This window comes from Vibrio sp. 10N.261.46.E11 (genome assembly GCF_041472735.1).
Taxonomy (GTDB): domain Bacteria; phylum Pseudomonadota; class Gammaproteobacteria; order Enterobacterales; family Vibrionaceae; genus Vibrio.
In genome coordinates, this window is sequence record NZ_JBFRQW010000037.1 from 1 (window position 1) to 57,671 (window position 57,671).

The 57,671-nt window shown below is 44.0% G+C and carries 51 protein-coding genes (1 of these 51 running past the window's edge); 40 read left to right on the forward strand and 11 right to left on the reverse strand.

Features of this window, described 5'->3' with window-relative positions:
• Nucleotides 1–350 precede the first annotated feature (350 nt).
• Together mepA and AB4407_RS12065 are read left to right on the forward strand one after the other, a co-directional pair.
• Nucleotides 351–1,190 carry a penicillin-insensitive murein endopeptidase gene (gene mepA, locus AB4407_RS12060; protein ID WP_372120718.1) on the forward strand — a complete coding sequence of 280 codons (840 nt, stop codon included), beginning with the start codon at nucleotides 351–353 and terminating at the stop codon, nucleotides 1,188–1,190.
• A gap of 278 nt (nucleotides 1,191–1,468) precedes the next feature.
• The gene (locus tag AB4407_RS12065; protein WP_009848260.1) at nucleotides 1,469–1,777 is read left to right on the forward strand and encodes a hypothetical protein; all 309 of its coding nucleotides are present in this window, start codon (nucleotides 1,469–1,471) and stop codon (nucleotides 1,775–1,777) included.
• 41 nt (nucleotides 1,778–1,818) lie between these two features.
• Here AB4407_RS12065 and AB4407_RS12070 read toward each other — a convergent pair whose 3' ends face one another.
• From AB4407_RS12070 to rdgC, 3 genes are all read right to left on the reverse strand, one after another.
• Nucleotides 1,819–2,073, reverse strand: coding sequence for a YfhL family 4Fe-4S dicluster ferredoxin (locus AB4407_RS12070; protein WP_004735061.1), 255 nt, complete (start codon nucleotides 2,071–2,073; stop codon nucleotides 1,819–1,821).
• 20 nt (nucleotides 2,074–2,093) lie between these two features.
• Nucleotides 2,094–3,512, reverse strand: coding sequence for a tRNA 5-hydroxyuridine modification protein YegQ (yegQ, locus tag AB4407_RS12075; RefSeq protein ID WP_372120719.1), 1,419 nt, complete (start codon nucleotides 3,510–3,512; stop codon nucleotides 2,094–2,096).
• A gap of 205 nt (nucleotides 3,513–3,717) precedes the next feature.
• The gene (gene rdgC, locus AB4407_RS12080) at nucleotides 3,718–4,632 is read right to left on the reverse strand and encodes a recombination-associated protein RdgC (RefSeq protein WP_248641178.1); all 915 of its coding nucleotides are present in this window, start codon (nucleotides 4,630–4,632) and stop codon (nucleotides 3,718–3,720) included.
• Nucleotides 4,633–4,826: 194 nt separating this feature from the next.
• On the opposite strand from rdgC, the gene phoB reads away from it, so the two are divergent.
• Genes phoB through AB4407_RS12095 form a run of 3 tightly spaced genes read left to right on the forward strand, consistent with a single transcriptional unit; the run spans nucleotide 4,827 to nucleotide 7,822 of the window.
• Nucleotides 4,827–5,516 carry a phosphate regulon transcriptional regulator PhoB gene (gene phoB / locus AB4407_RS12085; protein ID WP_004735064.1) on the forward strand — a complete coding sequence of 230 codons (690 nt, stop codon included), beginning with the start codon at nucleotides 4,827–4,829 and terminating at the stop codon, nucleotides 5,514–5,516.
• 33 nt (nucleotides 5,517–5,549) lie between these two features.
• A complete protein-coding gene (phoR, locus tag AB4407_RS12090; RefSeq protein ID WP_372120720.1) occupies nucleotides 5,550–6,848 on the forward strand; it encodes a phosphate regulon sensor histidine kinase PhoR in 1,299 nt (432 codons plus the stop codon).
• Between the two features lie 17 nt (nucleotides 6,849–6,865).
• A complete protein-coding gene (locus AB4407_RS12095; RefSeq protein WP_372120754.1) occupies nucleotides 6,866–7,822 on the forward strand; it encodes a PstS family phosphate ABC transporter substrate-binding protein in 957 nt (318 codons plus the stop codon).
• Nucleotides 7,823–7,886: 64 nt separating this feature from the next.
• On the opposite strand, the gene ppx is transcribed toward AB4407_RS12095, so the two are convergent.
• Together ppx and ppk1 are read right to left on the reverse strand one after the other, a co-directional pair.
• Nucleotides 7,887–9,398 carry an exopolyphosphatase gene (gene ppx / locus AB4407_RS12100; RefSeq protein WP_372120721.1) on the reverse strand — a complete coding sequence of 504 codons (1,512 nt, stop codon included), beginning with the start codon at nucleotides 9,396–9,398 and terminating at the stop codon, nucleotides 7,887–7,889.
• Complete coding sequence (gene ppk1 / locus AB4407_RS12105; protein WP_372120722.1) at nucleotides 9,389–11,485, reverse strand: polyphosphate kinase 1; 2,097 nt, start codon at nucleotides 11,483–11,485, stop codon at nucleotides 9,389–9,391. Before ppk1 ends, ppx begins: the two co-directional genes overlap by 10 nt.
• Nucleotides 11,486–11,684: 199 nt before the next feature.
• On the opposite strand from ppk1, the gene AB4407_RS12110 reads away from it, so the two are divergent.
• The 5 genes from AB4407_RS12110 (at nucleotide 11,685) to AB4407_RS12130 (ending at nucleotide 18,509) form a co-directional block, all read left to right on the forward strand.
• Nucleotides 11,685–13,901: an ABC transporter permease subunit gene (locus tag AB4407_RS12110; protein WP_372120723.1), complete on the forward strand. Its 2,217-nt coding sequence runs from the start codon at nucleotides 11,685–11,687 to the stop codon at nucleotides 13,899–13,901.
• 110 nt (nucleotides 13,902–14,011) lie between these two features.
• Nucleotides 14,012–15,721 carry a phosphate ABC transporter permease PstA gene (pstA, locus tag AB4407_RS12115; RefSeq protein WP_372120755.1) on the forward strand — a complete coding sequence of 570 codons (1,710 nt, stop codon included), beginning with the start codon at nucleotides 14,012–14,014 and terminating at the stop codon, nucleotides 15,719–15,721.
• On the forward strand, nucleotides 15,722–16,540 hold the full coding sequence (pstB, locus tag AB4407_RS12120) for a phosphate ABC transporter ATP-binding protein PstB (protein WP_004735071.1): 819 nt from the start codon (nucleotides 15,722–15,724) through the stop codon (nucleotides 16,538–16,540).
• Nucleotides 16,541–16,615: 75 nt separating this feature from the next.
• Nucleotides 16,616–17,314 carry a phosphate signaling complex protein PhoU gene (phoU, locus tag AB4407_RS12125; RefSeq protein ID WP_009848270.1) on the forward strand — a complete coding sequence of 233 codons (699 nt, stop codon included), beginning with the start codon at nucleotides 16,616–16,618 and terminating at the stop codon, nucleotides 17,312–17,314.
• Between the two features lie 499 nt (nucleotides 17,315–17,813).
• A complete protein-coding gene (locus AB4407_RS12130; protein ID WP_372120724.1) occupies nucleotides 17,814–18,509 on the forward strand; it encodes a hypothetical protein in 696 nt (231 codons plus the stop codon).
• Between the two features lie 148 nt (nucleotides 18,510–18,657).
• Here AB4407_RS12130 and AB4407_RS12135 read toward each other — a convergent pair whose 3' ends face one another.
• Both AB4407_RS12135 and AB4407_RS12140 read right to left on the reverse strand, forming a co-directional pair.
• Nucleotides 18,658–19,401, reverse strand: a complete 744-nt coding sequence (locus AB4407_RS12135; protein WP_372120756.1) for a copper homeostasis protein CutC — start codon at nucleotides 19,399–19,401, stop codon at nucleotides 18,658–18,660.
• A gap of 317 nt (nucleotides 19,402–19,718) precedes the next feature.
• Complete coding sequence (locus tag AB4407_RS12140) at nucleotides 19,719–20,327, reverse strand: peroxiredoxin C (protein ID WP_048658845.1); 609 nt, start codon at nucleotides 20,325–20,327, stop codon at nucleotides 19,719–19,721.
• Nucleotides 20,328–20,536: 209 nt separating this feature from the next.
• On the opposite strand from AB4407_RS12140, the gene AB4407_RS12145 reads away from it, so the two are divergent.
• A complete protein-coding gene (locus tag AB4407_RS12145) occupies nucleotides 20,537–21,442 on the forward strand; it encodes a hydrogen peroxide-inducible genes activator (protein ID WP_372120725.1) in 906 nt (301 codons plus the stop codon).
• 103 nt (nucleotides 21,443–21,545) lie between these two features.
• On the opposite strand, the gene AB4407_RS12150 is transcribed toward AB4407_RS12145, so the two are convergent.
• Nucleotides 21,546–23,486, reverse strand: a complete 1,941-nt coding sequence (locus AB4407_RS12150) for a methyl-accepting chemotaxis protein (RefSeq protein WP_372120726.1) — start codon at nucleotides 23,484–23,486, stop codon at nucleotides 21,546–21,548.
• 273 nt (nucleotides 23,487–23,759) lie between these two features.
• Nucleotides 23,760–24,203: a CBS domain-containing protein gene (locus AB4407_RS12155; RefSeq protein ID WP_372120727.1), complete on the reverse strand. Its 444-nt coding sequence runs from the start codon at nucleotides 24,201–24,203 to the stop codon at nucleotides 23,760–23,762.
• A gap of 334 nt (nucleotides 24,204–24,537) precedes the next feature.
• On the opposite strand from AB4407_RS12155, the gene queA reads away from it, so the two are divergent.
• The 5 genes from queA to secF all read left to right on the forward strand — a co-directional run bounded on the left by queA (nucleotide 24,538) and on the right by secF (nucleotide 30,200).
• Complete coding sequence (queA, locus tag AB4407_RS12160; protein WP_017062523.1) at nucleotides 24,538–25,590, forward strand: tRNA preQ1(34) S-adenosylmethionine ribosyltransferase-isomerase QueA; 1,053 nt, start codon at nucleotides 24,538–24,540, stop codon at nucleotides 25,588–25,590.
• 194 nt (nucleotides 25,591–25,784) lie between these two features.
• Nucleotides 25,785–26,921: a tRNA guanosine(34) transglycosylase Tgt gene (gene tgt, locus AB4407_RS12165; protein ID WP_009848280.1), complete on the forward strand. Its 1,137-nt coding sequence runs from the start codon at nucleotides 25,785–25,787 to the stop codon at nucleotides 26,919–26,921.
• Between the two features lie 110 nt (nucleotides 26,922–27,031).
• A complete protein-coding gene (yajC, locus tag AB4407_RS12170; RefSeq protein ID WP_010440492.1) occupies nucleotides 27,032–27,361 on the forward strand; it encodes a preprotein translocase subunit YajC in 330 nt (109 codons plus the stop codon).
• A 20-nt stretch (nucleotides 27,362–27,381) separates the two neighbouring features.
• A complete protein-coding gene (gene secD, locus AB4407_RS12175; RefSeq protein WP_372120728.1) occupies nucleotides 27,382–29,238 on the forward strand; it encodes a protein translocase subunit SecD in 1,857 nt (618 codons plus the stop codon).
• Nucleotides 29,239–29,252: 14 nt separating this feature from the next.
• The gene (secF, locus tag AB4407_RS12180; protein ID WP_372120729.1) at nucleotides 29,253–30,200 is read left to right on the forward strand and encodes a protein translocase subunit SecF; all 948 of its coding nucleotides are present in this window, start codon (nucleotides 29,253–29,255) and stop codon (nucleotides 30,198–30,200) included.
• A gap of 234 nt (nucleotides 30,201–30,434) precedes the next feature.
• Here the strand turns inward: secF and suhB are convergent, their stop codons facing one another.
• Nucleotides 30,435–31,238 carry an inositol-1-monophosphatase gene (suhB, locus tag AB4407_RS12185; RefSeq protein ID WP_372120730.1) on the reverse strand — a complete coding sequence of 268 codons (804 nt, stop codon included), beginning with the start codon at nucleotides 31,236–31,238 and terminating at the stop codon, nucleotides 30,435–30,437.
• Nucleotides 31,239–31,419: 181 nt separating this feature from the next.
• Here suhB and trmJ point away from each other — a divergent pair, with 181 nt between their 5' ends.
• The 21 genes from trmJ (at nucleotide 31,420) to AB4407_RS12290 (ending at nucleotide 51,455) form a co-directional block, all read left to right on the forward strand.
• Entirely contained in the window at nucleotides 31,420–32,148 is a 729-nt protein-coding gene (trmJ, locus tag AB4407_RS12190; RefSeq protein WP_004735091.1) for a tRNA (cytosine(32)/uridine(32)-2'-O)-methyltransferase TrmJ, read from the forward strand.
• 116 nt (nucleotides 32,149–32,264) lie between these two features.
• Nucleotides 32,265–32,786: a Fe-S cluster assembly transcriptional regulator IscR gene (gene iscR, locus AB4407_RS12195; RefSeq protein ID WP_132743337.1), complete on the forward strand. Its 522-nt coding sequence runs from the start codon at nucleotides 32,265–32,267 to the stop codon at nucleotides 32,784–32,786.
• Nucleotides 32,787–32,813: 27 nt separating this feature from the next.
• A complete protein-coding gene (locus AB4407_RS12200; RefSeq protein ID WP_372120731.1) occupies nucleotides 32,814–34,028 on the forward strand; it encodes an IscS subfamily cysteine desulfurase in 1,215 nt (404 codons plus the stop codon).
• A gap of 33 nt (nucleotides 34,029–34,061) precedes the next feature.
• Entirely contained in the window at nucleotides 34,062–34,439 is a 378-nt protein-coding gene (gene iscU, locus AB4407_RS12205) for a Fe-S cluster assembly scaffold IscU (protein ID WP_004735094.1), read from the forward strand.
• Nucleotides 34,440–34,537: 98 nt separating this feature from the next.
• Nucleotides 34,538–34,861, forward strand: a complete 324-nt coding sequence (iscA, locus tag AB4407_RS12210; protein WP_010440519.1) for an iron-sulfur cluster assembly protein IscA — start codon at nucleotides 34,538–34,540, stop codon at nucleotides 34,859–34,861.
• 84 nt (nucleotides 34,862–34,945) lie between these two features.
• Nucleotides 34,946–35,461 (forward strand): co-chaperone HscB, encoded by a 516-nt coding sequence (gene hscB / locus AB4407_RS12215; protein WP_239828591.1) that lies wholly within the window; start codon nucleotides 34,946–34,948, stop codon nucleotides 35,459–35,461.
• 22 nt (nucleotides 35,462–35,483) lie between these two features.
• Nucleotides 35,484–37,334, forward strand: a complete 1,851-nt coding sequence (gene hscA / locus AB4407_RS12220; protein ID WP_372120732.1) for a Fe-S protein assembly chaperone HscA — start codon at nucleotides 35,484–35,486, stop codon at nucleotides 37,332–37,334.
• A 20-nt stretch (nucleotides 37,335–37,354) separates the two neighbouring features.
• Complete coding sequence (fdx, locus tag AB4407_RS12225; protein WP_017629863.1) at nucleotides 37,355–37,693, forward strand: ISC system 2Fe-2S type ferredoxin; 339 nt, start codon at nucleotides 37,355–37,357, stop codon at nucleotides 37,691–37,693.
• 117 nt (nucleotides 37,694–37,810) lie between these two features.
• Nucleotides 37,811–38,011, forward strand: a complete 201-nt coding sequence (gene iscX / locus AB4407_RS12230) for a Fe-S cluster assembly protein IscX (protein WP_004740335.1) — start codon at nucleotides 37,811–37,813, stop codon at nucleotides 38,009–38,011.
• Nucleotides 38,012–38,218: 207 nt separating this feature from the next.
• The gene (gene pepB, locus AB4407_RS12235) at nucleotides 38,219–39,514 is read left to right on the forward strand and encodes an aminopeptidase PepB (RefSeq protein WP_372120733.1); all 1,296 of its coding nucleotides are present in this window, start codon (nucleotides 38,219–38,221) and stop codon (nucleotides 39,512–39,514) included.
• 107 nt (nucleotides 39,515–39,621) lie between these two features.
• Nucleotides 39,622–40,056 (forward strand): nucleoside-diphosphate kinase, encoded by a 435-nt coding sequence (gene ndk, locus AB4407_RS12240; protein WP_372120734.1) that lies wholly within the window; start codon nucleotides 39,622–39,624, stop codon nucleotides 40,054–40,056.
• A 290-nt stretch (nucleotides 40,057–40,346) separates the two neighbouring features.
• Nucleotides 40,347–41,489 carry a bifunctional tRNA (adenosine(37)-C2)-methyltransferase TrmG/ribosomal RNA large subunit methyltransferase RlmN gene (locus tag AB4407_RS12245; protein WP_372120735.1) on the forward strand — a complete coding sequence of 381 codons (1,143 nt, stop codon included), beginning with the start codon at nucleotides 40,347–40,349 and terminating at the stop codon, nucleotides 41,487–41,489.
• 440 nt (nucleotides 41,490–41,929) lie between these two features.
• On the forward strand, nucleotides 41,930–42,889 hold the full coding sequence (gene rodZ / locus AB4407_RS12250; protein ID WP_372120736.1) for a cytoskeleton protein RodZ: 960 nt from the start codon (nucleotides 41,930–41,932) through the stop codon (nucleotides 42,887–42,889).
• A 7-nt stretch (nucleotides 42,890–42,896) separates the two neighbouring features.
• On the forward strand, nucleotides 42,897–44,018 hold the full coding sequence (gene ispG, locus AB4407_RS12255; RefSeq protein ID WP_046223650.1) for a flavodoxin-dependent (E)-4-hydroxy-3-methylbut-2-enyl-diphosphate synthase: 1,122 nt from the start codon (nucleotides 42,897–42,899) through the stop codon (nucleotides 44,016–44,018).
• 70 nt (nucleotides 44,019–44,088) lie between these two features.
• Entirely contained in the window at nucleotides 44,089–45,357 is a 1,269-nt protein-coding gene (gene hisS, locus AB4407_RS12260; protein ID WP_372120737.1) for a histidine--tRNA ligase, read from the forward strand.
• A 76-nt stretch (nucleotides 45,358–45,433) separates the two neighbouring features.
• Nucleotides 45,434–46,048 carry a YfgM family protein gene (locus tag AB4407_RS12265; protein WP_065678454.1) on the forward strand — a complete coding sequence of 205 codons (615 nt, stop codon included), beginning with the start codon at nucleotides 45,434–45,436 and terminating at the stop codon, nucleotides 46,046–46,048.
• 10 nt (nucleotides 46,049–46,058) lie between these two features.
• Complete coding sequence (gene bamB, locus AB4407_RS12270; protein WP_372120738.1) at nucleotides 46,059–47,219, forward strand: outer membrane protein assembly factor BamB; 1,161 nt, start codon at nucleotides 46,059–46,061, stop codon at nucleotides 47,217–47,219.
• Between the two features lie 158 nt (nucleotides 47,220–47,377).
• Nucleotides 47,378–48,865, forward strand: a complete 1,488-nt coding sequence (gene der / locus AB4407_RS12275) for a ribosome biogenesis GTPase Der (protein WP_372120739.1) — start codon at nucleotides 47,378–47,380, stop codon at nucleotides 48,863–48,865.
• Between the two features lie 132 nt (nucleotides 48,866–48,997).
• The gene (locus AB4407_RS12280; RefSeq protein WP_372120740.1) at nucleotides 48,998–49,900 is read left to right on the forward strand and encodes an alanyl-tRNA editing protein; all 903 of its coding nucleotides are present in this window, start codon (nucleotides 48,998–49,000) and stop codon (nucleotides 49,898–49,900) included.
• 290 nt (nucleotides 49,901–50,190) lie between these two features.
• Nucleotides 50,191–51,192, forward strand: coding sequence for a sensor domain-containing diguanylate cyclase (locus AB4407_RS12285; RefSeq protein WP_372120741.1), 1,002 nt, complete (start codon nucleotides 50,191–50,193; stop codon nucleotides 51,190–51,192).
• A gap of 35 nt (nucleotides 51,193–51,227) precedes the next feature.
• Entirely contained in the window at nucleotides 51,228–51,455 is a 228-nt protein-coding gene (locus AB4407_RS12290) for a zinc ribbon domain-containing protein (RefSeq protein WP_372120742.1), read from the forward strand.
• An 89-nt stretch (nucleotides 51,456–51,544) separates the two neighbouring features.
• On the opposite strand, the gene xseA is transcribed toward AB4407_RS12290, so the two are convergent.
• Entirely contained in the window at nucleotides 51,545–52,891 is a 1,347-nt protein-coding gene (gene xseA / locus AB4407_RS12295; RefSeq protein ID WP_372120743.1) for an exodeoxyribonuclease VII large subunit, read from the reverse strand.
• A gap of 269 nt (nucleotides 52,892–53,160) precedes the next feature.
• Here xseA and guaB point away from each other — a divergent pair, with 269 nt between their 5' ends.
• From guaB to AB4407_RS12310, 3 genes are all read left to right on the forward strand, one after another.
• The gene (gene guaB / locus AB4407_RS12300) at nucleotides 53,161–54,624 is read left to right on the forward strand and encodes an IMP dehydrogenase (RefSeq protein WP_048669208.1); all 1,464 of its coding nucleotides are present in this window, start codon (nucleotides 53,161–53,163) and stop codon (nucleotides 54,622–54,624) included.
• 377 nt (nucleotides 54,625–55,001) lie between these two features.
• Nucleotides 55,002–56,555, forward strand: a complete 1,554-nt coding sequence (gene guaA / locus AB4407_RS12305; protein WP_372120744.1) for a glutamine-hydrolyzing GMP synthase — start codon at nucleotides 55,002–55,004, stop codon at nucleotides 56,553–56,555.
• A 307-nt stretch (nucleotides 56,556–56,862) separates the two neighbouring features.
• Nucleotides 56,863–57,671, forward strand: partial view of a chitinase gene (locus AB4407_RS12310; protein WP_372120745.1) — the 5' end (the start) only. It continues 904 nt past the right edge of the window; only the first 809 of its 1,713 coding nucleotides appear in the window; the start codon lies at nucleotides 56,863–56,865; the stop codon falls past the right edge of the window.

Genomic DNA, 57,671 nt, shown 5'->3' on the forward strand with positions numbered 1-57,671 from the left:
CGTCCACTCCGCCACTTATAAGACAAAGCCCTAACAGAAATGTTAGGGCTTTTTCGTGTCTAGTGTTTTGGTTTGCGACCAACGAGTCCCGGTGCCTGCAACCCCAGCCGTTCCGCCATTTATTAGAAAGCCTAGTCTGACGACTAGGCTTTCGTCGTTTCAGGGCTGTGAGTTTTTGCCTTCGACTACTACAATATCGTCACAGATTGAGAAGACTCGCTTGGAACAGTGAGGCTTTTTCACATAAATATCTCTAGCTCTCAAGCTATCCCCAAAATATCACTCTCGACATACACCTATTCCCTAATGACGACTAGTATAGAAACAGTGATCATTTATTTGGAATTGTTATGAGGTTATTTTGTACATTGGCTCTTATCTTTTGTTCGTTTGTTGTATCTGCAACCTCGTGGGAAAAAGAGAAAAGCCCAACAATAAATTCAACCTCATCCATAGGTAGTTACGCTAATGGTTGTCTTGACGGGGCGCAAGCTTTGCCAATTAATGGGCAAGGTTATCAGGTGATCCGCCCTCAGAGAGAGCGCTATTATGGCCACACAGAGTCAATTCAGTTTATTGAAAGGCTAGGTTTAACTACAAGCAAACAACTCAACACAAATCTATTGGTGGGTGATATTTCTCTGCCTCGTGGAGGGCGTTTTTCTTCGGGTCATTCAAGTCACCAGACTGGTTTGGATATTGATATATGGTTAAGGCTCACTGATAAAAAACTTTCAGAGAATGAACTTGCCGTACCTAAGCCATTGAGCGTTGTCGATATCACTAACTACAAATTGCGTGAATCGAATTGGACCGATGATCATTTTCAAGTGATTCGCTATGCAGCCAAAGATGAAAAAGTGGTGCGTATTTTTGTTCACCCAGTTATTAAGCACACCCTTTGTGAACAAGAAAACTCTGATGCCAATGGGAGAGCTTGGTTAGGTAAAATTAGGCCTTGGTGGGGACATCATTCTCATTTTCATGTTCGTTTAAAATGCCCTAAAGGCAGCTCAAACTGTATAGCTCAAGCAAGCCCTCCTAAAGGTGATGGTTGTGGAGATGAACTTGCAAGTTGGGCTCCAAAGACCATTCCCGTTCCTCCACCTAAAAAAGTCGCTAAAAGTAAGAAAAAAAAGAGAGTTAAAGTGATGCCAAGTCAATGTTTGGCCTTGATATCAAATAAGTAATCCTGTTCATCGAGAATTTTTGCAGTGGTAATGCCACTGGTTTTCTCGACTCTAAAACTGGAGAAATATCACACTTTTGTCTAGAGTTTATAAACACGAGATTAAGAACATCGTTTGATATCAATAAAACCAATAACGATATCAGCAAAGGCGACGATGACGAATTTGACAAGGTTTGGTCAGGGATTGAGAGTTTTTTGGGGTGAAAGATGCGGCTTATACGCAGTATGCGAAATCAGAGTCTGATGCCCGTCGATAGATAATTCAAGGATAAGACTATGACTATGATTTGTGCAAAGGAATTTTCCGAATGGTTAAGACATAGGTTCAACGCTGAAAGCTCGGGTATTTCTATTTCAAGAGCTGATATCAATCAGCTAACAGGCAGACAACGTTTAGACCCTAGCTTCGTAAATGATGTTCACTATGAATTAATGCAGTATGGAATGGCATTTGTGACTGATACCAGTAGAGAAAACTTCTATCTTGTTCCGATAGCTCAATCAATAAACTGGCGAGAGCGACTCGAATATCAATTTGAGAAAGAGATGTTCTGTAACATATATCCCATTGAAAAGTCGGGTTAAAAAAAGGTTCAACTTGATGATTAAGTTGAACCTTTTATCTTTTAGGTCAAGCCTTGAATGATGACAAACTTTTCTAATAATTCGTCGTCAGTTTCAATATGGTTCGGGTCAGTAATGATACATTTTGTAATCGGACATACTGACTGACATGTTGGCTTCTCATAGTGACCTTTACACTCAGTACATAAATCAGGATCGATTTCGAAGATACTGTCACCCATAGTGATTGCACCATTTGGGCATTCTGGGTCACACATATCGCAGTTTATGCACTTGTCAGTTATTAGTAGAGCCATTTATCTTTCCCAAGTAACCGTTATTTACCTGATGCGTTACGTGTATCTTGGCCTGCGCTCAAGTTACGCATTAACAAACCAAATTCTAGATCAAGATCAGTAGGTACAGGAATAAACACAAAGTGTCCGTTACCTTTCGCATCGTCTACTGCTTCAGATTTACGGTTTTCCATAACTTTTAGTTTGAAAACAATGTTACCTTTCGGTGTCATCATTTCTAGGCTGTCACCAACTAGGAATTTGTTTTTCACTTCTACTTCAGCTAGGTCGCCACGGCGTTTACCTGTGAATTCACCAACAAACTGTTGAGTATCAGAGATAGAGTAACCGTATTCGTAGTTTTGGTATGAATCGTGAGTGTGACGACGTAGGAAGCCTTCAGTGTAGCCTCGGTGAGCTAGGCTCTCTAGCGTACCCATTAGGCTCTCATCAAATGGCTTACCTGCAACAGCATCATCGATAGCTTTACGGTAAACCTGTGCTGTACGTGCACAGTAGTAGAAAGACTTAGTACGGCCTTCAATCTTCAATGAATGAACACCCATCTTCGTTAGGCGCTCAACGTGTTGGATTGCGCGAAGATCTTTAGAGTTCATGATGTAGGTACCATGCTCATCTTCAAACGCTGCCATTTTCTCTTCAGGTTTGTGTGACTCTGAAAGTAAAACGACTTCATCAGTTGGTTTGCCAAGGCCTAGTGTGTTATCTGGACGTTCGTTTTGAACTTCAATACCCTGAGTTTCTACTTCTTGAATAGCAACGCCGGTAGGGTTAGCTTCAACGATCTGACCGTTTTCGTCTTCTTTCGCAGCTTCTGTCTTGTATTCCCAACGACAAGCGTTAGTACAAGTTCCTTGGTTTGGATCGCGTTTGTTCATGTAGCCAGAAAGTAGGCAACGACCAGAATACGCCATGCAAAGTGCACCGTGAACAAAGATCTCTAGCTCTGTTTCAGGGCAGTGTTCGCGAATCTCTTCGATCTCTTCAAGAGAAAGCTCACGAGATAGAATCACACGCTCAACGCCTTGAGTTGACCAGAACTTAACGGTCGCCCAGTTTACTGCGTTTGCTTGAACAGAAAGGTGGATTGGCATCTCCGGGAATGCTTCACGAACCATCATGATAAGACCAGGATCTGACATGATAAGAGCGTCTGGGCCCATATCGACAACAGGTTTAAGGTCGCGAATAAATGTTTTTAATTTAGAGTTGTGCGGCTGAATGTTACATACAACATATAACTTTTTGCCTTGAGCATGAGCTTCATCGATACCAATTTGTAGGTTTTCGTGATTGAACTCGTTGTTACGAACGCGAAGGCTGTAACGTGGCTGGCCAGCGTAAACTGCATCTGCGCCGTAGGCGAATGCGTAACGCATGTTTTTAAGGCTTCCTGCCGGTGATAATAGTTCAGGTACAAATGGTTTTTGTGTAGTCATTGCTTCGTTCTCTAATCTGATCTCAAGTCAGGTTGATACCACCAAGTGATATCAAAGGGGCGCAAATTTTACGCTAAAACGAGTTTGGTTGATAGCCCTAAAGATAACAATGGTATTAAGAAGCGAGTTGGTAGGTCTTGATAAAGGGGAGCAGGGAAGAAAATAAGCTCAGGTATCGCGACACCTGAGCTTCAAATCGGAACAATTAAGCGTTAGGTTGAGTTAACCCGCCTAATGATTCAAATAAGTTTGGTAGGAAAACACTGAATTCACCACATAGCAGTGAGAAATCTGCATCAAAGCGCGCTGCTTGATCTTCACGAGGAATGTCGTCGTTCTCATCTTTTAGTTCATCACTGAATTTCAGGCGCTTGATACTGCCATCTTCAGCAAGAATGAACTCAATGCGATCTTGCCAGTTGATCAGAAGTTTTGTCACAACTTTATTGGCTTCGATGTGGTTTTTAATCTCATCAGCTTCTAATTCTTGTTTCTTAACTCGAACAATACCGCCATCTTCTTGGATTGATTTAAGCTCTGCTTCATCGAGCATAGTGATACCTTTAGGTGTATCACCTGATTTCACCCACTCTGTCAGAGTTGTTTCAATTGCTTGCTCTGGAATAGCAGGCACTACTGGCAAGCTACCCATTGTTTTACGTAGTAATGCTAGTACGTCTTCTGCTTTTTTGTAGCTGCTAGCATCAACCACAATGAAACCTTCTTTTGGCATGATCAGCGCATAAGTAAAGTTACTGCGGCTGAATGCACGAGGAAGCAAATCAATAATGATGTCTTCTTTTAGGCTGTCTTTCTCTTTCTTTTTAAGAGGCGTGCCAGATTCAGCTTCAAGCGTTTCTACTTTTGCGTTCAGCGATTCTTTGATCACAGAAGCCGGTAGCATTTTCTCTTCTTTCTTTGCACAAATTAGAATGCGGTTTTCTGATACGTGCGTCATCATATCGCCGTGTCTACCCATTGCATGTACCCAACCAAACTTCTGTTTGTCTTGGCTACCACAAGGAGTAAAGCGGAATTCTTCAAGTTGTTTCTCTAGCTGATCTGCGTTGAAATCAATATCACGGTTGAAGCGATAGACTAGGCAATTTTTAAACCACATAAATTTTTCTCATACCTTTTTAGAAGTGCTTCATGATATGAGATCTAATTCGATTTGTCCTTAGCTCTGTATCAAAAGTTGTAAAGTGAAACGTTTGAGACAGTTATATGAAAATTTGTTTTCAAAGGTCACAAAAGTGTCATAATTAACTCAGATAATGCAATGCGTTGATTAAATACAAAGGCTATTCAATTATGTCGAGAAGGATTCTGGTCGTTGAAGATGAAGCACCTATTCGTGAGATGCTGTGTTTTGTACTTGAACAAAAAGGCTACCAAGCAGTAGAGGCTGAAGATTACGATACAGCGGTAAACAAGCTATGTGAACCTTTCCCAGATCTAGTATTACTAGATTGGATGCTACCTGGTGGTAGCGGGATAAACTTTATCAAGCACATGAAGCGTGAAGAGTTAACTCGCAACATCCCAGTGGTGATGCTGACGGCTCGTGGTGAAGAGGAAGATAAGGTTCGCGGTTTAGAAGTTGGTGCTGACGACTACATTACCAAACCATTTTCGCCAAAAGAGTTAGTAGCTCGCCTGAAAGCGGTTATTCGTCGAGTAACCCCAACCGCATTGGAAGATGTGATTGATGTTCAAGGTCTTAAACTAGACCCTGTATCACACCGTGTTACCGCGAGTGAAGGTCCAGTAGATATGGGACCAACAGAATTCAAAATGCTGCACTTCTTTATGACGCATCAAGAGCGTGTATACAGCCGAGAGCAGTTGCTTAACAACGTTTGGGGTACCAACGTTTACGTTGAAGACCGCACCGTTGATGTACATATTCGACGCCTACGTAAAGCGCTTGAATCTGCAGGTCACGATAAGCTAATCCAAACGGTTCGCGGCGCGGGCTACCGTTTTTCTACAAAGGCTTAATGTGGCTTCGCTGCCCAGTTTACGGAGTCCTGAATGGTTGAAAAGTTAACCTGGAAAAAGCTGGCTTGGGAGCTGGCTTTTTTTTACGCACCATGGGTTTTAGTCGGATGGATATTCGGTTACCTACCTTGGTTACTGCTGGCTGCTACGGTATTGCAGCTCGGCTGGCATCTACACAACCAAATGCGTTTGTCGGCATGGTTGTGGGATGAGAAGCGTCTAACGCCACCATCAGGTTCTGGGAATTGGGAATCTCTGTTCAACGGTATTTATCGTATGCAGCAGAGACAGCGTCGCAAGCGTAAAGAATTGACCAATCTTATTCGCCGTTTCCGTAACGGTGCAGAGTCGCTTCCCGATGCCGTTGTGGTATTTCGCGGTGAAGGCAATATTGTTTGGTGTAACAAGCTTGCTCAGTATTTACTGGGTTTCCGCTGGCCAGACGATTCAGGTCAACCGATCTCGAATTTGATCCGAACTCCGGATTTTATCAAGTATCTCAATAAGCAAGATTTCTCTGAGCCATTAGAGATGCCTTCGCCACTGAATGTGGAGCGTATGCTTGAGTTGCGTATTGTGCCGTATACCGAGGGTGAACACTTAATGGTAGTACGTGATGTTACTCAGCTAAAGCAGCTAGAAGGTATGCGTCGTAACTTCTTTGCTAACGTTTCTCACGAGCTACGTACTCCAATGACCGTACTTCAGGGCTACCTTGAAATGACGGAAGACCCAGACATGGTCGTTGGGCCTATGTGGCCTAAAGCTCATGGTGTGATGACCGAGCAATTGAATCGCATGAACAGTCTGGTCAATCAACTACTCACGCTTTCTAAAATTGAAGCTGCGCCAATGCATGAGCTTGATGAAGTGGTCAACGTTCCCGCTATGCTTGAGGTTCTTGAGAAAGAAGCCGCGAGCTTGAGTGGTGACCGCGAACACAAGCTTGAGTTTGATATTGATAAGAGTTTACGCGTATTGGCTGATGAAGACCAATTGAGAAGTGCGATATCGAATTTGGTTTATAACGCAGTGAAATACACACCACCGGGCGCGACGGTTAAGGTGCGTTGGTATCAGACTAGTCAAGGTGCGTGTTTGGATGTGTCAGACACTGGAGACGGCATCGAACCACAACACTTGCATCGACTTACCGAGCGTTTCTATCGAGTTGATAAAGCGCGTTCACGAGACACGGGCGGTAGTGGTCTAGGATTAGCGATTGTTAAACATGCGCTTAGTCACCATGATTCACATTTAGAAATTCAAAGCGAAGTAGGTGTTGGTAGCCGATTCCATTTCACGCTGCCTAGCCGATTGACAGTGTCATGAGTTCTTTAATACGCAGGATGCGTTTCCCCATCGGTTCATTATTAGCATTAGCTTTGGTTACCCCTGTTCATGCCGAACAAGGTGTCGATTCTCTTCCTGATTATTCTAAGGTTCCGGGTATTTCTGGCAGCTTGTTGTCTGTCGGTTCGGATACTTTAGCGGGAATGACGACGTTATGGGTGGAAGAGTTTAAGTCTTACTACCCGAACGTTAACGCTCAAGTTCAAGCTTCTGGTTCTGCGACTGCGCCTCCCGCTCTTAGCGAGGGCACAGCGCATTTAGGTCCAATGAGTCGCCCGATGCGCTTGCGAGAAGTAGAGGCATTTGAAAGGGAACATGGTTATAAACCGACAGCGCTTAGAGTTGCTATCGATGCGATTGGTATTTTTGTGCATCGAGATAACCCTATCGACGGGCTCAACTTTCGCCAGATTGACGGTATATTTTCAGAGACATTGCGCTGCGGTGCGACGAAGCCGTTAAACGATTGGCAAGATTTAGATGTCGATCAGCCTTGGGCAAAACATCGATTCCAGCTGTTTGGTCGTAATTCTGTTTCGGGAACTTACGGCTACTTCAAACAAAATGCACTATGCGGTGGGGACTTTAAGAACCGAGTCAATGAGCAGCCAGGTTCTGCATCGGTTGTACAGTCTGTCGCTTCATCAATCAGCGGTATTGGCTATTCGGGTATTGGTTATCGAGTGGCTGGTGTTAAGTTAATTCCTATTGCTGAGCATGGTTCTGATTACGTAGAGCCTACTCGAGCGAATATTTTAAGCGGAGATTACCCTCTATCGCGCTTTCTCTATGTATATGTGAATAAACACCCAGATAAACCGCTTTCTCCTGTAGAGAGAGAGTTCCTCACTTTTGTATTCTCGAAGCAAGGGCAAGAACTGGTAGAGAAAGATGGCTATTTAGCGATACCGCCTGAGTTCGCGGAGCAAGAGTTGGCAAAAGTCGGGCTATGATCCAGATACAAAATATGTAGAAACAGCTTGCTAAGTCGCAGGCTGTTTTTATTTTGACTATTCGTTATTCTACCTTTAACGACCATCCAGCATTTTGCCAACGTTGTTGTTCTTCTTTGAGTTCATATTCAAGCAGTTGGTTTTGGGCCAACCAATCGCTGTTAGATCCTTTCAATCCCCAGTTATCCTGTTGTTCAATCGTTAGAGTCGTGTCTGGGACTAGTGCTTGATTTCTCTGACGATTGAGTAAGATAGCGAGTCTTAATATGCGAATTAGTAGCGTTATTTGTTGTGGAGAAAATAGAGACAGTTCCGGCAAGTCTTGTCGCTTAATCGCTTTTCTTTGATAGCGAACCAATGTCGAGATAAGACGTTGTTGCTCAGTATTGAAACCGGGCATTGTCGTGTGCTTAAGCAGATAAGCCGAATGGCGGTGATAGCCTTGGAATGCGATGCTTTGCCCTACCTCATGAAGTAGTGCAGCCCAACCAACTAGATCATACAGTTCATTAGTGACCATAGTCGTTACTTGAGGCTGCACTTGTTTCAGTAATGCAAGGGCGAGTTGTTTGACTTTCTGGCCATGAGCTACATCAACATGGTATCGAGAGACGAGAGTTTCGGCGGTTCTTGTTCGAACATCAATATCTTTAAATCTATCCTCCATGTCATAAAGAACGCCTTCTCTCAGGGCGCTATCAGAAAAATGTAGCTCTTTTATGTCTAGCGTATCCATCGCTGCTGAAAGAATGGTGACGCCAGCAGCAAACACTGGCTTTCTCTCATCACTTAAACCTGAAAGGTCTAAGGTTTTGGATGATGAAAACTCACATAAGTGATTTTTCAAATAGGACAGACGTTGCGGCGTAATGAGACCATCGGTGAATCCTAAGCCAATGAGTACCTCTTTTATGGATTTAGCGCTCCCAGATGAGCCAAAGGCGATTTCCCAAGGGGCCTTTGTGTATTCTTCAATCAATGGCATCAATTGGCGAGTAGCTGCGGTATAAGCATCTGAGAAGTGTTGTGAGGTTAGCTCTCCGTCAGCAAAGAAACGTTGAGTGAAGCTGACGCATCCCATAGGTAAACTGCGCATAATTAGGGGAGTAAAGCCTTGCCCAGCGACGAGTTCCGTACTCCCTCCTCCGATATCAATAACCAATTTAGATTCAGAAGCGGTTTGAGTGTGTTCTACACCGTTATAGATGATTCGAGCTTCTTCTTGACCGGAAATGATCTCTATTGGAAAAGGAAACAGTGGTTTGGCTAGCTCTAAGAAGTCTTTAGCGTTTTTGGCTTTTCTTAGAGTATGAGTCGCAACAACTCTGACATCATCAAGTTCAAAATCCGCTAGTCGATCTGCGAACACTTTAAGGCATTCTAAGCCTAGCTCGATAGCGCTTTCGGATAGGAAGTTACGTTCGTCCAACCCATCACCTAATCTCACTTTCTGTTTGTGTCTGCTGACTAATTGCAGGTGTTGTTCGAATACTCGGGCAACCACCATATGAAAGCTGTTCGAACCCAAGTCGATAGCGGCAATACATCGAGAATGTTTGTTATCAATTAGCGGCATGATTTCTTCTCTTGTTTGTACTTCTTGCGAGCAAGTTTCTCCATACGTTTAATATAGTGGTAAGTGGAGAGTTGTGACGTCGGGTAATCGAGTGGGTTTGTTGGAGCTTGTATGTAAGGGTTGCTCATCGATTGCTCTAGCACTCGGGCTTTGTTGCTGTCATCGAAATGAAACTCAGTGATATCGATAATGGTTTGCTTGATCTTTAGATCTAAAATTGGGGCTGCAACTTCGATCCTATGATCGAAGTTTCGTGTCATCCAGTCGGCAGAGGAGATATAGACTTTTGGGTTACCAGCGTTACCAAAGATCATCACTCTTGGGTGCTCGAGAAAGCGATCGACCACACTAACAACCTCAATCTGCTCACTGATGTTGGGGATTCCTGGTACGAGAGAGCACATACCACGAATGACCATTCTCACTTTTACATTGGCTTGGCTGGCCTGATAGAGCTTCTCAATGATCTCTCGGTCGACTAAATTGTTGAGTTTTAGAGTGATGCTTGCAGGCTTGTTCTCTATCGCGTTTTGTATTTCATTATCTATCAATTGATACAGACGTTTTCTTGTATTCTTTGGTGACACAATCAGTTGTTTGAACTGTGATTTTTGATAAGGGTTTTCAATATACTTAAAGACTTGTCTCACCTCTTGGGTCAAATCTTTATTCGCAGTGAGCAGAGAAAAATCGGTATACACGCGCGCTGTTACTTCATGAAAGTTACCGGTGCCAATATGAGCGTAATGCGCCGTATGCTTGCCTTCTTTCCGTTTAATGAGCAGTAGTTTGGAGTGGATTTTTAAACTCGGGATACCATGGATGACTTTTATACCGGCTTCTTGAAGTTTCTTAGTCCATTGAATATTGGCTTGTTCATCAAAGCGAGCTTGCAGCTCGATAACCACGGTGACCTTTTTTCCATTGTGTGCAGCATCAATGACCGAACTGAGGAGCTTTGAGCCTTCTGCGACACGGTAAACGTTTATTTTTATGGAGGTTACCTTGGGGTCAAAAGAGGCCTGTCTCACGAGTTCAGTAATGTGATTAAAGGTGTGATAAGGGTAATGCAACAAGATGTCACGAGCTTTGATCGCTTCGAAATAGTTTGGGTAGTGGCTGAAATGCGCACACTTAATCGCGGGAAGTGGGCGATTAACTAAATCACGCCGATTAAGGCTTGGGAATTCGCAGAAATGCTTGAAGTTATGATAGCGCCCCCCCGCAATGACACTGTCATAGTCAGACAGCTTAAGTCTGACTTGCAAGAAATTGAGCATTTCAGCTGGCATTTCTGACTCATAGATAAGGCGTATCGGTAGTGCCGTTAAGCGCTGTTCTAAACCTAAAGACATCGATTCTAATAGGTTACTTTCATTGTTCTCTTGAAGATCATAATCGGCATCACGCGTCATTTTTATCGCAAAACAACGTAATGAGTCATACTCAAAGAATCCTTTAAGCAAGTCATCTAAACAAAATCGAACTATATTATCTAACAAGATCAAAGTTGTACGCTGTGAACCAGAAGTGTCTGGTAACTTAACAAACCGAGGGAGGGCTTCTGATGGGATTTCGAGTAAGACATATTGAGAAGATGTCTCTCGCTCAATGTCGATGGCTAAGTAACTTTGCTCGTCTTTGATAATATTGAGCAACTGGCTATCTTCGTTCAAGAGAAACGGAGTTAAATATGGAAGCACTTTTTTCTTAAAGTACTTTTTGATCCACTCACTCTGTTCTTCGCTGATTTGTTGTTCGTTGACCAGAAAAATACGATTGCGTGCCAGTTCCAATAGTAAGTCGCTATACAGCTCATGGAATTGAGCATCGAGCTTACTTGCTTGGCTCTGCATTTGAGTTAGCAGGGTTTTCTGCGAGTTGGCAGGTAATTGAGGATCTTGAAGTAAGATCTTTCGTTTCACATCAGCAAATCGGACTTTATAAAACTCATCGAGGTTTTTCGAGTAAATACCTAAAAAACGAACTCTTTCGATTAAGGGTACTGATTTGTCGGCCGCTTCTTGGAGCACTCTTTCATTGAAGGATAACCAGCTAAGTTCTTTTGTGACATAGTCTTTTTCCATCGAGGTGATAATCCTGAGTGCTATCTATAGAGATGATTACTTTAATTTAGAATGACAAAATTCACAAAATCTATGATCTTACTTTAAGAAATATGGTCAACAAACTTGTTATTAGTTTCAGTTGTTTAACGTAACTTGTAATATAATTGTCATCTAACGTACATATTATGTCAGTAGCTAAAAAAAGGTAGATAAACAGATGGCTTCAGCCCAATTTTCATTGAAAGAACGCGACAAAAAAAGATGGTTGAAAGATCGTCTCGTCCGTTTTTCGGTGACATGTGGCGCGGTCAGTGTTCTAGCTGCTCTGGTGTTGATCTTTGTTTACTTGGCGATGGTCATTTTACCGGTATTTTCTGATACTGGTTTAGAGACAGGCCAAGCCGTGAAGACAGTAGCTATAGAAAAGCCTATCGCCTTATCCGTGGATGAATACGGTCAGCATGCTTTTACTATCGAAAAATCCGGTTTGGTTCAGTTTTGGGATTTAGAGTCTCAAAATGCACACTCTTACTTTGAGCGTAATGTTTTAGCTAACCCCATCGCTTTTTCTCGAAATACCCCATCTGAAAACTGGTTTGCCTTTGCCGATAGCGCAAGCAACCTTACTTTTTTCTATCCTGAGTATAGTGCGCCAGTGCTGAAAAAAGGCAGTGAAGCCGAACCTAAAATTGAGCTAGTTGATCTCCCTGAACCATTTTTAAACGATGAATTGTCAAGCGGGGCGACAATCGAAAAGTTCGCGTTCTCTAAGAGTGGACGTGGTATTACGGTTGTCGCTCAGTTAAGTGATCAACGAGTGTTAGTGAAATGGTACCAAAGTGATATTACGGGGCAGTATGTTTTTCAGAAGAGCCAATGGCTATCAGATAAACTGGGATTGCAGCAACAATTGCTAGTCACTCCTGATGGCCAAACTTTATATCTTCGAGCACAATCGGATTTAGTTGTATTGAAGTTATCCGATAGCGGCTTCAATGTTCGTGAAGTGATTGATCTTAGCTTAAATGATGCGAAGCACTCGGTGAAAAGTATCGATTTACTGTCTGGAGCTTATTCACTGTTGGTTACGCATGAGGACGGACAGGTTTCTCAGTGGTTCGATGTACTCAAAGATGAAAAGCGTAGCCTGACCCATATTCGCGACTTCCAACTCGCCGAAGAGGTTCAGTTTATTCTGCCAGATACTTATAGAAAGGGTTTTTATAGTTTCTATCAGAATGGCACATTACAAAGCCACTATACGACCAGTGAAAAGCTGTCGCTGTTTGAGCGCGCATTTGATAAGTCACCACAATTAGCGGCTATGTCTGCTAACGAACTGCATTTGGCGACGCTGATTGATGGCACCATCAGCGTGGCTAAAGTTGATAACGAATATCCGCAAATATCATTCTCATCGCTTTGGCAAAAAGTCTGGTACGAAAGCTATCCTGAGCCACAATACGTTTGGCAATCAACGTCGGCGAACGATGACTTTGAAGAAAAATTCAGTTTAGTCCCTATCACATTCGGTACCATTAAGGCCGCTTTGTTTGCGATGATGTTTGCCGTGCCGGTTGCTGTGCTCGGAGCCATTTACACCGCATACTTCATGTCTCCACGAATGCGAAGAGTGGTGAAGCCGTCGATAGAACTGATGGAAGCTCTTCCGACCGTTATTATCGGATTCTTGGCTGGGCTTTGGTTTGCTCCCATTGTTGAAACGCATTTAACGGCCGTCTTCTCGTTAATGGTGCTATTACCACTGAGCACGCTACTGACTGGGCTTGTTTGGTTCTGTTTGCCAAAAATGGTGACGAGCCGTTTTACTAATGGTTGGCATGCTCTGATATTGATCCCGGTATTGGTGATTACTGTGATGGCAGTCTTTGCTGGTGAAAATGGTATGGAAGCCTTGTTGTTTGGTGGTGATATTCGTACCTTCTTGGCTAACTATGGCATCGACTTTGACCAACGTAATGCGCTGGTGGTTGGCTTCGCTATGGGCTTTGCTGTCATCCCGACAATTTTCACGATTGCAGAAGATGCTATTTTCTCTGTGCCAAAACATTTATCCGATGGCTCACTAGCTTTGGGAGCGACGGCGTGGCAGACCCTTATTTATGTGGTGTTATTGACGGCTAGCCCAGGTATCTTTTCTGCAATCATGATGGGGCTAGGACGAGCGGTTGGCGAGACTATGATTGTCTTGATGGCGACAGGTAACACCCCTATTCTTGACTGGAATATTTTGGAAGGGATGAGGACATTATCGGCAACAATTGCTGTTGAGTTACCAGAGTCCGAGGTGGGTGGTTCTCACTTCCGATTGTTGTTCTTAGCAGCACTTTTACTGTTTATTTTTACGTTCGCGGTGAACTCTGTCGCAGAGTGGGTTAGACAAAGACTGAGAGATAAATATCGTGCGCTGTAGTTTTAAAGATCTACCTCAATGTGTCTCAATGGCTGTTCGCTGTTTGATTAGCGTATCTCACGAACTTGGCTCTTTCTTGGATTCAGCACGTCAGAGCAAGGTCGTTCATGATGAATAAACTGAAGTCATTATTGTCTTGGATTAAATCAGGCTCTCCGTGGATCTGGCTTACGGGCGGGGCGGTGAGCATCAGTATGCTTTCGGTTCTTGGCCTAATGCTGTTGATTGGCTGGAAGGGCTTGACTTATTTTTGGCCTGCTCCTCTGTACCAATGGCAAGTGGATTCTAAAGATGCATCGTTAGTTGTCGGCCTCGACGAAACGGTAGTAAAGCAAGATGTATTGATTGGCCAGTTATATGAACGAAAATACATCCCGATAGAGCAAGTCCCACAAGTACACGACCTCTTGTCGGCTCAAAACCTGTCGACTGGGCTAATTCAGCGCTTAAGTATCAAAGTTGCCAACAGGGAAATTTATCCAGCGGACTTTGTTTCCATTTTGGATGTCAATTTACGTGAACCAACAACGCCGCTTGATTGGGTTGTGATTGAACGAAGTCGAGGTGGTTATTTCTTTGGTAAACCTGTGGGTTTTAAAACCACTTCCGGCACCTTTGATTCGAACATAGACCAAAAGCTCGAGCAAGGCTTGGCGTTCGCTGATACGTTACGTAAAGAGACGTCGCGTGTTGTGAACCAAGAAATCCGCAATATCAGCTGGCAATTGGAAAATTTGCGTTTAGAAAAACGTAAGCTTGAACTCAATGAGTCAGTGAGCGATGAATACCTTAAAACCTATACTCAAACTAAACTGGAATTAAATAGTCAGTTAGCTGAAGCAGAAGTAAAGCTTGAGCATCTTAGAACACAGCTCAATGTCGAAAGCTTGTTGGTAGAAGATATGACAGGAGAGCAGGTTGAAATTTCGCTCAGTCATATTTTGGATTATTGGTACCCGAATAATATGTCTTATCTTGAAAAGGTTGGACATTGGGGCAAACAAGTTTGGAAGTTCTTGTCGGAGAACCCACGAGACTCAAACTCTGAAGGCGGTGTGTTTCCTGCGATTTTTGGCACGGTACTGTTGGTTATTCTTATGTCGATTGTAGTGATGCCTCTTGGTGTGGTTGCTGCGATATATCTTCATGAATACGCAAAAAACAACGCATTAACACGTTTGATTCGTATTGCCGTAATTAACTTAGCGGGTGTACCGTCGATTGTGTATGGTGTATTCGGCTTAGGATTCTTTGTGTATACCATTGGTGGCTCAATCGATTCTTTGTTTTACGCAGAACGGTTACCCGCTCCGACATTTGGTACGCCGGGCCTTTTATGGTCCGCACTGACCTTAGCGGTATTAACATTACCCGTTGTTATTGTAACAACGGAAGAGGGCTTAACGCGCATCCCTAGCTCCGTGAGGCACGGTTCATTAGCGCTTGGTGCTACTCAATTCGAGACGCTTTGGCGCATTGTTTTACCGATGGCAAGTCCTGCGATTATCACCGGTTTGATTTTGGCAATCGCGAGAGCTGCGGGGGAGGTTGCCCCATTAATGCTGGTGGGTGTGGTGAAACTCGCATCAAGCTTGCCCGTGGATGGTCAGTTTCCATACCTGCATTTAGACAGAAAGTTCATGCATTTAGGTTTTCATATCTATGATGTTGGGTTTCAAACCTCTAATATCGAAGCGGCGCGCCCTTTAGTGTATGCGACTTCATTTTTATTGGTTACGGTTATCGTTGGACTGAATTTAACAGCCATCAATATCCGTAATAACTTGCGTGAAAAATACAGAACCTTAGGACAAGATTAAATGTTCTCGATTAATGAAACCTTGGGTTACCAAGCACCACTTGATGTTCATAACCTAAAGGATGAGCAAATTGCTATCTCGATTGAAGGGCTGAATCTTTATTATAAAGAGAGCCAAGCACTTGATGATATTTCAATGCAGATCCCGAAGGGGCAGGTGACGGCTTTTATCGGTCCATCAGGGTGTGGTAAGTCGACTCTACTGCGCTGCATTAATCGCATGAACGATCTTGTTGAAGGCTGTAAGGTTTCCGGGAAAGTGAAGCTTCATGGTAAGAACGTCTATCACCCAAAGGTAGATGTCGCAACCTTACGACGCCGAGTTGGCATGGTGTTTCAACGTCCAAACCCTTTCCCTAAATCTATCTATGAGAATGTGGTTTATGGTTTGAGGCTACAAGGCGTTAGCAATAGCCGAGATCTGGATGATGCCGTCGAGCGCTCTCTGCGTGCAGCCGCGTTATGGGATGAAGTGAAAGACCGACTGCATGAAAATGCCTTTGGTTTATCTGGTGGTCAACAGCAGCGCTTAGTCATCGCTCGTGCCGTCGCTATAGAGCCTGAAGTGCTCTTGTTGGATGAACCGACATCGGCACTCGATCCGATTTCGACATTGACGATTGAAGAGTTGATCAACGAACTGAAGACCCAATACACCGTTGTTATTGTTACTCATAACATGCAGCAAGCCGCGCGTGTGAGTGACCATACCGCTTTTATCCATATGGGTAAGTTGATCGAGTACTCAGATACTGATTCTATATTTACTTCGCCATTGAAAAATCAAACGGAAGACTACATTACAGGTAGGTATGGCTAACGTTTAAGTTCGCGCCATCTAGAGCTAAGTCACTCTTAAATAAATGACTTTATTCATTTCTTTTAAGGAGCTGACATGCATTTTGGTCGCCACATCTCAGGACAGTTTAATGTCGAATTAGAATCTATCCGTACCCACGTATTAACCATGGGTGGATTGGTAGAGCAGCAGTTGTCCTTTGCGATGCAAGCGCTTCATAAAGACGATGTTGAATTGGCCAAAAAAGTAATTCGTGACGACCATAAAGTGAATGCGATGGAAGTTTCAATCGATGAAGCATGTACTCGTATTATCGCGAAGCGTCAGCCGACGGCCAAAGATCTGCGTTTGATTATGGCGATCATCAAAACCATTACTGATCTAGAACGTATTGGCGATGTGGCTTCTAAAATCGCACAGGGTGCGATTGAGATCCCTTCAACGAAAGAGCAAAAGTTTCACGTATCGTTAGAGCCATTGTGTCGACAAGCTATCACTATGCTGCATCAGGTATTGGATGCGTTTGCGCGAATGGATGTCGATGCGGCGGCAGAAGTGCATAAGCTAGATGACAAGTTGGATGCGGAATACGAAGCCGTGATTCGTCAGTTGATGACTTACATGATGGAAGATCCTAAGAACATCCCCAACATCCTACAAGTGATGTGGTCAGCGCGTGCGATTGAGCGAGTGGGCGATCGTTGCCAAAATATCTGTGAATACATTATCTACTTTGTTAAGGGCAAAGATGTACGCCACCTTGGTGATCAAAGTCTAGATGACGCACTGAAGTAGGTATTAACTTTAAAAGCTAATAATGGCACCAAGATTGAAATTGACCGTTGTGTCGTAAGGCACAAAGGTTTTATTGTGATCAAAGATATTCATATCAACACCAGCACGTAGTCCAAGCATTGATGTGGCTTGGTAAACGCTGACACCTCCTAGGCTAAAGCATGTGCGAACCCCGATAAATAACTGGATAACGGTGAATATTAATTGGGAGTTGGCAGAATTTGTTAATTTACACTAATAATTTTAGTGATAATGTACGCTTAATATCTATCGTTATTCTTAAAGATCTTAGCGGTCAGTCTTACGTAATCTTACAAAATTAGCTTGATTACTACACGTTAACTAACCTTATGTTCTGTAATGATTTTTTTGAATTACATGAACAAGGAGCCTTTAAGTTTTAAGTGCGCGACGGGAGATCGCTATATTTCTATAGGTCTTTTGATTTATCCTATTGCTGAATTTATCACTTACACTCATTTACTAGGTAGATATCAGTATGAAGAAGTTTCTTTTGGTTTTGACTCCTCTTTTAACGTTAACTGCATGTGGTAGCGTTGCTATCATGGACAAATCAGATGCGGTTAATCAGCAGCCTGAACTCATTGTTAAAACCGATGGTGATTTTTGGGGATTAGGGCAAGAAGGAACGTTTGATCTTGCTGGGATGTATCAAGGTAAATACAGTCGAAATTCATCAGGTTCAACCTGGTTTGAGACGGTCTCATTTAAAGAAGGTGAGCTAGCTGCTGAGATTACAAGAAACGATAATAATCAGGTATGGAGCTTAGTTTGTTCTGGCGGTGGCACTTCTGTGAACTATATGGGGGTTGATTTTGGTGGCAATAAACCTTACCGCTGTTCTGTATCTCAAAAGAATGAGAAGGTAGGAGAGTTCGTTTTAGAGCCTCAATCTGGGATGATCAGCGTTAGCTTGGAAAAGAAAGAAGCTGGCTACATCCGAGTCGGGTCGAATAAATACGACGTAGAAACTGTTCATTCAAGTAAAGACCTTTTAATGTCGGTGGAGAAACCACTAGGATATAGCTTTAAAAAGGCTTCTAAAGAAGTCGCGGCTGCACAGACAAATGGAATGATAACGCTACAGATGTTACCTGAACTTAGTGACGCTGAAAAAGACACACTAGTTATCGGTACTATCGCGAGCGCACTGAGCTGGCGTCCAGAAGAGTAAAGTTCAATCTATCATTTTGAATGAACGGAACTTATTCAGAGAAAGCGGTGGGTTGTAACCCACCGTGGACTTTAAATACTGAATTTACAGAGCTTCTGATTTTTACTAGAGGCGTAATATCAGTGTTTAGTTGGCTCAGGGAGTCTATCTACTTATCTAGGGCTGTTCTCAGTTCTTTAATCTTTTGACTACTCGTGACTGGGATTAAGTAATCATCCACGCCGCCGTGTCCCATCTGAGCCTGGGATGCTTGTGTCATTAGACTTGGCCTTGTCGACTTTGCTGATAGGTGAAGAGCCTGAACCTTGGTATGTTTTAGGATTTCGTAACCATTATTAGCGGTTACGCCTGCCCCAGCCATGATATCTAATCGACCTTGAGTTCGTGTGACCATGTCTTGGATAACATCTTTCCCTTGCTCTGCGTTACTCGCTAGCCCAGACGTCAAGACACGCTCACAACCAAGCTCAATAATCTGCTCTAATGCGACTCGGTAATCCTGAAGTTGGTCGATTGCTCGGTGGAAGGTGATGCCTAGTTTGAGTTGATGAGCCTTGGTTGCGAGGGTTTGCATAGCAGGCATATCAATCTCGCCGCCTGGTGTGAGTACACCTAGAACGACACCATTTAACCCTGCACTCGCACAAGCTTCAATATCGTCCAGCATACAGAGTATATCGTCATAATCGAAAATGAAGTCGCCTTGTCTCGGTCGTATCATGGCATAAACTGGTACGGACGAAATTTTTGCCGCTTGCTTCATCATTCCGAAGCTTGGAGTTAACCCGCCAAGTGCTAATGAAGAGCAAAGCTCAATTCGATTCGCGCCACCAGATAGCGCATTATGTAGAGATTCTATGTTATCGATACAGACTTCAATTTCGGTGTTCATCATGTTTATCCGTTCAAAAAGATACGGATGAAATCATAACAATCTAGATAAGGATATGAATAGATGGTAGCAGAGGAAAATAGGGGTAAAGTTTGTTCTTGTAACTGCCTCTATTAAATGTTTCAGAGACGGTTTAGGTAGAGAATTGTCGTCGGATAGATATGAAAAAAGCCCGAAGCGTTAACTTCGGGCTTTTAATAGGACTTTACTTCTTAACTGATTGGCGGTGCGCTTTGCGCTATTAGCTTATGCTTTATTTCTCTTTATCGAGAGTCTTCCAACCATTAACCCGCGTTGAGTTCGGGCTTAAGAGGTAATTACTTGCTTAGGTCGTCAGCGTGCTCAGATAGGAATGCAGCAACACCTTGTGGAGATGCGTCCATACCTGATTTACCTTCTTCCCACTGTGCAGGACAAACTTCACCGTTCTTCTCGTGGAAGTTTAGTGCGTCTACCATGCGTAGCATTTCGTCGATGTTACGACCTAGTGGAAGATCGTTAACTACTTGGTGACGTACAAGGCCGTCAGCATCGATTAGGAAAGAACCACGGAAAGCAACGCCTGCTTCTGGGTGCTCAACATCGTATGCTTTACAGATCTCGTGCTTCACGTCAGCAACTAGAGGGTATTTAACTTGACCGATACCGCCATCAGCGATAGCAGTGTTACGCCATGCGTTGTGAGAGAATTGAGAATCGATAGAAACACCGATTACTTCAACGCCTTTAGCTTGGAAATCTTCTAGACGGTTGTCGAAAGCGATTAGCTCTGAAGGACAAACGAAAGTGAAGTCTAGTGGGTAGAAGAAAACTACCGCTTTCTTACCTTTAGTGAATTCTGCGAAGTTGAAGTTATCAACGATCTCACCGTTACCTAGAACAGCTGCTGCAGTAAAGTCAGGGGCTTGACGACCTACTAGTACCATTTGGAATCTCCTAAAAAATTAGTTGGCCCAACACATCTTTGTTTGGGCTCCGTTTCTACGGGACAAACTATAGTACAATCGGTACTATAGAAAAAAGCGAATTAAATAGATTAAGTTAATCGAAAAAAGCGATAAGCTTATTCTTTGTCCGTTCCTTAGGTCAAATGACCTTCACTTAAGTTATCCTACTCATATTACAAAGTAATTTCATGAATAAATGGCCAAGTCTTAAGCAACTTCACTATCTTGTTACTCTTCACGAAACTCGGCACTTTAGCGACGCTGCGGATCGCTGCTTCGTGAGTCAATCGACACTAAGTAAAGGCATTCAAAACCTGGAAGAACTCATTGGTTGTCCTCTCTATGAGAAGAAAGATAAAAAGAGCCCATTGGTTTTCACTCAAGCGGGTGAGCTGGTGGTTAAGCATGGTCGAGAGTTATTGGCGAAAGGGCAAGACTTGGTTGAGCTCGGAAATCTATGCAATGGTGATGCGATGCAAGGGCAGCTAAGAGTCGGATGTATCCCTACCATTGCGCCATTCCTTCTGTGTGATTTGGTACAAGAAGCGAACCAACGTTTTCCACAGTTGAACTTGTTATTACGGGAAGACACGACAACTAACCTTTTGGCTGCGTTGCGCCATGGTGAGTTAGATGTGTTGATTCTGGCTCTGCCTGTCGATATAGACAACATGGAGAGTAAAGTTGTCGGGCAAGACCCTTTCAGAATGGTGATCAGCCGTAATCAAGCTGATGGTATTCGTGTTCCGATTAAATATGATGACCTGCCAGACGAATCTGTATTCTTGTTGGAAAACGAGCACTGCTTAACCGAGCACGCGGTATCAGCTTGTAAGCTAACCGACAAAGAGAAGATAAACCCGTTCACCGCCACAAGCCTACATACGTTGGTACAAATGGTGGCAAATGGCTTAGGTACTACCTTTATTCCTCAGATGGCTATCGACCATGGTTTGTTGCAAAATCAGAATCTAGTGGTGATCGACCCGCCAGGCCAACAGGCATACCGAGACATAGGCCTTGTATGGCGACCAAGCTCGTCACGTCTTGAAACCTTTCATCAGTTAGCCGAAGTGGTCTCAGAATTGCTTTAAAAACTCGAAAAAACTAAAAAGAGCAGCTATTTAGCCACTCTTTTGTTTATTTCTTAATAAGAAAAACGCCACAAATAGTGGCGCTAGAAGTTTATCTATAGTGTTAGATTTTGAAAAAACTCAGCAAGTCTTTTTGCTTAACAGCTAATGAAGAGAGTTCTTCACTTGCCTGTTTGCTCTGCTCAATTCCTGAAACATTTTGATGAACAATATCAAAGGTCAGAGAAACATTTTGTGAAATATCTTGTGTTACGCCAGATTGCTCTTCAGACGCTGTGGCTACTTGTGTGTTCATATCAGATATTAGTTGTACAGAGTCTGTGATAGAAGCGAATGCAGTGCGAAGCTGTTCGCTATACTGTCTAGACTCTTCAGCTAACGAAAGGTTGGATTGCATAAACTGGTTCGCATCTTTCGCTTGAGCCTGAAGGCGAGATATTATTTCTTGAATATCGACCGTAGATTGTTGTGTTTTAGCGGCAAGAGAACGAACTTCATCTGCTACCACCGCAAAGCCTCTGCCTTGCTCTCCCGCTCGAGCGGCTTCAATGGCTGCATTTAACGCAAGTAAGTTAGTTTGCTCAGAAATTGAATTGATCACTTCAATAACACTACCGATCTCTACCGAGTACTCTTGCAATTGATTAACGATGTTTGATGTTTCTTCGATCGAGTCTTCAACTTTTCGTGATATATCATCTGATGCATCGAGTGAAACACTGCCATCTTTGACATTTGTCGTCGCCCCAGTTGCTGCGCTCTCTGCGCTAGCTGCGTTCTGGCTAACCTCACTCGCAGTACTAGAAAGTTCATTGATGGCTGTCGCGATTTGCTCCATTTGACTCAGTTCTTGCTGAGCGTTTCCTTCTGTTTGACTCATTACTGCGGTTAGCTCAACGGAGGCTGCTGAAACATTGTCTGAAATCTGGTGGAAACCATCGATTATTCGGCGTAGCTCTTGGCGCATTTCTAAAATGTTTGCGTATATACCGGTTTCTTTACCCGTAATTGGAATCTGCTTTGAAAGATCACCAGCGGCAACTTCGGCAACAATGGCTTGGATGTCACTTGGCTCTCCTCCAACGACTTTCCATACACTGCGGTAAATCGAAACGGCAATGCTAAGAGAAACAGCGACAACGAGAATTGAAAGAACGCCAAGCACAAATTGCGCGTTAGAGAATCGCTCGACCATATTAGGCCCGACAGAGTCTTGCTTTGACTTTGTTGATAGCTTTATCTCTTCAATTGTTTGTGCCGCATTAACACCAGCAAGATCAAGAGTCCCTGAAATGATGCCATTTCTTGTGTTTATAGTGTCAACGATCTTTGAAAATGTGTTGCGGTAAATTTTGAAGGCACTAGTGAAATCGTTTAAGTAGTTGATTTGTTCCATCGACATGAGTTGAGATTCGATTGTTTCTGCAAGTAGTGCAGCAGAGGCAAACTCTTTTTCAGCACGCTGAGCATCTTCTGCTTGATTGCTAGTCAAAAACTTAGAAGCGTACAATCTGGATAGTAAGACATGCTGCTGAAGCTGTCCTGAACTGACAGCAACTTCTAAATCTTCTTCAGCTGAAGCTTGGGTCATTAGGTTAGTCACTGCCTTGCGCATGTTGACTCCTGATGGGTCTAAGGCCTCTTGAACTAGGTTGTTTCTAGTATTGACCAATTGAACAACCTTGTTAAAGCCTTGGCTATATTGACCAAGCTGCTTCTTTATCGTTAGGAATTCATTTTTGTGTAGGTCGTCAAGATGAGAGTCTAATATTTCATCTATCAATTGATTTGATGCTGTGATACGTCTATTCAGTTCAGAAACATGTGACGGAGTAGGGTTCTTAATATATTTAAGTGCAGATAAACGAGCTTCCAGAATATTGGCTTGGATTCGACCTGTTGAGACACTTGTTATTGCAAGAGAGCGGTAGGTGTTAAACCCATCACTCGATTGATAAAAGCGTAATGAAGCAACGACTGAAATAACCAAAATTAGCGCGAGAATCACGCCAAAACCTAAGGACAGCAATTTCTTTAAACTCATAAATATCATTCCTAGTAAGGCAGCTTGTTTTTATTCTTAACAAATTCTTACATGATTATAACGATAAATATATCAATAAATAGTATGTATCCACTATATTTTGATGCCTAAAAATGATGAGCGAAGTAGGTTGTTGATATTGTTGTTTTTTGTAACTTGCTTCTCGGTTTTTTATAAAAAAATAAGATGAGGCTTTAGATGTGTCAGAATTTAGATATGTGAAGAGCCTCGGGTTCAAAGGCTCTAAGGATTATCGCAAGTAGAACAAACGGATTAACTTTCGACTTCTTCTGGTTCCGCTTCTTCTTGTAGCTCTAGCAGGTTAATGGCTATCGTAACGAAATCACTGTCTGTAATAATGCCTACGAGTTCGTGGTTTTCTACGACAGGTAAGCAGCCCACCTTATGTTTTTGCATATAAACAGCAGACTCTTTTAATCCTGCGCGAGGCTCTACAGACATAACACTCTTGTGCATGATGTCGTTGAGTGGTGTTGAAAGGGTAAAAGATTGAGCTTGAGGGATGTTTTGTAGGCTGGATTCTTGAGCGGCAAGAACGTCTCGCTGTGTGACGACGCCAAGCAGTTGTCTGTCGGCATCAACAACCGGAATATGGCGGATATCAAGCGCCTCCATCATGTGCTTTGCATCGGCCAGTGAGTGTGAGCGCAATAGGGTATGAGGGTTGCGAGTCATCATATCTTCAACCTTGATCATACGGACCTCCTTCTTTTTTATTCGTTGCTATTACTATAGTTTTTTATCCAAAAAATAACTGAGATCTAACGCATTTTTGGGTGAGTTTCATGCAACTAATTTTGGTTTTTTATGAGGGGGAGTGGTCGTATTATTTTACGACTCTTTACAATAATCCAGTGCTGTAAACCTTGCTATTGCGGCTCGTGTGCCTATACTAGCCCACTGCGAAATTTTTAGTCGTGTTTGTGATGTGTTTCTGGTAACGATTGACTTACCGTAACGATTGATCTGCAACCATGATTTATTATTCGTCAACAGCACAAATCTCATCAACTAAGACAAGACTACAAACATGCAAGTTTCAGATTTTCACTTTGACCTACCAGATGAACTCATTGCTCGCTACCCTCAAGAGGAGCGCACAGCAAGCCGCCTGCTTAAATTAGATGGCAACAGCGGTAACCTAGCTGATGGTTCGTTTAAAGACGTTTTAGACTTGGTTGAGCCAGGCGATCTTGTTGTTTTTAATAATACTCGCGTGATTCCTGCTCGTGTATTCGGTCGCAAGGCATCAGGCGGTAAGCTTGAAGTGTTGGTTGAACGTATGCTGGATGAGAAAAGCATTCTTGCGCATGTTCGTTGTTCTAAATCACCGAAACCGGGTACCAAATTGTTCCTTGGTGAGAACGATGAGTATGAAGCTGAAATGGTGGCACGTCATGATGCGTTATTTGAAATCCATTTCACATCCGATCAAAGCGTTTTAGAGATTCTTAACAGTGTTGGTCACATGCCACTGCCTCCTTACATCGATCGTCCAGATGAAGACGCCGATAAAGAGCGCTACCAAACTGTCTATAATGAAAAGCCGGGTGCAGTTGCTGCGCCAACAGCAGGCCTTCACTTTGATGACAAGCTAATGGCTGACATGAAAGAAAAAGGTGTTGAGTTTGCTTACGTGACGCTTCACGTTGGTGCTGGTACGTTCCAGCCGGTAAAAGTCGATAATATTAATGATCACCACATGCATGCTGAGTACGTTGAAGTACCACAAGAAGTGGTTGATGCTGTAGCAGCTGCAAAAGCTCGCGGCGGACGCATCATTGCCGTTGGTACAACCTCTGTGCGTTCACTAGAAAGCGCAGCGCAAGATGCACTGAAAAAAGGTACTGAGCTTGTTCCTTTCTTTGGTGACACAGAAATCTTCATCTTCCCAGGTTATGAATATCAGCTGGTGGATTGCTTAATTACCAACTTCCACTTACCAGAATCAACGCTGATTATGCTAGTAAGTGCATTTGCTGGTTATGACAATGTGATGGGCGCATACGATCACGCAGTGAAGAGCGAATATCGTTTCTTCAGCTACGGCGACGCCATGTTCATCAATAAGAAAACGAGCTAGTTTTAGCTGGTTATAAACGATATAAGCAGAATTTACGGGTGCTAGCAGTAGGCTAGGAGTCGGGCAGGGTGTCTGTCTAATCTCTCGCAAGGAATACGCGACCGCTCCTCATAGAACCCACTAGACTGAACTTTTGTTCGGCCTAAGGTTCTGAATTAACAGTCAGATTGTTTCTCTGGCATATTGGAGGCTTCGTGAAATTAAAATACGAACTTAAAAAAACTAATAGCGGCGCACGTCGTGGTCAACTTCAGTTTGAACGCGGTACCGTTGAAACCCCAGCATTCATGCCTGTAGGTACTTACGGTACGGTTAAAGGCATGACACCTGAAGAAGTAAAAGACACAGGTGCTGAAATCCTATTAGGTAATACATTCCACCTATGGCTACGTCCTGGTCAAGAAATCATGAAACTGCACGGTGATTTGCACGATTTCATGAACTGGAAAGGTCCTATCTTGACTGATTCAGGTGGCTTCCAAGTATTCAGCCTAGGTGCAACGCGTAAAATCACTGAAGAAGGTGTTCATTTTCGTAACCCTGTAAACGGTGACAAGATCTTCATGGACGCCGAGAAGTCGATGGAAATCCAAAAGGATCTAGGCTCAGACATCGTAATGATCTTTGACGAATGTACGCCTTACCCTGCGACGCATAAAGAAGCTAAAGACTCGATGGAGATGTCTCTTCGTTGGGCTCAGCGTTCACGCGATCACTTTGATAAGCAAGAAAACCCGAACTCATTGTTCGGTATTGTACAAGGTGGCGTATACGAAGACCTTCGTGATGTATCCGTTAAAGGCCTAACAGAAATTGGCTTTGACGGTTACGCAGTAGGTGGTCTAGCAGTAGGTGAACCAAAAGAAGATATGCACCGCATTCTTGAGCACACATGTCCTCAACTGCCTGAAGATAAGCCTCGTTACCTAATGGGTGTAGGCAAACCTGAAGACTTGGTTGAAGGTGTTCGTCGCGGTATCGATATGTTTGACTGTGTTATGCCAACGCGAAATGCACGTAATGGCCACCTGTTTGTAACGGAAGGTGTGATCAAGATCCGTAATGCGAAGCATAAAACCGATACAACACCACTAGATTCAGATTGTGACTGTTACACTTGTAAGAACTACAGTAAGTCGTACTTACACCATTTGGATCGTTGTAACGAAATCCTAGGCGCTCGACTGAACACGATTCACAACCTGCGTTTCTATCAACGAGTTATGTCAGACATTCGTCAGTCTATCGATGAAGACCGCTTTGAAGAGTTCGTTGCAGAGTTCTACGCAAGAATGGGGCGTGAAGTGCCACCACTAGGTAAAGAATCTTAGTATTTCTTTTTTGCGAGCCCTATCTCTCTTCCGAGTGATGGGGCTTGAAAATAAAGGGATACGACCCAATTAGACAAACAATTACGAAAATATAATAGAGGATGTTTTAAATGTTTATTTCTCAAGCTCACGCAGCAGCAGAAGGTGCACCAGCAGGCGGCGGTTTCGAAATGCTTATCATGCTAGGTATGTTCGCTGTGATCTTCTACTTCATGATCTACCGTCCACAAGCTAAGCGTGTTAAAGAGCACAAGAACCTTATGTCTTCTATGGGCAAAGGCGATGAAGTTCTTACAAGCGGCGGCTTAATCGGCAAGATCACTAAGATTGCTGAAGACAGCGACTACGTTGCTATCGAACTGAACGCAAATAACGAAGTCGTTATCAAGAAAGACTTCGTTACAGCAGTGCTACCAAAAGGTACTCTGAAATCACTATAAACAGCTAGAGGATCCTCGCTGTGCTAAACCGTTATCCGTTATGGAAGTATTTGATGGTGGTGTTTGCCATCGCTATCGCTGCGTTGTACGCACTTCCAAATATATACGGTGAAGATCCGGCAGTTCAAGTTACAGGGGCGCGTGGCGCCTCTGTAGATCTGTCTACGCTGGATGCTGTCACCAATGCTCTTGAAGCAGAAAACCTTTCTACTAAATCCGTTGCTCTTGAAAACGGTTCTATTCTTGTTCGCTTTAACGATACAGATACGCAAATTAGTGCCCGTGATATCATCACAGAAGCACTAGGTGACGACGTTATCGTAGCTTTAAACCTAGCGGCTTCAACTCCCGATTGGCTTGAATCTATTGGTGCTGCACCAATGAAACTAGGTCTTGATCTACGTGGTGGTGTTCACTTCTTAATGGAAGTGGATATGGACGCTGCGATGCAAAAACTGGTTGGCCAACAAGAAGAAGCGTTCCGCAGTGAACTTCGTGAAGAGAAAATCCGCTACCGCGCTATTCGCCCATCGGGTAAAGATGCGGTTGAAGTGATTCTGCGTAACGAAGAGCAGCTTGCTGAAGCGAAATCGCTACTGCAATCTAAGCACCAAGATATGACGTTCGTAGATTCAGAATCTAACGGCCGTTTCTCTTTGGTTGCAAGCTTTACAGATGCTCGTCTTCAAGAAATCCGCAATTATGCGGTAGAGCAAAACATTACCATTCTACGTAACCGTGTTAACGAACTTGGTGTCGCTGAGCCTTTGGTTCAACGTCAAGGTGCTAGCCGTATCGTAGTGGAATTGCCAGGTGTTCAAGACACGGCTCGTGCTAAAGAAATTTTAGGCGCAACGGCGACTCTTGAATTCCGAGAAGTGGACAGCAGTGCCGATTTGGCCGCTGCAGCTTCTGGCCGTGCTCCTGCTGGTAGTGAAATTAAGCAAGACCGTGATGGTCGCCCTGTGGTACTTAAGAAGCGCGTTATCTTAGGCGGTTCTAGCATTACAGATGCAAGCTCAAGTGTTGACGAATATGGTCGCCCGCAAGTTAACATCTCGCTAGACAGCGAAGGTGGTAGCAAGATGTCTGCATTCTCTCGTCAAAATATCGGTAAGCTAATGGCTACGGTATTTGCAGAGTACAAAGACAGCGGTCGTAAAACACCAGAAGGTCGAGTGATTCTAAGTAAGCACGAAGAAGTGATTAACCAAGCGACGATTCAATCTGCGCTAGGCCGTAACTTCCGTATTACGGGTATCGACTCAACGGCTGAAGCTCATAACTTGGCACTTCTACTGCGTGCTGGTGCATTGATTGCGCCTATCTCGATTGTAGAAGAGCGTACGATTGGTCCATCTATGGGTCAACAAAACATCGATATGGGTATCATGGCGATGGTTTGGGGTATGGCTGCAGTAATGTTGTTTACGCTGCTTTACTACCGTAGCTTTGGTCTTATTGCGAACGTCGCTCTGATGGCTAACTTAGTGTTGATTATCGGTGTGATGTCGATGATTCCTGGCGCGACTATGACGCTACCAGGTATTGCCGGTATCGTATTAACGGTCGGTATGGCGGTCGATGCCAACGTTCTTATCTTTGAGCGTATACGTGAAGAACTTCGAGATGGACGCAGTCCACAACAAGCGATTCACCAAGGTTATGCAAACGCATTTAGTACAATCGCCGATGCCAATATCACCACACTACTAACAGCAATCATTCTGTTTGCTGTAGGTACAGGTGCAATTAAAGGCTTCGCGGTTACGTTATCAATCGGTATCTTGACTTCAATGTTTACAGCTATTATCGGAACACGTTGTATCGTGAACCTGATGTATGGCGGCAAACGCGTTAAGAAACTGTCGATCTAAGGCTAGGAATTAATATGTTTCAGATTCTAAAAGCAGACAAAATGATCGACTTCATGCGTTGGTCAAAGGTTGCCTTTTTATTCTCAATTTTGATGATTGGTACTGCCATCTTTACTCTAACAACGAAATCGTTGAACTGGGGTCTAGATTTTACAGGCGGTACTCTGATTGAAGTGGGCTTTGAAGAACCAGCAAACCTACCCGATATTCGAAGTGCACTAGAAGCTGAAGGTTTTGGTGATGCTACGGTTCAGAACTTTGGTTCTGCGCGTGAGGTAATGGTTCGTCTACGTCCACGTGACGGTGTTGCGGGCGAAACGCTTGGTAACCAAATCCTGACTGCAATTAAAGAGGGTACTGGTGAGCAAGTTGAAATGCGCCGTATCGAGTTCGTTGGTCCTAACGTGGGTGACGAATTAACAGAAGCTGGTGGCCTTGCTATCCTAGTTTCTCTTATCTGTATCTTGATCTACGTATCAGTGCGATTTGAATGGCGTTTGGCCGCAGGTGCTGTATTAGCTCTAGCGCACGACGTTATCATCACACTAGGTGTGTTCTCTCTAATGCAAATTGAGGTAGACCTTACTATCGTGGCAGCCTTGCTAACGGTAGTCGGTTACTCCCTCAACGATACCATAGTGGTATTTGACCGTATTCGTGAGAACTTCCGTAAGATGCGTAAAGGCGAGGCACCTGAAGTGCTGAACAGCTCAATCACACAAACATTGAGCCGTACTTTGATCACTTCTGGTACCACGTTATTCGTAGTTATTGCACTGTTTGTTCAGGGCGGCGCTATGATTCATGGTTTCGCGACTGCGCTTCTATTGGGTATTACAGTGGGTACTTACTCTTCTATCTACGTTGCATCTGCACTAGCAATGAAGTTGGGTATTACGCGTGAGCACCTAATGCCACCACAGGTGGACAAAGAAGGTGAAGAGTTTGACGAAATGCCTTAAGCCTTGGCTTAACCAATTTCGCTGAACCAAAAAAACCGCTAGGCAACTAGCGGTTTTTTTACATCTGTTTTTTGTGGTTGAGCTCAATGCAATTTCACGTTGAAGTGAGTTGCACTCGATGTAACTAAGCGCCACCTTGATCGTCTCTCGTATCGCAGATATAAAAAAGCCCCGCATTGCGAGGCTTTGAAAATCTTCAGCTCTTAACTAAAGAGCATTAACGCAAGGTCTGAATTACTTCAGCATACCTTCGTTAGCGTTCTCACGAACGTGCTTAAGAATAGACTTAACACCACGAGCGCTTGAAGCAACAACATTACCAGACGTCATGTAATCAGTACCGCCAGCAAAGTCAGTCATGATAGCGCCAGCTTCACGAGCGATTAGATCGCCAGCTGCTAGATCCCATGGCTTAAGGCCTAGTTCTAGGTAACCGTCAACACGGCCAGCCGCTAGGTAACATAGGTCAAGAGCTGGAGAACCAGTACGACGGAAATCAGCACAATCAACGAATAGACCAGAGATGATCTTCATGAAAGATTCAGAGTGTTGTTTTTGCTTGAATGGGAAACCAGTCGCTAGAACAGTACCTTGAAGGTCTTTTAGTTGAGTAACACGCATACGAGCGTTGTTAAGTTGAGCGCCAGCGCCACGTTGAGCTGTGAATAGCTCGTTTAGCATTGGGTCATAAACACAAGCAACTTCTGTACGACCGTTCATGCGAACAGCGATAGATACAGAGAAGTGAGGGAAACCTTTTACAAAGTTGTTGGTGCCATCTAGTGGGTCAACGATCCATTGTACGTCAGAATCTTTACCTTCGGTTAGGCCTGACTCTTCAGAAATAATGCTGTGCTCTGGGTAAGAAGATTTGATTGTCTCAATGATCATGTACTCAGCTTCTTGAGCAATGTTAGTAACGTAATCGTTGTTACCTTTTAGAGACGATTCGATCTTATCAGTTGTTTCTAGAGATTTAGCAATATGGTTGCCAGCTTTACGCGCAGCGCGTATCGCAATGTTTAGCATTGGATGCATATGGTTTTTCCCACAAGATGTTAAAGAACAGTTTAAAGCGGCGGCGAGTATACCAAAGTTTCCCCAAAAGGGAAGTGGTTATTTTTTGAACTCTTGATTTCACATTCCGAGAAGGGTCTGACCATTTTACTTAGCTATGTGTTAATATCTCGCGATTATTTTTAAAGTGGTGTCATATAGCATGTTAGACAATGTAAAAGTCGTTCTGGTTGGTACGTCTCATTCGGGAAATATCGGTTCAGCAGCTCGCGCAATGAAAGTGATGGGTTTGAGTCAGTTAGTTCTTGTAGACCCTCAATGTGAAGTTGACGAGCAGACCTTAGCACTGGCAGCGGGTGCAGGTGACATCGCAGAAAATGCGACGATTGTTTCTACACTGGATGAAGCAGTAAAAGACTGTGGTTTGGTGGTTGGTTCGAGTGCTCGATCTCGTACACTTGAGTGGCCAATGCTTGAGCCGCGTGAATGTGGACAAAAATTTGCAGTTGAAGGTCAAAAGCACCCTGTAGCATTAGTGTTCGGCCGTGAGCGCACAGGCTTAACCAATGATGAGCTTCAGAAGTGTCATTTCCATGTATGTATCCCTGCGAATCCTGAATACAGCTCGCTAAACCTAGCAATGGCGGTACAGACTCTTAGCTATGAAGTACGTGTGGCACACCTTGATATGGTGGCGAGCCAGTACCAACCGCAGCAACAAGATGAGTACCCTCGTCACGAAGAACTAGAAATGTTCTATGAGCACCTTGAAAAAGTGATCATTGATACCCAATTTATCTCTAAGGATAAGCCGGGTCAGGTGATGAATAAGCTACGTCGTTTGTTCAGTCGAGCTCGTCCAGAGCTGCAAGAGATCAACACTCTACGCGGCATTTTGACTTCAATTGAGAAGAGCAAAAACGACAAATAAAGCCCATACAAATCCTAAGGGTGAATACCTGACCAAAATAGTCAACTAAATACTTGACCAATTTAGTCAGGTATGGGAAGATTCCAACCACATAAACAATGTGGATACGGTGTGGTATGAAACTTACATCTAAAGGAAGATATGCGGTAACAGCTATGCTAGATGTGGCACTGCATTCGCAAAAAAGCCCAGTTCCTCTGGCTGACATTTCAGAGCGACAAGGCATCTCGTTATCTTACTTAGAGCAACTCTTTTCTAAGTTACGTAAAGCAGGCTTAGTTGCTAGTGTTCGCGGCCCTGGTGGTGGTTACCGTTTAGGTGCTGAAGCGAGCGATATCGCTGTCGGAACTGTAATTGCAGCAGTAGACGAATCAGTGGATGCGACTAAGTGTCACGGTCGAGCAAATTGCCAAGGTGGCAGTCGTTGTCTAACGCACACTCTTTGGCGTGATTTAAGCTCCCGAATCAGCAGCTTCTTAAACGACATTACGCTCGGTGAGCTAATGAAAGATAACGAAGTTTTAGAAATTTCTGATCGTCAAGATATCGATCTTGCGGTTAATAATGGTTTTGCACATAAAAATACGAGCACTACAACGATTAGTGCAGCACCTCACGGTGTTAATGCCCGCTCTTAGCGGTCAGTTTTTACATTGGAGTAGAAAATGAAACTGCCTATTTACTTTGACTATTCAGCTACATGCCCTGTTGATCCACGTGTTGCTGAGAAAATGGTTCAATGCATGACGATGGACGGTAACTTCGGTAACCCTGCATCTCGTTCACACCGTTACGGCTGGCAGGCAGAAGAATCAGTAGATAATGCTCGTGAGCAAATTGCTGACCTACTAAATGCAGACCCACGTGAAATTGTTTTCACTTCAGGAGCTACAGAGTCAGATAACCTTGCGATTAAAGGTGCAGCGCACTTTTACGAGAAGAAAGGTAAGCACGTAATTACGTGCAAAACAGAACACAAAGCGGTTCTTGATCCATGTCGCCAACTAGAGCGTGAAGGTTTTGAGGTAACTTACCTTGAGCCAGAAGCAAACGGCATCATCGATCTAGACAAGCTACAAGCTGCAATGCGTGAAGACACTGTTCTAGTTTCTATCATGCACGTGAACAACGAGATTGGTGTAATCCAAGATATCTCTGCAATCGGCGAACTATGTCGTTCACGCAAGATCATCTTCCACGTTGATGCGGCTCAGTCTTTGGGTAAAATTCCACTAGACGTACAAGAGATGAAAGTTGACCTAATCTCACTTTCAGCTCACAAAATGTATGGCCCTAAAGGTATCGGTGCACTTTACGTTCGTCGTAAGCCACGTATTCGTCTTGAAGCGCAAATGCACGGCGGCGGTCATGAGCGTGGTTTCCGTTCAGGTACGCTGGCTACTCACCAAATCGTGGGTATGGGGGAAGCTTGTGCTGTTGCTAAGCAAGACATGCAGAAAGATTACGATCACGCACTAGCACTTCGTGAGCGCCTATTGAAAGGTGTTCAAGATCTAGAAGCGGTAACGGTAAACGGTGACCTAGACCAACGTGTACCTCATAACCTAAACGTGAGTTTCGCTTTCGTTGAAGGTGAGTCTCTGCTTATGTCTCTAAAAGACCTAGCAGTATCATCAGGTTCTGCATGTACATCAGCAAGCCTAGAGCCTTCATACGTTCTACGTGCTCTTGGCCTGAACGATGAACTGGCACACAGCTCAGTACGTTTCTCATTCGGCCGTTTCACAACGGAAGAAGAAATCGACTACGCGATTGCACAAATTCGTGTAGCGGTAAACAAATTACGCGACATGTCTCCTCTATGGGATATGTATAAAGAAGGGATTGATTTGAACACTGTTGAGTGGGCTCATCACTAATCTCACGGAAATAGAGGATTCGAGGTAACTATCATGGCATATAGCGAAAAAGTAATTGATCACTACGAAAACCCACGTAACGTAGGTTCGTTTGATAAAGAAGACCCAAGTGTAGGTAGCGGCATGGTTGGCGCACCGGCTTGTGGTGATGTAATGAAACTGCAAATCAAAGTATCTGCAGAAGGTATTATTGAAGACGCAAAATTCAAGACTTACGGTTGCGGTAGCGCAATTGCTTCTAGCTCACTAGTAACTGAGTGGGTTAAAGGTAAAAGCATTGATGAAGCAGCGGCTATCAAAAACTCTGAAATTGCAGAAGAACTAGAATTGCCACCAGTGAAAGTTCACTGTTCAATTCTTGCTGAAGATGCAATCAAAGCAGCAGTTGCGGATTACAAAAAGAAGCACTAATCGCTTCTAAAACGTAATCACTTCAAAAAAGTAATATTTGGGAGCACCCTTTGTGCTCCCCCTGAGTTCTCAATTTATATAAAACACAAGGTTGTAGTATGGCCATCACCATGACAGATACGGCAGCAAGCCGAGTTCAAGCTTTCCTAGATAACCGAGGTAAAGGTATCGGGTTACGCTTAGCGGTAAAAACTACTGGCTGTTCGGGTATGGCGTATGTACTGGAATTCGTTGACGAGCTTAACGAAGAAGACGAAGTGTTCGAGCATTCAGGTGTGAAGGTCATCATTGATCCAAAGAGCCTCGTTTACCTAGACGGTACTGAGCTTGATTACGTAAAAGAAGGCCTAAACGAAGGTTTTGAATTCAACAACCCGAACGCGAAAGGCGAATGTGGTTGTGGTGAGAGCTTCAATGTATAAACGCTTCAATCGTTGAGCGTTTATAGTGAGCGAAGAATAAAATTAGGCTCTATTTAAAGAGCCTAAACTTAGGACCACCGTTACATGAATCATTTCGAATTATTTGGGCTACCACTTCAGTTTCAACTGGATGGTAGCCTTCTTTCTTCTCAGTTTAGAGATCTGCAACGCCAATTCCACCCTGATAAATTTGCCACAGCTTCTGAGCGTGATCGCCTATTAGCCGTGCAAAAAGCGGCACAAATTAACGATGCGTATCAGGTGTTGAAGAATCCAATCAGCCGAGCTGAATACCTGTTAGTGCAACATGGTGAGGATATTCGCGGCGAACAGCAGACCATGCAAGATCCTATGTTCCTGATGGAGCAAATGGAATTACGTGAAGAGCTGGAAGACATCACCGACAGTTCTGATCCTGAAGATGCGCTATTTGCATTTGAAGGCAAGGTTAGCAAAATGTATAAACAACAATTAAGTGCTATCCAACAAGAACTCGACAGCGAAGCTTGGCTAGAAGCTGCAGACCGAGTAAGAAAGCTTAAGTTTATTGCAAAATTAAAGAATGAAATCGAATTAGTTGAAGATCGTCTGATCGGCTAGTTTGTATAACAAGGACACATCCATGGCACTACTTCAGATTGCAGAACCAGGGCAAAGCGCCGCTCCTCACCAGCACAAGCTTGCTGTGGGTATTGATTTAGGTACAACAAACTCATTGGTTGCGGCAGTACGCAGTGGTGAGGCGAGCACGCTCGTTGATCAACAAGGTCGCAGTATTTTGCCTTCCGTTGTTCACTATACATCAGAGTCATACACGACTGGTGATGAAGCTCGTGCAAATGCACAGACTGATCCTAAAAATACCATTATCTCAGTGAAGCGATTAATCGGTCGTTCATTGTCAGATATCCAACAGCGATACCCGTCTCTGCCATATCAGTTTGAAGAAAGTGATAATGGTCTGCCTGTGATTCTTACAGATCAAGGCAACAAGAACCCAATTCAAGTATCTGCAGACATTCTTCGAGCGCTAGGTCAACGTGCTGAGTCTACATTAGGTGGCGAGCTATCTGGTGCTGTGATTACCGTTCCTGCCTACTTTGATGATGCACAGCGTGCGGGTACGAAAGACGCGGCGCAACTTGCTGGTCTTCACGTGTTGCGTCTTCTTAATGAACCCACTGCGGCGGCGATTGCTTACGGTTTGGATTCAGGCAAAGAAGGGGTGATTGCGGTTTATGACCTTGGCGGTGGTACGTTTGATATCTCTATCTTGCGCCTATCTAAAGGTGTCTTTGAAGTATTAGCAACCGGTGGCGACTCTGCATTAGGCGGAGATGACTTTGACCACTTGATCGCAGATCACTTCCAAGAGCAAATGGGCTTATCAGAGCTCACAGCAGAACAGAACCGTATTCTGTTGGATGCTGCAACAGACGCTAAGATTGGCTTATCTGAAGCTGAAAGCGTTGATGTTGACGTACTAGGTTGGTCTGGTTCATTAACTCGTGAAGAGTTCGAAGAGATCATCAAGCCGCTGGTTAAGAAAACTCTGCTTTCGTGCCGTCGTGCACTGAAAGATGCGGAAGTTGACGCGGATGAAGTTCTAGAAGTTGTGATGGTCGGTGGTTCAACTCGTACCTTACTTGTACGTGAAATGGTCGGTGACTTCTTTGGTCGTACACCACTAACCAGCATTAACCCTGATGAAGTGGTTGCGATTGGTGCATCGATTCAAGCGGATATTTTAGTCGGCAACAAGCCTGACTCTGAAATGCTGCTACTGGACGTAATACCTCTGTCTCTTGGCATCGAAACCATGGGTGGCTTGGTCGAAAAGATCATCCCTCGGAACACCACGATCCCAGTTGCTCGCGCACAAGAATTTACCACGTTCAAAGACGGTCAAACTGCAATGACAGTGCACACCGTGCAAGGCGAACGAGAGATGGTTGATGACTGTCGTTCATTGGCTCGATTTGCTCTGAAAGGCATCCCGCCGATGACTGCAGGTGCTGCTCATATTCGTGTGACTTACCAAGTGGATGCGGATGGTCTGTTATCGGTTACCGCAATGGAGAAGAGCACTGGCGTTCAAGCTGAAATCCAAGTTAAGCCTTCTTACGGCCTAAGCGATAACGAAGTGGCTAGCATGCTGAAAGATTCGATGACGTTTGCAAAAGAAGACATGCAAGCGCGTGCTCTTGCTGAGCAACGCGTAGAAGCGGATCGCGTTATCGAAGGCCTTATCGCTGCAATGCAAGCTGATGGTGACGAGCTACTTGATGAACAAGGCAAACAACAACTTGTTCAAGCGATTGAAGCACTGATTGAAGTGCGCAATGGTGACAATGCTGATGCCATTGAACTAGAAATTAAGAATACCGACAAAGCGAGCCAAGATTTTGCTTCTCGTCGTATGGATAAATCAATTCGAGCTGCACTGTCAGGTCAGTCAGTCGATAATATTTAATAGTTAGAGAATAGATAAACATGCCAAAGATTATTGTTTTACCTCACGAAGATCTATGTCCAGAAGGCGCTGTTTTAGAAGCAAAAACTGGTGAGACGGTTCTTGATGTTGCACTGAAGGCCGGTATTGGTATTGAACACGCGTGTGAGAAGTCGTGTGCATGTACAACATGTCACGTCGTGATTCGTGAAGGTTTCGATTCTTTAGAAGAGAGTGATGACCTAGAAGACGACATGCTAGATAAAGCATGGGGCTTAGAGATGGAATCTCGCCTTGGTTGCCAAGCAAAAGTGGCTAACGAAGATCTTGTAGTAGAGATTCCAAAGTATACATTGAACCTAGCGTCTGAAGATCACTAAGAACTTCTCTACCGTCATGGTGATTTCGCCATGACTGAGATAACGGTTTAACAAAACTGGCCTAGAATATAGATCATAAAGGTGACCAAGCGTCGCTAATATATATAAGGAAGTGTTATGAGCTTGAAGTGGATTGATTCGCGAGACATCGCAATTGAGCTATGTGATTTGTACCCTGATACTGATCCTAAAACGGTACGTTTTACCGATCTGCATCAATGGGTGCTAGACCTTGAAGAGTTTGATGACGAGCCTAACCACTCGAATGAAAAAATCTTAGAGGCTATTATTTTGTGCTGGATGGATGAGATGGATTAATCCTCTCATCGAATGATTTGGTCGCGGGTTGGAATCACTCCAATGTAAAACGCAGCCAAGTTAACAATTCTTACTAAAAAAAGCGGACCTTATGGTCCGTTTTTTTATCAAAATGACATTTTCCTCCTACATAATGCTAACATCAGTGCGCTAATAAAAAACAATCAGAATCACACACTCAAAGTGGTTCAAAGACAAGGAGAAATCATGTCTACACAGATGTCAGTATTTTTAAGTCAAGAAGCTGCCCAGCCTCAGTGGGGAGCAAGAGCTATTTTATCGTTCTCAGAAGCGGGAGCGACAATTCACATTGGTGAAGGCCACGATCTAGGTGCGGTTCAGCGTGCTGGTCGTACGCTTGACGGACAAGGTATCGCATTCGTTTCACTTCGTGGTGAAGGTTGGGATCTAGAAAGCGTTTGGGCTTTCTACCAAGGCTACCGTGGACCAAAGAAAAAGAATGCATTGGAATGGGATGCACTTTCAGAAGCCGATCAAGCTGAGCTAGAAGCTCGCATCCGTGCTACTGATTGGACGCGTGACATCATCAACAAAACGGCTGAAGAAGTGGCTCCTCGTCAATTAGCGACGATGGCAGCTGAATACATTAAGTCAGTAGCACCAGCAGGCACTGTTAAAGCGAAAATCGTTAAAGACAAAGATCTCCTAACAGAAGGTTGGGAAGGCATCTACGCGGTAGGCCGTGGCTCTGAACGCACTTCAGCAATGCTTCAACTGGATTTCAACCCAACTGGAGATGAAAACGCACCCGTGTTTGCTTGTCTAGTGGGTAAAGGTATTACCTTTGACTCAGGCGGTTACAGCATCAAGCCAGGGCAATTCATGACAGCGATGAAGGCTGACATGGGCGGCGCAGCTACCATCACTGGTGGTTTGGGTCTTGCGATTGAACGTGGTCTGAACAAGCGTATCAAGCTTATCCTATGTTGTGCTGAGAACATGATCTCTGGCCGTGCATTGAAGCTTGGCGACATCATTACTTACAAAAATGGTAAGACAGTTGAGATCATGAACACCGATGCGGAAGGCCGCTTGGTGCTTGCTGATGGCCTGATGTACGCAAGTGCACAAAACCCTGAGCTTATCATCGACTGTGCAACGCTAACCGGCGCGGCTAAAAATGCATTAGGTAACGACTACCACGCATTATTGAGCTTTGATGATGAGTTGTCTCATCAAGCACTAACGGCTGCGAACCAAGAGAAAGAAGGCCTATGGCCATTGCCTCTTGCTGATTTCCACCGTGGTATGTTGCCTTCAAACTTTGCTGATCTTTCAAACATCAGCTCTGGTGATTACACACCGGGTGCAAGTACAGCGGCTGCGTTCCTCTCTTACTTTGTAGATGACTACAAAAAAGGTTGGATTCACATGGATTGCGCAGGTACTTACCGTAAATCAGCAAGTGATAAATGGGCTGCAGGTGCAACGGGTATGGGTGTTCGCACACTGGCTCGTCTTCTTGTTGACCAAGCAAAATAATAATAAGAGTGAGCGATATTTCGGTGCCGCTCATCCCTAAAACTCAGATCGAAAGATCTCAGTAATTTCAGTATTTAATAACAAAAAAATGAAGTGAAGGAATCCCTATGGCTCTAGAAAGAACGTTCTCAATTGTTAAGCCAGATGCAGTTAAACGTAACCTTGTTGGTGAAATCTACCACCGTATCGAAAAAGCAGGCCTAGAAATTATTGCTGCTAAGATGGTTCGTCTTACCGAAGCGCAAGCAAGTGGCTTCTACGCAGAACACGAAGGCAAAGAGTTCTTTCCGGCTCTTAAAGAGTTTATGACTTCTGGTCCTATCATGGTTCAAGTACTTGAAGGCGAAAACGCAATTGCTCGTTACCGTGAATTGATGGGTAAAACTAACCCAGAAGAAGCGGCGTGCGGCACTATCCGTGCTGACTACGCAATCAGCATGCGTTACAACTCAGTACATGGCAGCGACAGCCCTGAGTCTGCAGCTCGTGAAATCGAATTCTTCTTCCCAGAATCTGAAATTTGCCCGCGTCCAGCTCAATAAGCGACACTGCAAATGATTCTAAAGGCTTCACTTCGGTGAGGCCTTTTTTGTAAGTGGTTTTTGTGTTCTCGATAATCAACCTAGTCGTCATTCCCGATAGCGACGAAGGAGCGTAATCGGGAATCTCGCTTTGAAGTGGCTAAATTTAAGCAGGTCAATTTTATTGTGTAATTTTTAATCACTTAAGTTTTAATGTCTTAGTAAACGCAGGGTTTTACAGTGCTTGTTGAAGTTGCGTAAAGCCTGTACAATTCGCGCCCTTAATTATTGTTCCGTCATTGAGAGGCATCATGACCACAGCTAAAGTCAATCTACTCGATTTTGATCGTAAAGGTCTTCGTAAATTTTTCACAGAAGAACTGAATGAGAAAGCGTTTCGAGCAGAGCAAGTGATGAAGTGGATTTATCACTTCGGTGTCGATGACTTCGAACAAATGAGCAACATCAATAAAAAATTACGTGAGAAACTGCTGCATCGCTGTGAAATTGTTGCCCCTACCGTTTCTGAAGCTCAGCACTCAGCAGATGGCACCATTAAATGGGCGATGAGCGTTGGTGACCAAGACGTTGAAACGGTATACATCCCTGATGGTGACCGCGCGACGCTATGTGTATCTTCGCAAGTAGGCTGTGCGCTTGAATGTAAATTCTGCTCTACGGCTCAACAAGGCTTCAACCGTAATTTGAAAGTTTCAGAGATCGTTGGCCAAATCTGGCGTGCATCTCGTGAAATCGGCCTAGAGAAAGAAACAGGTCGTCGTCCAATTACTAACGTCGTAATGATGGGTATGGGCGAGCCTCTGCTAAACATGAAAAACCTAATTCCATCATTAGAGCTGATGCTTGATGATCTGGGTTTTTCACTGTCTAAGCGTCGTGTAACGGTATCAACATCTGGTGTCGTTTCTGGCCTTGATCAGATGACAGATAACATCGATGTCGCTCTGGCTATTTCTCTACACGCACCAAACGATGCACTACGTAGCCAAATCATGCCGATCAACGACCGTTGGGATATTCAAGATTTCCTAGCATCGGTTCGTCGTTACATTGCTTCGTCAAATGCTAACCGCGGTAAAGTAACGGTTGAGTACGTTCTATTGGATCATGTGAATGATGATATGGACCACGCTCGTGAACTTGCTGAGCTAATGAAAGATACGCCTTGTAAGATCAACTTGATTCCGTTTAACCCTTATCCGGGTTCGCCTTACAAGAAGCCAAGCAACTCTCGTATTGATCGCTTCCAAAAAACGCTGATGGAATATAACTACACAGTAACGGTTCGAAAAACTCGTGGTGATGATATTGATGCCGCATGTGGTCAGCTGGTTGGTGATGTTATTGATAGAACCAAGCGTACTAAAATGCTGAAAGCCGCCTCTGAAGCTAACTTGATCGCAGGTGATGTGATTCAAGTAAAAGCGGTTTAAATACCATTTAGAACTAGACAAGCCAGAAGGATTCCTTCTGGCTTGTTACTTTTTTGGAAGGTGAATTTCCAAGAATTGGATTTCTTCCCACGCTTTCTTACATTTTTCGTTAAATTTTGGACAAAACCATGAGCTGACGGTAAATTTTGTTTAAAGTGTTTTTGCCTTGCAATGGCATTAGCTTATGATTAACTCATCTTAAATTAATTTAAGTGCTCGCTTGTTACCCGATAATCGTCAATGTGTCTATTTAGGTTGGCTACTTGATAAACTAGCTTCCTGAGAAGGTCATCCATAATCAATGGGTGATGTTCGTCTTTAAGGGTTGATGATTTAGATAACAGGAAAAATTCCACATAAAGTGGGTTGTTAGATTGAGCTTAAACGACAATAAAAATGCTCTCATCAATCTGCGATAATACTTTAGAAGTTCACTCTCTATGAACACAGAAAACGAAACAGAAAAACAAGACACGATTGCTCCTGTTGTTGAAGCGGGAACACTGCTTAAGAACAAGCGCGAATCTCTTGGTTTAACGCAAAAGCAGATTTCAGATCGCTTGAGACTTCGTATCTCGTTAATCCAACAAATTGAAGAAAACCAATTCGAATCAAACCAAGTAGCGACGTTCATGCGTGGCTATATTCGTTCATACGCGAAATACGTCAATCTTGATGAAAAAGTGGTACTGAGCGCGCTTCATCATGCTGGTGATGCTCAACATCAAGAGCAACAAATGCTGAGCTTTTCTCGTAAAACTAAAACTGAGAAGCACAACAGCCGTATTACAATCCTTACTTGGAGCATTTTTGCGGTCATAGCCGGTATCTCCTCACTATGGTGGTGGCAGAACCAACAACAAGACACCCTATCTCAATCTTTAGCGAATACTGAAAGCTCAGAAGAGCTCGTTGTAGAAGAATCACTTGCCCCTGAATTCACCGCTTTAGAAGTGATTGACGCTGAACAAAATGAAGAGGGTACTTCTGTTGTTGAAGGTACTGATGACATTGCTGCGATAAGCGATGCGGAAGATTCTGTTACTTCAACTGATGAAACTACTGCACAGCAAGCAACAGAGACAGAACCAACTGCTGACGTTGTTGCTGCTAATGCTGCTAATGTAGAAGCGGTTGAAGTAAGCACTGCGCCTGAACCTGTTGCCAACGAGCTAGTGATGCAGTTCTCTGCTGATTGCTGGATCCAAGTGAAAGATGCTTCGGGCAAAACCTTGTCTACTGGCATTAAAAAAGCAGGTCAGTCGCTAAACCTATCAGGAACTGAACCATATAAAGTGATTCTAGGTGCGCCGGAGGGCGTATCGATGACATTTGCAAGTGAACCTGTCGACCTTTCTGGGTATACTTCAGGCAAAGTAGCTAGAATAACCTTACCTTAGAGTTAATATGCAACACGAATCTCCTATTATTCGTCGCAAATCAACCCGTATTTATGTGGGTGATGTGCCGATCGGTGATGGTGCACCAATTGCTGTGCAATCCATGACCAACACAAGAACAACAGATGTAGCCGCGACCGTTGCTCAAATTCGAGCTCTGGAAAAAGTTGGCGCTGATATCGTTCGCGTATCTGTACCGACTATGGATGCAGCTGAAGCCTTTAAGCTAATCAAGCAGCAGGTCTCTATTCCTTTGGTTGCTGATATTCACTTCGACTACCGTATCGCACTTAAAGTGGCTGAATACGGCGTTGACTGTCTGCGTATCAACCCAGGTAACATCGGTAACGAAAGCCGCATTCGCTCTGTTGTGGATTGTGCTCGTGATATGAATATCCCGATTCGTATTGGTGTTAACGGCGGTTCTCTTGAAAAAGAGATCCAAGAGAAATACACAGAGCCTACAGCAGAAGCGCTTGTTGAATCTGCAATGCGTCACGTCGACATCCTAGACCGTTTGAACTTTGATCAATTTAAAGTCAGCGTTAAGGCGTCTGATGTATTCCTAGCCGTCGGTTCTTACCGTTTGCTTGCTAAGCAGATTGATCAACCTCTTCACCTTGGCATTACCGAAGCGGGTGGTGCGCGTGCAGGTTCTGTGAAGTCAGCGGTAGGTTTAGGCATGCTTCTCTCTGAAGGTATCGGTGATACGCTGCGTATCTCGCTCGCGGCTGATCCTGTTGAAGAGATCAAAGTTGGCTTTGATATTCTTAAATCTTTGCGCATTCGCTCGCGTGGCATCAACTTTATTGCGTGCCCGAGCTGTTCTCGTCAAGAGTTCGATGTTATTAACACCGTTAATGCCCTTGAAGAGCGCCTAGAAGACGTGATTACTCCAATGGATGTATCTATCATCGGTTGTGTGGTTAACGGCCCAGGTGAAGCTGAAGTGTCTCACTTAGGTCTTGCGGGTAGTGCACGTAAGAGTGCTTTCTACGAAGACGGTAAGCGTCAGAAAGAGCGCTTCGATAACGATGACCTTGTCGACAAACTTGAAGCTAAGATTCGTGCAAAAGCATCAGTGCTTGATAAAGCAAATCGCATTGATGTAGAAAACTTAGAAGATTAATACAACGCGATGGGGTGTGATTGTCTATTCGCACTGATACCTGGTCGTGAGAAATTACGGAATAAATACTGTGGCTAAAAATATCCAAGCAATTCGAGGCATGAACGACTGCCTTCCAACTCAATCACCACTGTGGCAGAAAGTAGAAAGCGCAGTTAAAAGTGTGGTGAGCGCATACGGTTACAACGAAGTACGTATGCCTATCGTTGAAGAAACAAACCTATTTAGCCGTGCGGTTGGTGAAGAGACAGACGTTGTTTCTAAAGAGATGTACACCTTTGATGACCGCAATGGTGACAGCCTAACGCTGCGTCCAGAAGGAACAGCAGGTTGTGTACGTTCATGTATTCAAAACAGCCTTATTAACCGTGATGAACAGCGCCTATGGTACATGGGCCCAATGTTCCGTCACGAGCGTCCTCAAAAAGGTCGTTACCGTCAATTCCACCAATGTGGCGTTGAAGTGTTTGGCCTAGACGGCCCAGATGTTGACGCTGAACTTATTATGATGACAGCACGTCTATGGCGTGAACTAGGTATCGATAAGCACGTTCGTCTTGAATTGAACTCAATCGGTTCTCAAGAAGATCGCGTAAGCTACCGTACTGCGTTAGTGGCTTTCCTTGAGCAACACATTGATGTGCTAGATGAAGACTGCAAACGTCGCATGCACACTAACCCTCTACGTGTTCTGGATACTAAGAACCCGGATGTTCAAGCTATCTTAGGTGATGCACCTCGACTATCTGAATATCTAGGTGAAGAATCGAAGCAACATTTTGCTGGTTTGTGTGAACTTCTTGACGCTGTTGGTATCGAATACCAAGTTAATGAGCGTCTAGTACGTGGCCTAGATTACTACAATCGCACCGTATTTGAATGGATCACTGACAGCCTTGGCGCTCAAGGTACAGTATGTGGCGGTGGCCGTTACGATGGTCTTGTTGAGCAACTAGGCGGCAAAGCAACCAATGCGGTTGGCTTCGCTATGGGTCTAGAGCGTCTAGTCCTTATGATGGAAACGCTAGAGCTTACAGAAGTTCGCCGTAGTGTTGACGTATACATGGTTGCTGCTGGCGAAGGTACAATGATCGCGGGCATACAGTTAGCGAATCAATTACGCGACACCGTTGAAGGCGTACGTGTGATGAACCACTTCGGTGGTGGTAACTTCAAGAAGCAATTCAAACGTGCTGACAAAGTAGGTGCTGTTGTGGCGTTGGTACTTGGTGAGAACGAAGTTGCTGACAATACAGTTGTGCTAAAAGATTTGGTTGGCGGCGAGCAACAAACCGTGTCTCAAACGGAAGTTGCAGAAAAAGTTGCTGCGTTAATCTAAGCCATTGAGCAAACGCTCATCATGAATATCAACGTCAGCACTATGCTGGCGTTTAAAGAATTAAAGAGGACAGGAAGTGGAACTTTACGATAGCGAAGAGCAACAAGTTGAAGCCATTAAAGATTGGTGGAAAGAGAATGGCAAAGCCGTAATCTTTGGTGCGGTTATTGGTTTAGGTGGCCTATTTGGTTGGCGCTATTACCAAGATTCAGTCGTTGAAGCGCGTGAAGCCGCTTCAGAAAGCTACACCTCTGCAATCTCAGCTCTAGATGCTAAAGGCGTTGATGCTCAATCTGATATTCAAGCTTTCATCGATGCAAATAAAGACGCTGAATACTCTGTTCTTGCTGCGATGCAATTAGCAAAAGCGCAAGTTCAAGCGGGTGACCTTACAGCTGCACTAGAACAACTTGAGTGGGCAAAATCGGCAACTAAGGACGCGGCATTAGCGCCACTACTGACTTACCGTGTTGCTCGTATCAAAGCTGAGCAAGGTGAATTTGACGCTGCATTGACTGATCTTGAAGCGATGACTGACGAATCTTGGAAAGGCCGTGTTGCTGAACTGCGTGGTGATATCTCACTTCGTAAAGGCGACACAGATGCAGCTTACAGTGCTTACTCTGAAGCTCAACAAGCTGCTGATGCGAGCCAAACGCTTCAAATCAAACTCGACGACCTAGCTAAATAAGGCGCTTTGAATGAAGAAGATGTTTCCAAAAGCGGCGTTGTGTGCGATTGCTCTTGGCCTGCTAGCTGGCTGTGCAAGTGAAGAAGACACCGTAATCATGGCGCCATTACCAACAGTAAACAGCGAATTCACTCCAAGTCAGGAATGGTCTACGTCGGTTGGTGATGGTGTTGGTCACTACTTTTCAAAACTAACGCCAGAATTGGCTTACGACAAAGTATTTGTTGCGAGCCGTGAAGGTATGGTTAAGGCGCTTGATCCTGAAACAGGTAAAGAGCTTTGGAAAGTCGATCTTGAGAAAGAAGTACTGGCTCGTTTATCGGGTGGCTTAACGGCAGCTTACGGCAAGGTATTTGTTGGTTCTGAAAATGGCGAAGTGATCGCGATGGACGAATCAACTGGTGAAGAGCTGTGGCGTGTATCAGTGAATGGTGAGGTGCTTGCATCCCCAGCAACTGAAAGCAACATGGTTATTGTTCATACCAGCCGCGGCATGTTGACCGCGTTAGATCAAGAAAGTGGTGAGCAAAAATGGACCATCAGTACTGAAGTACCAAGCCTAACACTTCGTGGCGATAGCTCTCCTGTTACTGTTTCTGGTGGTGTATTCTGGGGTACGGCAAATGGTCGTTTAGCCGCAGCTATCGTTGATCGTGGTCAGCTTATTTGGCAACAGCCAGTAGGCACGCCAAAAGGCGCAACGGAAATTGATCGTTTGGTTGATGTTGATGCATCACCGGTTGTTCTTGGCGGCACCCTGTATACCGTCGGTATTAATGGTCAGTTGATTGCAATCGATCTTCGTTCTGGTAAGCCAGTTTGGAAACGTAATTACTCGTCAGCGATTGATTTGGCAAGTGATGGCAGCCGTTTATTCGTTGTGACTGACAAAGACCATGTGGTTGCGGTTGATGCGCGTAGTGGTACTGAACTTTGGAGTACTCCATTGTTAGAAAACCGCTTACTGACAGCACCTGCTATTATTAATGGTTATGTCGTTGTTGGTGATACTGAAGGTTATCTGCACTGGTTAGATCGTTCATCGGGTGAGTTTGTTGCTCAACAGTTGGTCGATGATAGCGGCTTTGCGGTTGCGCCAATTGAAATGCCTGAAGGCTACTTAGTGACGACTCGCAATGGCGATGTAAAGAAACTAACGATTAGCCAATAAAAGCGTGATATAATTCACAGTCGGCTCCTGGTTGGTAACAGCTAGGAGCCGTTTTGTTGTTATAAATTAATAAACCGTGTGGTTATAGGTAAGAGTTTAAACTTGCGATCAAGTGCTTACCTATAACTACATTTAGAGAAGAAATTGTAGAGGTTGTTATGGTACCTGTTGTTGCTCTAGTAGGGCGTCCGAACGTAGGTAAATCTACGTTATTTAACCGATTGACTCGAACTCGTGATGCATTGGTTGCGGATTTCCCTGGCTTAACGCGTGACCGTAAATACGGTCATGCTCATTTTAGCGAGCATGACTTTATTGTTATCGACACTGGTGGTATCGACGGTACCGAAGAAGGTGTTGAAACTAAAATGGCTGAACAGTCGCTAGCGGCGATTGATGAAGCTGATGTCGTTCTATTTATGGTAGATGGCCGTGCGGGTCTAACACCTTCAGACGTAGCTATTGCTAAGCACCTTCGTCAACTAGAAAAGCCTTCAATGCTAGTAGTAAACAAGGTTGATGGTATCGACCCTGATGCTGCAAGTGCTGATTTCTGGCAACTAGGCGTAGAAGACATGTACCAAATCGCTGCAGCGCACGGTCGTGGTGTAACTGCGTTGATTGATCTTGCTCTAAACCCATTCGCTGAAGCGTTAAAAGCTGAGAATGGCGAAGTAAGCGATTTAACTGAATTTGAAGACGAAGAAGAAGAGCAAGTTGATTTCACTGAAGAAGAAGCGGAAGCAGAATTCAAGCGCCTTCAAGATCAACCGATTAAGCTAGCGATCATTGGTCGTCCAAACGTAGGTAAATCAACACTAACTAACCGTATTCTTGGTGAAGAACGTGTTGTTGTTTACGATATGCCAGGTACAACTCGTGACTCTATCTACATTCCGATGCAGCGTGATGAGCGTGAATACGTTCTAATCGATACTGCTGGTGTTCGTCGTCGTAAGAACATCAATGAAACTGTTGAGAAGTTCTCAGTGGTTAAAACACTGAAAGCGATTGAAGATGCTAACGTTGTATTGCTTCTTATCGATGCTCGCGAGAACATTTCAGATCAAGATCTAAGCTTGTTAGGCTTCGCATTGAACGCGGGTCGTTCAATTGTTATTGCAGTAAACAAGTGGGATGGCCTAGATAACGACGTTAAAGATCGTGTGAAGAAAGAGCTAGATCGCCGTTTAGGTTTCGTAGATTTCGCACGTATTCACTTTATCTCTGCACTTCACGGTACTGGTGTTGGTCACTTGTTTGAGTCTGTTCAAGAAGCTTATAAGTCAGCAACGACTCGTGTTGGTACTTCTGTACTTACTCGTATCATGAAGATGGCGACTGATGATCACCAACCGCCTATGGTTCGTGGTCGTCGTGTTAAATTGAAATACGCGCACGCTGGTGGCTACAACCCACCGATTATCGTTATCCACGGTAACCAAGTACGTAACTTGCCAGATTCATACAAACGATTCTTGATGAACTACTACCGTCGTTCACTAGAAATTATGGGTACACCTATTCGCATTCAATTCCAGAACAGCGAGAACCCATTTGAAGCTAAGACTAACAAGCTGACAATTTCTCAAGAACGTAAACGTAAACGTAAACGTATGATGAGCATGGTTAAAGGTCGTAAGTAAACCTTTCCAATAGATTTGATACCCGAGCCTGTCTCGGGTATTTTTTTAAGTAAAATTCACGTTATCTGATAATCGCGTCTTTGATTCCGTTATCAGCTAGCGACTTAGACTAGATTCCAAAAGAAGAATGATATGACCACTAGCGATTTGATTACACCAGCGTCAGCAATCACACCAACCATCACTCAATTTTGTCATCAAACTTGGCTGCTCAATGCAAAAGCGGTGTACGTTGAAAGTGACGACAGCAAAACTCACTTGATCACTGACGTGACACCTTTCCACCCTGTGAGTCATATTTGGCCCGATCACCCAGCAGACCGAGGTTTTGTCAGCGTAGGTGGTGAACAGTATATTGTTGAAGATTGCCTTGTTGGTGCAATAGAGCAATCTACTGGAAATCTTTATATTGCAGCAGATATTCCTGTTAAGCGTGATACGGAAGGGTGGGCGTTTGTGGTTGTCCACCAACTACCTGTATCAGCTTCTATGATTAACATGGGCGATGAAGTTGAGTTGTCGGTTGATAAAGAGCACCAAGCCAGTTTGAGCCGCGGTCATAGTGCCGGACATATTGCTTTCTTAGCCTTGAATAAAGTATTGGCTGAGAGTTACTGGCGTAAAGGTGCAGACAGAAAAGATCCACTCGGCAGCTATGACTTCAATAGTTACGCTCAAGTCACTAGTTTCGTCACTCCTGATCTATGTACAGACAAGTACCGCTTGGGTAAAACCTTGAAGAAACGCGGCTTGAACGTTGCAGACATGCTAGCAAACCTTGAAGGTATTGAAGCCGACATCAACCAGATGATTGCGGCCTGGCTTGCACAGTCGACGCCTGTAGCGATGAGACTGGAAGGTGAGGCGTTAACAGACTCTCGCTACTGGGAATGGCAACTAGATGGCGATACTTTAGTTTCTATTCCGTGTGGTGGTACTCACATCGAGAACACCTCAGAACTTAAGGCATTATCGGTTAAGTTAACCCAATTAGATGATCAACATATCGAAATGCAGACGTGTGTATCTCGATGATCTCAATTAAAGATCGAAAATAGATTGTTCTATTTAAACTTTGTTTTGATTTTAATTTTAGTTTTATATATCACTGTAAATTGAAATGCAGCATATGTAACTTATGCTTTCGGTATGTGGTGATATAAATATTCTTTTTGGGGTAGATCGCTGATCAAAATAGATAAAGCGAAAGATCAACCTATGATCTTCGGTGGTGTGTTGTGGCAATTTAGTGTGTTAATATTGACCAGTATACAGGCTTGCATAAGAACAAGCTGTTCCCACCATATAATTGAAAGCTTTAGTGAATGAAACAACAATTTTTATTAGAAGGTCACCGAGCAGTAAACAGTTTGCTTCGAAAGCTTGCCCTTGGGTTGGATCGCAAAGAATTAAATCGCAAGATCATTCAGCTCACCGAGCAGATTTTTGGTCAAAGGATGGCCTCTATTTTATTGCTAAACCCCGAATCGAATACATTACATTTAGAATATGCTCCAAACTTGCCTGATTTTTATAACCAGCAGATAGAAGGGGTGGGGGTTGGTGCCGGAATTGGTTCTTGTGGCGAAGCGGCGGCACTTAAGAAAGCTGTCATGGTCTCCAATATTAATGCACACCCGAATTGGACTCCTTTCTTAGCGTTAACCAATCAGGCTAACCTTCATGCATGTTGGTCAGTGCCAATCATCTCTTCACATGGTCACGTACTAGGTACCTTCGCAATTTACAGTCAGTACATCTCTGAACCTCATGAGTTTGAACTTGAGATCTTAGAGTTATTGGCTTCTCTGTATTCAGTCGCGCTTGAGAAGTATGAGTTAGAGAATCAACTCAACTTTTTTGCCAATCGAGACTCTTTAACACACAGTTTGAATCGCCGAGCATTGCTGAGAGAAGCCGAGCAGGTGTTAACTAACCGCTGTTTTACTGAAAAAGTGATGGCATGCCTGTTTGTTGATGTCGATAAATTTAAGTCAATAAACGATACGTTTGGCCACAGCTTTGGTGATGATGTGTTGTTAGCCGTTGCAAAAGTGCTTGATGAGGCAACTACTGCCTGTGCCAAGATAGGGCGCTATGGGGGCGATGAGTTTGTCGTGTTCTCTTGCTTTGATGATCTAGAAAGTGTGCTGAACTTTTATCGAAGCTTAGAAAGAACCTTGGAACAAGCTCTCTATATCGATGGCACTCAGTTTTCTGTCAGCGTTGGACTTTCTTATGAGAAAGATCCTGAGTCATTGGAAGACTTGATCGCACAAGCTGATAAGAACATGTACCAAATCAAGCAAGCTAAGTCTCAGCGGTAGTAGATTGTAAAAAAGTAGTGAATTAGGAAATGCTAATGAGTGAAAATATCTGCCCTAAGTGCCAATCAGAGCTAGGTTGGGATGGAAAGTATCACTGTGAAAGTTGTCAGGCACACTTTACTAAGGTTGGGTTTTGCCCTGAGTGCAGCTGCCAACTTGAGAAGCTCCAAGCCTGTGGTGCAGCGAGCTATTTTTGTAATGGTGAGTGTAATGAGCTTAAATCTAAATCGAGAGTAAAGTTCGAATTCCAACCAGCGGAATAGCCTTAAATTATTTGGTTTGAACGACAATCGGTGATGTTATACCAAAGACTCAATACCAAAGTGTTGGGTCTTTTTTGTATCTAATGAACCTAGAGCTCGCTCTTAGCGACTCTTGTTGTCACTTGCGACTCAATAACACCGTCTTCAACTTGGGTGGTGATCACTTCACCGATTTCGACATCGTTAATCGATGACACAGTTTTACTCGATGCTGAATGGGTAATGCTGTAGCCACGTTTTAGGGTTGCCAATGGACTTACTGTTTCTAACTTCTCGGCAGCCATGGCTAGTTGGTGGCGAGTAGTTAGTAATGTCTTGTCCATTGCATCCAATAGCTTTTGCTCTGAACGTTGTAGATGCAGTTTCTGTTCACCAAGGCGCTTTACTGGCGAGTTCAATTGAAGTTGGTGCTGTTTGCGCTCAACACGCTGCGCATGCTGCTTTAGGTATTGAGTCATACCACGACGCAAACGCATGTCTAGGTCATCCAGCTGCTGACTCTGCTTTTGCAGTTGGTAGCTCGGGTGTTGTTTCTCTAAGCGGTATTTCAACGTTTGAGTGGATTGTGCTTGTTTGATTAACACATGACGGATCGCACTGACTAAACGAGCACGTTTAGAAGCGAAAGCTTGTTCTTTATGACTGTTATCACGGCTAACCAATTCAGCGGCTGCTGATGGCGTTGGAGCACGCATATCTGCGACGAAATCCGCGATGGTGACGTCAATTTCATGCCCAACGGCACTGATAATCGGGATCTGGCTTGCTGCAATGGTGCGAGCTACGATCTCATTATTAAAGCACCGTAGATCTTCCAAAGAACCGCCGCCTCGGCCAACGATCAATACATCACACTCATTACGCTCATTAGCACGTCCAATCGCTTGAGCAATCTGAATAGCTGCCTCTTCGCCTTGAACCATGGTCGGGTAAACCACAACAGGCAATGAAGGATCGCGTCTTTTCAGGACATCAAGAATATCAAACAGCGCAGCACCTGTTTTTGAGGTGATAACACCAACACATTTAGGATGTTCTGGAAGAATTTGTTTACTTGATTGAGCAAACAGACCTTCTGAGGCAAGGTTCATCTTCAGCTTTTCGAACTCTTGCTGAAGTTTACCGTCACCTTCTGGCTGCATGCTTTCAATTATTAGCTGATAATCACCGCGTGGCTCATAGAGAGATAGGCGAGCTTTAACCAATACTTGATTACCGTTCTGAGGTTTAAAGGTGACTCGGCGGTTATTACCACGAAACATGGCGCACTTCACTTGAGCGCGAGAGTCTTTAAGCGTGAGGTACCAGTGACCAGATACAGGTGCAGAGAAGTTTGAGATTTCACCAACGAGCCAGACTATTCCCATTTCGTTTTCTAATAGGAGACGAACCTCTGAGTTGAGGCGAGAAACAGTGAAGATGTTTGGATTAGTCATAGAAGCACTATCTTTCCTTGAAGGAAGGTCTTTCTTGAAATCTCACAGGGCGTGAGTATGGAAGATAGCGGCAATATAATACATAGCAAGGGGGTAAATGCAAATTAAAAATACAAAAATGTGTAGCCAAGCGAATTCGTTGGCCGTATAATCCGTCCGCAATATCTAATCCAAATGCAGTTTAATTTTCCTTAATTGGCTGCCCTCATTAGGCGAAACGATGAGATTGGATTGTTTCTTTTTACTCCTATTATTGTGAGATATTGCAAATGCTAAGAATTGCCAAAGAAGCGCTGACATTCGACGACGTACTGCTAGTGCCAGCACACTCCACCGTTCTCCCTAATACAGCTGATCTTCGCACTCAGTTGACGAAGAATATCTCCCTAAACATCCCGATGATCTCTGCATCTATGGATACTGTGACAGAAGCTCGCCTTGCGATTGCACTGGCACAAGAAGGCGGAATTGGCTTCATTCATAAGAACATGTCTATTGAGCAGCAAGCTGAAATGGTTCGCCAGGTTAAAATTTACGAAGCTGGTGTGGTTTCTCACCCTGTAACTGTAAACCCTGATGCGACAATCGCTGATGTTGTAGCCCTAACTGAAAAACACGGCTTTGCCGGTTTCCCTGTTGTTACTGAAACAAACGAACTTGTTGGTATTATTACTGGCCGTGACGTTCGCTTTGTGACTGACCTTTCTAAGAAAGTTGATGTAGTAATGACACCTAAAGCTCGCCTTGCTTCTGTTAAAGAAGGTGCAACTCGTGAAGAAGTTCAAGAGAAAATGCACGAAGCGCGTGTTGAAAAAGTTCTTGTTGTAAATGATGACTTCCAACTAACGGGAATGATCACTGCAAAAGATTTTCACAAAGCAGAACGTAAACCAAACGCTTGTAAAGATGAGCGCGGCAGCCTACGTGTAGGTGCTGCTGTTGGTGCTGGTGCTGGTAACGAAGAGCGCGTTGCTGCTCTAGTTGAAGCTGGCGTAGACGTTCTACTTATCGACTCTTCACACGGTCACTCTGAAGGCGTACTTAACCGTATCCGCGAAACTCGCGCGGCATACCCTGATCTACAAATCATCGGTGGTAACGTAGCAACTGGCGCTGGCGCTCGTGCTCTTATCGAAGCAGGTGTTAGTGCGGTTAAAGTTGGTATCGGCCCTGGTTCTATCTGTACGACTCGTATCGTTACTGGTGTTGGTGTTCCTCAAGTAACAGCAATCGCAGACGCAGCTGAAGTAGCTAACGAATACGGTATTCCAGTCATCGCAGATGGCGGCATTCGCTTCTCTGGCGATATCTGTAAAGCTATCGTTGCTGGCGCATCTTGTGTGATGGTTGGTTCAATGTTCGCAGGTACTGAAGAAGCTCCGGGTGAAGTTATCCTTTATAACGGTCGTTCTTACAAGTCTTACCGTGGTATGGGTTCTCTTGGCGCTATGTCTCAAGGTTCTTCTGACCGTTACTTCCAATCTGATAACGCCGCAGACAAGCTTGTTCCAGAAGGTATTGAAGGTCGTATCGCATACAAAGGTCGCCTAAAAGAGATCGTTCACCAACAGATGGGCGGTCTACGCTCAAGCATGGGCCTAACGGGTTCTGCAACTGTTGAAGACATGCGTACTAAAGCTGAGTTTGTTCGTATCTCTGGTGCGGGCATGAAAGAATCTCACGTACACGATGTTCAAATCACGAAAGAAGCACCTAACTACCGTTTAGGTTAATAATACGTCCAAACGTTTGAATAATGTGCTGATTTAGTCGGCACATTAATATACCAATCGTAGTAAATAACTGATCATCCTAGCTTGTTAAAAACCTCGATAACTTCGTTAGAATTTTTGATTGTAGAATAACTACTTATCAGAACTCTTTGTTGAATAGAGCAGCCTTGTTCTCAAGCTTTTTCCAGCGCTACTACTGAACACTTACTTACTGTGATTGGTATTATATCTACCGTCTGTTTTGTTAAAAGTCCGATTTTCTCAAAACACGGGGTTAAAGATATCCAACGAAAACGTTTGCTTTATTTCTTGAAGAGTTAATCAGAGGTGAGTAAACTCGCCTCCGTTTTATCACATAGCCAATAAGACTGCTTACAATGACTAAAAATATTCATGACCAACGTATTCTAATTCTGGACTTCGGTTCTCAATACACACAGCTAGTAGCTCGTCGTATTCGTGAGATCGGTGTTTACTGTGAACTTTGGAGCTGGGACGTAGAAGAAGCGGATATTCGTGAATTCAATCCAGACGGTATCATCCTATCTGGTGGCCCTGAAAGCGTAACGGAAGAGAATTCTCCACGTGCACCTCAGTACGTATTTGATTCAGGTGTTCCTGTCTTCGGTATCTGCTACGGCATGCAAACTATGGCTGAGCAACTTGGCGGTAAAGTAGCAACGTCTACTGAACGCGAGTTCGGCTACGCAGCGGTACAAGTAACGGGTGAATCTGCACTTTTCGCTGACCTTGAGTCCACTCAAGATGTTTGGATGAGCCACGGCGACAAAGTAGTTGAGATCCCAGCTGATTTCACAAAGATCGCTGAAACAGACACTTGCCCATACGCTGCAATGGCAAACGAAGATAAGAAATACTACGGTGTTCAATTCCACCCAGAAGTAACACACACTAAAAACGGCCTAAAAATGCTTGAGAACTTCGTTCTTAACGCGTGTGGTTGTGAAGGTCTGTGGACTTCAGCATCTATTATTGAAGATGCAGTTGCACGTATTAAAGAACAAGTAGGTGACGATGAAGTTATCCTTGGCCTTTCTGGTGGTGTTGATTCTTCAGTAGTAGCGATGCTTGCTCACCGTGCTATCGGCGACAAACTAACATGTGTATTTGTTGATAACGGCCTTCTTCGTTTAAGCGAAGCTGAGCAAGTTATGGATATGTTTGGCAATAAGTTTGGCCTAAACATCATCAAGGTAGACGCTGAAGACCGTTTCCTTGATGCTCTGGAAGGCGAAGCTGAACCAGAAGCGAAACGTAAGATCATCGGTCACGTATTCGTAGATATCTTCGACGAAGAGTCTAAGAAACTGAAGAATGCTAAATGGCTTGCTCAGGGTACTATCTACCCAGACGTAATCGAGTCTGCAGCATCTAAGACTGGCAAAGCACACGTAATCAAATCTCACCACAACGTTGGTGGTCTTCCTGATGATATGGAAATGGGCCTTGTTGAGCCTCTACGTGAGCTGTTTAAAGATGAAGTCCGTAAGATCGGCCTAGAGCTTGGTCTTCCATACAACATGCTTTACCGCCACCCATTCCCGGGTCCTGGTCTAGGTGTTCGTGTACTTGGCGAAGTGAAAAAAGAGTACTGTGATTTACTGCGTCGTGCTGATGCTATCTTCATTGAAGAGCTTCACGCTGCTGACCTTTACCACAAAGTATCTCAAGCATTCACGGTATTCCTACCTGTACGTTCAGTTGGCGTAATGGGCGATGGCCGTAAGTACGATTGGGTTGTATCTCTACGTGCAGTAGAAACTATCGACTTCATGACAGCTCACTGGGCACACCTACCATACGACTTCCTAGGTAAGGTATCTAACCGTATTATCAACGAAGTTAACGGCATTTCACGTGTTGTTTACGATATTTCTGGTAAGCCACCAGCAACTATCGAGTGGGAATAATCTCTTAGAGATTTAACCAGCGTTGATTAAGCTACTATTTGATTTAGTTATTAAAAGCCTCGAACTCAGTTCGGGGCTTTTTTCTTTCTGACTTAGGGTATTAAAAGCTTATAGCTGACAACTAGACACCAAATCCGTTGGAAACTAGATATCACCTCAAGAAACAATGAGACGCTTTGTTGTGTTGAGCTATATATCAAAAATATCACTCGCACTTTTTATAAATTCATATAGCAACAGCTAGGCTATTTCCCATGCGCCACATACTCTTTGATGGACTTATTAAGGACAGATAAGAGAATCCATCATGTTAAAAATCAAATATTTGGCGACAGTCGTTGGTTGCACTTTAGCTGCACACAGTTACGCGTCTTTGAACATTCAACCTGATCCGCAAAACCCGAATGGCTACCTTGTTGAAAAGTCTGCACTGCAAGCTGCTGAACAAGCGAAAACATCCGATCCTATGTATGCGATCTGGTCACAAGCATTACAAACTCGTCCCAATAGTATTGTTGAAGCGATTGAGCCGGGTTTAGCCTCGAATCCTGAAAACGTAAAACGAGTCGAGCGTGTATTCCCTCAATCTGAATGGGACTTCCTCACTCAGATGGCAGCACCAGAGTACACTTATACTCGCTTCTTACGCGCGATTGGAAAATTCCCAGCCTTCTGTGGAGAGTACGCTGATGGCCGAGACTCAGACGCCATCTGTAAAAAATCCATCATCACGGCCTTTGCTCATTTCGCTCAAGAAACAGGTGGGCACATCGCAATAGATAACATCTCTGATAACCCATTAGCTCTAGAAGAGTGGCAGCAAGCTTTGGTGCATGTTCGTGAAATGGGTTGGTCAGAAGGTCAAGAGGGTTACACGACAGGGTGTGGTCAGAACGATTGGCAGAATGCACGTTGGCCTTGTGCGGCAGGGCAGGGTTACTTTGGACGTGGTGCTAAACAGCTTTCTTATCACTTTAACTACGGCGCGTTCTCGGAAGTTATGTTCGATGGCGATGCAACGGTTTTATTGAATAACCCAGGTTTGGTTGCTGATTCATGGTTGAACTTGGCTTCTGCTATCTGGTTCTTCCTTACACCTCAAGCACCTAAACCAGC

Excerpts from the sequence above, each read along its gene's own strand:
- pstB (WP_004735071.1), top strand. The coding sequence starts at position 15,722 with ATGTTCTCGATTAATGAAACCTTGGGTTACCAAGCACCACTTGATGTT.
- AB4407_RS12065 (WP_009848260.1), top strand. The coding sequence starts at position 1,469 with ATGACTATGATTTGTGCAAAGGAATTTTCCGAATGGTTAAGACATAGG.
- trmJ (WP_004735091.1), top strand. The coding sequence starts at position 31,420 with ATGTTAGACAATGTAAAAGTCGTTCTGGTTGGTACGTCTCATTCGGGA.
- pstA (WP_372120755.1), top strand. The coding sequence starts at position 14,012 with ATGAATAAACTGAAGTCATTATTGTCTTGGATTAAATCAGGCTCTCCG.
- yegQ (WP_372120719.1), bottom strand. The coding sequence starts at position 3,512 with ATGACTACACAAAAACCATTTGTACCTGAACTATTATCACCGGCAGGA.
- AB4407_RS12145 (WP_372120725.1), top strand. The coding sequence starts at position 20,537 with ATGAATAAATGGCCAAGTCTTAAGCAACTTCACTATCTTGTTACTCTT.
- guaB (WP_048669208.1), top strand. The coding sequence starts at position 53,161 with ATGCTAAGAATTGCCAAAGAAGCGCTGACATTCGACGACGTACTGCTA.
- AB4407_RS12200 (WP_372120731.1), top strand. The coding sequence starts at position 32,814 with ATGAAACTGCCTATTTACTTTGACTATTCAGCTACATGCCCTGTTGAT.
- AB4407_RS12130 (WP_372120724.1), top strand. The coding sequence starts at position 17,814 with ATGAAGAAGTTTCTTTTGGTTTTGACTCCTCTTTTAACGTTAACTGCA.
- iscU (WP_004735094.1), top strand. The coding sequence starts at position 34,062 with ATGGCATATAGCGAAAAAGTAATTGATCACTACGAAAACCCACGTAAC.
- rodZ (WP_372120736.1), top strand. The coding sequence starts at position 41,930 with ATGAACACAGAAAACGAAACAGAAAAACAAGACACGATTGCTCCTGTT.
- AB4407_RS12140 (WP_048658845.1), bottom strand. The coding sequence starts at position 20,327 with ATGGTACTAGTAGGTCGTCAAGCCCCTGACTTTACTGCAGCAGCTGTT.
- secF (WP_372120729.1), top strand. The coding sequence starts at position 29,253 with ATGTTTCAGATTCTAAAAGCAGACAAAATGATCGACTTCATGCGTTGG.
- ppx (WP_372120721.1), bottom strand. The coding sequence starts at position 9,398 with ATGCCGCTAATTGATAACAAACATTCTCGATGTATTGCCGCTATCGAC.
- AB4407_RS12290 (WP_372120742.1), top strand. The coding sequence starts at position 51,228 with ATGAGTGAAAATATCTGCCCTAAGTGCCAATCAGAGCTAGGTTGGGAT.
- phoB (WP_004735064.1), top strand. The coding sequence starts at position 4,827 with ATGTCGAGAAGGATTCTGGTCGTTGAAGATGAAGCACCTATTCGTGAG.
- iscX (WP_004740335.1), top strand. The coding sequence starts at position 37,811 with ATGAGCTTGAAGTGGATTGATTCGCGAGACATCGCAATTGAGCTATGT.
- AB4407_RS12070 (WP_004735061.1), bottom strand. The coding sequence starts at position 2,073 with ATGGCTCTACTAATAACTGACAAGTGCATAAACTGCGATATGTGTGAC.
- queA (WP_017062523.1), top strand. The coding sequence starts at position 24,538 with ATGCAAGTTTCAGATTTTCACTTTGACCTACCAGATGAACTCATTGCT.
- der (WP_372120739.1), top strand. The coding sequence starts at position 47,378 with ATGGTACCTGTTGTTGCTCTAGTAGGGCGTCCGAACGTAGGTAAATCT.
- ispG (WP_046223650.1), top strand. The coding sequence starts at position 42,897 with ATGCAACACGAATCTCCTATTATTCGTCGCAAATCAACCCGTATTTAT.
- ndk (WP_372120734.1), top strand. The coding sequence starts at position 39,622 with ATGGCTCTAGAAAGAACGTTCTCAATTGTTAAGCCAGATGCAGTTAAA.
- AB4407_RS12110 (WP_372120723.1), top strand. The coding sequence starts at position 11,685 with ATGGCTTCAGCCCAATTTTCATTGAAAGAACGCGACAAAAAAAGATGG.
- pepB (WP_372120733.1), top strand. The coding sequence starts at position 38,219 with ATGTCTACACAGATGTCAGTATTTTTAAGTCAAGAAGCTGCCCAGCCT.
- phoU (WP_009848270.1), top strand. The coding sequence starts at position 16,616 with ATGCATTTTGGTCGCCACATCTCAGGACAGTTTAATGTCGAATTAGAA.
- hscB (WP_239828591.1), top strand. The coding sequence starts at position 34,946 with ATGAATCATTTCGAATTATTTGGGCTACCACTTCAGTTTCAACTGGAT.
- hscA (WP_372120732.1), top strand. The coding sequence starts at position 35,484 with ATGGCACTACTTCAGATTGCAGAACCAGGGCAAAGCGCCGCTCCTCAC.
- fdx (WP_017629863.1), top strand. The coding sequence starts at position 37,355 with ATGCCAAAGATTATTGTTTTACCTCACGAAGATCTATGTCCAGAAGGC.
- AB4407_RS12155 (WP_372120727.1), bottom strand. The coding sequence starts at position 24,203 with ATGATCAAGGTTGAAGATATGATGACTCGCAACCCTCATACCCTATTG.
- AB4407_RS12095 (WP_372120754.1), top strand. The coding sequence starts at position 6,866 with ATGCGTTTCCCCATCGGTTCATTATTAGCATTAGCTTTGGTTACCCCT.
- AB4407_RS12285 (WP_372120741.1), top strand. The coding sequence starts at position 50,191 with ATGAAACAACAATTTTTATTAGAAGGTCACCGAGCAGTAAACAGTTTG.
- iscA (WP_010440519.1), top strand. The coding sequence starts at position 34,538 with ATGGCCATCACCATGACAGATACGGCAGCAAGCCGAGTTCAAGCTTTC.
- AB4407_RS12280 (WP_372120740.1), top strand. The coding sequence starts at position 48,998 with ATGACCACTAGCGATTTGATTACACCAGCGTCAGCAATCACACCAACC.
- rdgC (WP_248641178.1), bottom strand. The coding sequence starts at position 4,632 with ATGTGGTTTAAAAATTGCCTAGTCTATCGCTTCAACCGTGATATTGAT.
- mepA (WP_372120718.1), top strand. The coding sequence starts at position 351 with ATGAGGTTATTTTGTACATTGGCTCTTATCTTTTGTTCGTTTGTTGTA.
- iscR (WP_132743337.1), top strand. The coding sequence starts at position 32,265 with ATGAAACTTACATCTAAAGGAAGATATGCGGTAACAGCTATGCTAGAT.
- ppk1 (WP_372120722.1), bottom strand. The coding sequence starts at position 11,485 with ATGGAAAAAGACTATGTCACAAAAGAACTTAGCTGGTTATCCTTCAAT.
- xseA (WP_372120743.1), bottom strand. The coding sequence starts at position 52,891 with ATGACTAATCCAAACATCTTCACTGTTTCTCGCCTCAACTCAGAGGTT.
- suhB (WP_372120730.1), bottom strand. The coding sequence starts at position 31,238 with ATGCATCCAATGCTAAACATTGCGATACGCGCTGCGCGTAAAGCTGGC.
- yajC (WP_010440492.1), top strand. The coding sequence starts at position 27,032 with ATGTTTATTTCTCAAGCTCACGCAGCAGCAGAAGGTGCACCAGCAGGC.
- AB4407_RS12245 (WP_372120735.1), top strand. The coding sequence starts at position 40,347 with ATGACCACAGCTAAAGTCAATCTACTCGATTTTGATCGTAAAGGTCTT.
- bamB (WP_372120738.1), top strand. The coding sequence starts at position 46,059 with ATGAAGAAGATGTTTCCAAAAGCGGCGTTGTGTGCGATTGCTCTTGGC.
- AB4407_RS12135 (WP_372120756.1), bottom strand. The coding sequence starts at position 19,401 with ATGAACACCGAAATTGAAGTCTGTATCGATAACATAGAATCTCTACAT.
- guaA (WP_372120744.1), top strand. The coding sequence starts at position 55,002 with ATGACTAAAAATATTCATGACCAACGTATTCTAATTCTGGACTTCGGT.
- phoR (WP_372120720.1), top strand. The coding sequence starts at position 5,550 with ATGGTTGAAAAGTTAACCTGGAAAAAGCTGGCTTGGGAGCTGGCTTTT.
- AB4407_RS12150 (WP_372120726.1), bottom strand. The coding sequence starts at position 23,486 with ATGAGTTTAAAGAAATTGCTGTCCTTAGGTTTTGGCGTGATTCTCGCG.